The following is a 55954-nucleotide window of genomic DNA, read 5'->3' on the forward strand; positions in this document are numbered from 1 at the left end:
CTCTCGCGGGCGGTGGCGGCCGGGACCCGGTCACCGGGCTCGACACCGAGAGCACGGGTGGGCGTTTCCGGTTACGTGCGAGGCGTCGGCTCGATGAGCAGTGCGTCTATGGGCTTGGTCCGATGGGGGCGCAGCACTTCCAGCCAGGTCACTCCGCTGTCCAGGAGACGCCCCATAGATCCGAAGCCGTTCCATCACCCACACACAGGAGCGACAAGCCCCCACCCACCGAGACTGGCAAAACGACACCCCGGCACCGGCATCACCCCAGCCCAACACCAGTGAAAACCCATGACGCACATCCAATGCACATCACACGACGTCCATCAGGCAGAGGTCCGCGGAGCGCGGCTCGCCGCTCTGCAGACCGCCCTGGTGAAGGCTTCGTCAGAGGAGACCCTCCGACGCACCCTCGTCTTCCACCCTCTCGTGAAGGAGACCGAGGCGTTCGCGGCCGGCCTTCCCGATGTTGCCGCGCAGCTGCACGCCGCCGACGCTGAGCTGTACCCGCGCACGATCTGGCCAACTGGCTGTGCGACGAGCACAAGCCGGGCCACCTGCGCCGTGTCCTCGGGGGAGTTCGCGGCTGGGATCGACACCGACGGCACGGTCGTAGAGAAGTGCTTCCTGGGCTCGGTGAAGGTGCTCGGCGAAGGTGTAGATACCCGGGAATGTGACTCCGTGTTCTGGGCGGATGAGCGCGGGGCGATGCCGGGCCTGGTCCAGGCCGTGGGCCGGGCGCTGCGGATGCAGCCGGGCGAGGGCAAGGTGGCTTCGCTCGTGGTGCCGGTGCTGCTCGGGCCGGGCCCGCGCCGGTGCTCGGCCACCAGCGTGAGGTCACCGCCGAGATCACCGGACCGTCCGCGCACAGCAACGCGTCCACGAGCTCGAACAGTTCGTCCCAGCGCGGTCAGGCAATCGAACAGGTCGCCCCGGAAGCGCGACGCTTCCACGAACGCTTCCCCCGGAACAACTTCAGGCAGCAAACTCGCCTCACGGCCTTCGTCGTGGTCACGTAACCCTTGGTCGGAGCACATGATCAGACGGAGGCCACCTCAGCGTCAGGTGTGGTCGCCACTCAGCCCCGGGGGCCGGGAGCAGTCCGGGACGATCCGGCGCCGACCGGCCCCAGGGCGTGGAGGAGGGCATGGTTCAGGGCTCGCCTGCTCTCCGCCGTGAGGCCCGCCAGGACCTCGGCGTCCAGCTCGGCGGCGACGGTGCGGGCGTCGGAGAGCAGCGAGCTGCCGTGATCGGTCAGTTCGAGACGTGCCCGGTGCCCCTGTCCGGGCAGTGTGCGGCGCACCGCCCCCAGTTCCTCGAGCAGGAGGACGGTGGCGCGCATGCTCTGGCTCGTGACGCCGGCCCGGCGGGCCAGGTCGCTGTAGGACAGTTCGCTGTCGCGGGCGACGTGGCCGAGTGCCCCGAGGAGGCGCAGCGACAGCCCGAGGCTGGCGAGCCGCTCGTCCAGCCTCTCCTGCAGCCGACGGCCGCCCGTGATCAGCAGCATGACGGTCGACAGTGCACTCTCCGGTACCTCGCCGTTCATCTGGGACTCTCCCTGTGTCGGATGCTTCCGGCACAGTCTCCCAGACTCAGGGGATCACGCCGGGGCGGAGATCCCCAGCCGGTCCGCGGCCCGCCGTGCGATCGGGGAGACGGTCCCTGTCCACTCATGCGTTTCTGCGAGCGCGTCCCGGGTGAGCTCCGGGCCGGCGAGCTCGGGGGTGCCCACTCCGAACAGAGGGTGCGGATCGTATTCGGCATTCAGCTCCATCCGGCGCGCGGCGTCGGTGCCGAAGAAGTGCTGGATCAGCCGCTGTGCGATCTCAAAGCACCCGGTCGCCGGGCCCGCGGTGATGCGGTTCCGGTCCTCCACGACTTTGTTGGTCTCGACCACCGTCGCACCGAACTGATCCAGCAGGCCGTAGAAGTGGTAGTTGGTCGTGGCCCGGTATCCGCGAAGCAGGCCGGCTGCACCCAGAACCAGGCTGCCTTCGCACACGCCGGCGACCCATTTCGCACGGGTGCCCCGGTCGGCGAGGAACGCGACCGTGTCGGGGTCCTCCATGAGCTCGGGCGGCGTTGCCCCGATCAACAAGACGTCCAGGTCGGCGGGGCAGTCCGCGAAGGTGGTGGTCGCGCGCGTGGGGAACCCGGCGTAACCCGAGAACTCCTCCAAGTCTTTCCAGACGAGGTGGAGATTCACCCCGGGCATGCTGCCCATGGCCGCGTGGAACCCGATGACGTCGACCGGCGCGTACTTGGGGCACACCAGCATCGCGATCTCGAGACTGCGCTGTTCTTTGGACATGGCCCTTCTTTCTCTCGGCTTGCAGTCACACTACAAGCCTGACTGCAAGTGTGTCGAGGCGGCCCTGCTTCTGACATCACCGCGTCCACAGCGGCCTGAGCAAGGTCGGCAGCACCCTTGACCTTGCGGTTCTTCAGCCATGCCTCGATACGCCTGGCGCCGCTGCGCCGGATCGCGGCGGCGTCTGGTAACCCGTCAGCAGAAGCGGTCCCTTGTTCGTCAGGCTCAACGAACGCTCCAATGCCGGGAAGATCTCCAGGAGTTGCCCTCGACGCCGGTTGACCTGCTGAGTGCGGTCGTTGACCAGGTCGGTGCGGTGCCTGACCAGGATCTTGAGGTCGACGGCTATCTCGTCGCCGGGCCGCAGCACGCCGAGGTCCTTCCGTATGCGGGCCTGGTCGGCGATGACGAAGGCGTCCTTCGCGTCCGTCTTGCCCTGGCCTCGGTAGGCCGCTGACGCCTGGTGAACGGCAAGGCCGGTGAGGTAGACCATCGGCTGGTCGTGGCTGAGCAGCAGACCAATGAGCAGGGCGGCCCCGCCGTGGTTGATGTCCACTGCCCACAACGAGTCCTGGGACAGAGCGAGGACATCGCCGATCAGCTCCAGCAGTGCGGCTCGTCGTTCAGGAATCGTCGCGACAGCAGGCGTTCGCCCTGCGCGTCGATGACCACGCAGTGGTGGTGTTCCCTGCCGATGTCCACTCCGGCCCAGATCTCGGGCACGGTCACCTCCGCCAGCTCGTCGTCACACAGAAGCCCAGCAGACGACCTCGCCGACGTTGTCCTACACAGCGATCAAGTCGCGTATCCCAATTAGCGGTCGAGTCGTCGCGAGGCTCCAGGCGGCCAAGTTCTTTGAGCCATCCAACGGCGACAAGCTCACAGCCATACCCAGAACCCCCGGGTCCGACGATCTTACGAAGGACCGTCTCAGACCCACGCTTGGAAGGTAGGACAAGCTCAGATGTGGACCGGCTTCCGGTAGCGCACATACTCGTTCCGGCGCCGGAACCCCACGCTCTCGTAGAGATCGTAGGAGCGGTACGCGTTGGCGGTGCCGGTGTACAGACGGGCGGTCCGCGCGCCGTGCCCGCGCAGGCATCGCAGCCCGTCGAGCAGCAGGGCGCGGCCCACTCCCCGTCGCCTCGACTCCGCGCGAACGCTCAACTCCTCGACTTCGCCGAGGGCGCCGTCCCGATGACGGACCGAGCACAGCGCGACGCCCACCATCTCCTCACCGTCCCAGGCGGCCCGCCAGCAGGCCGGGGCGGCCGTCGCGAGGCACCTGTCGAACGTCCAGTCCTTGGTGAAGGCGGCGTCCGCGTACGAGTCCACGACCGTCCGCCAGGCGGCGCGGTAGAGGTCCGGCTCGACGGCACCAACCCGGATACCCGCCGGCAACGGCTCGCCGGGGGGCAGCAGTCGGAGATCGGCCAGTTCCAACTCCACAAGACTGAAAACCCGTTGGTATCCGCTGTCGAGCAGCAGCCTCGTCGCGTCCTCTTCCGAAGCCATGGCGTTCGCGCCGAACACCGCCGACCGCGCGGTCCCGTGCCGCCGTACGAGCAGGCGGATCCGGCCTTCGGCCCAGTCGAGCATGGCCGAGCCGATGCCCCGGCCCCGGTGCGCGGGCAGCAGATAGCCGCGGTGCAGATACAGTCGTGTCCCGTCCCGCTCCTGCCACCACCGGACGGTCGCGTAGCCGACGGGGCCGTCGGGGTGATCGACGAGGACCTGGTTCCCGGTCGGGTCGTCCAACTCGGCGCAGTCTTCGCCGATCTCGGCCGCTGTCGGGACTCCTTCCACGATCGAGCGGACGTCGAGGCGATCCCGCTCCGCACAGCCCAGCCGTACGGCGGCCATCGCGCCGTGGTCCTCCCGGCCGCGATACGGCCTGAGGACACAGCCGGGCGGAAGTCCCGCCGGTACGGGGCCGCTGCCACCGCCGCCGTGCGCTGCCATGCCCAAGTCCCCTGTCCCGTGGGCGAGATGACGCGGTTCAGTCCGAAGTCGCGTACACGATGAGATTGTTCACCGGGTGCTCCTCCGCGTCGAACTCGCCGTCGCAGGTGATCAGTCTCAGTGCCCGGTCCTCGGTCCGGCCGTAGACCTTCTCGGTGGGAAAGGACCCCTTGCCGACGCTCTCCATGCCCGTGACGGTGAAGCGGACCGGCTCTTCCCCTCGTCTGCCGATCGTGATGGCCGCGCCCTTGGTGATCTCCTTGAGATCGTGGAAGACGGCCTTGCCGAAACGGGTGATGTTGTGGCCGATGATGACTGCGGCACCGGTCTCGCCGGGCACCGCACCGCCGGTGTGCCAGCCCGCGGTCATGCCCTTCTCGGCCGGCGGGACCTCGACGGTTCGCGTCCGCGTTGAGGCCGAGCTCCATCAGGGAACTGTCGACGCCGATCGAGGGATCGCCACGTCGGTGGGAGCGGCGGGAGCGGCGGGTGGGCTGGACGGTCGACAACCCGGAGACACCGCAGGAGAAGATCACCGCGATCCACCATCTGGCCCGGGATGAGGAGGTCACCGCGTCGGTGACCACCGAATTCCTCAAGCGTCCGCAGGTAGCGGCCAAAGTCTCCCCGGAGAACAAGGTTCGGGTGGTGGAGGAGTTCACCCGCGACGAGACGGTCGCGGCGAGTGCGGCGACCAGTCTGCTGCGCAGGCCGGCCGTCGCGTTCAAGGCGATGAGCGACGACACCGCCCGTCTCCAGGCCAACCATGCCCAGGTCGAGCGGTCCCGGCAAGCCCGCGATCACTTCGAGGACATCAGTCCGGTCGCTCCGGCGGTCCGTCATATCGACCGGACGGTGGAGTTTCTGGATCTGGTCACTGCCTGTCACTCGTTCGTGGCCGCAGTTGGCCGGGCGGTTCCGGGCCTGCGTGATCGCACGCCCGGTGAGAAGAGCGCACGATCGTGCACGAGAACGCCGCGAAGGTCCGGTCGACACTGGACTTGATCGAGACCGCGGTCGATACGGGAAGGGTCGACATGGACGGCGAGCTGGCCCGTCTGCCGAAGGGCGAGTAGGCATGCCCTGCGCCTCACGGCGTCGGGGCGACGCCGCCAGGAGGCATGCGGACACCCTGCGGTTCGTGCTGTTCGAGGCCCGGCCCGCCGGGTTGCTGTTCCACCAGTTGACCCGCACTTCCGGACTGTCCGACAGCCAGGTCAGGATTGGTCTGGCCTTCCTGCGCGACATCATCGCGGAGAACGGCTGGCCGCCGCTGATCTGGACGAGAGCCGACGGTTACCAGCTCGGGGCCGAGCCGACCGCTCTCCAGGCATACGAGCGGGCTGTGCTCAGTACCTGTTTGCGATCCCTTGATCGAAAAGGGGTGTCCTTCGAGAGCACCCAGCGTTGCGGAATTGACTGGCGCGTGCCCTCTCGCACCTGGTGTCGTGGGCCGCACGAGGTGTCTTCGAGTTGGGGGTCAGGTTGCTGGGCGGGAAATGTGTCTTCTGCGCCATCGCACGAGGTGAGGCGGCAGCGAGCATCGTGTTCGAGGACGAGTGGGTCGTCGCGTTCATGGACCTCCAACCCGTGACCCCCGGGCACCTGCTTGTCATTCCGAAGTCACATGCGGAAGGGCTGGAAGATCTTCAGGACGACATCGGTATGCGGGTCTGGGCGATGGCGCACCGGCTCGGACGCGCATTGCGCCAATCCGGCCTGCGGTGCGAGGGGGTCAATCTCTTCCTGGCTGACGGCGAGGCGGCCTTCCAGGAGGTCTTTCACATCCATCTGCATGTGTTCCCCCGCTACAAGGGAGATCCGTTCCGCATCGAGGCGGACTGGCAGGTGCACGAGCGCCGCCTGCTCGACGAAACGGCGAGGGCAGTCCGCAGAGGAATTGCCGCCCCCGATGTCCTTCCGCGCTGACGCGCTCAAGCTTCTTGCATGAGTGGGGGCGGTGTCGCGGACGGTTTCACGGGACTGCTTCGCCGCCGGGTGAGGCGGCGGGTCATCAGTGTGATGGCCGCCCACCCAGGTGATCAGGGTCTCGGAGTGCTGGACGAGGCGTTCGCAGTCGCGTGCGTGGCGGCGGGCGTGCATCATCCAGGCCCATGTCCGTTCGACGACCCAGCAGCGGGGCAGCACGATGAACCCGGAGCCGTCCTTGGGACGGCTCACTGTCTTGATCGTGAGGCTGAGGTACTTCTTTGCCCAGGTCGAGCTTTCCGGCATAGGCGGAGTCGGCCCAGACGATTTGGACACCACGCCAGAGTAGGACCCAAAGCTACTCAGAACCGGGGATCAGAAACAGCTACTGAGGCCGGCCCCGGTGGCGTTGATCAGCCTCCGAGCCGGACGGAATGCCAACGCCGGGCGCTGCGGCTGATCATCCCCAACCCCTCCATACGGCCGAGCTGGTACGCAACGGAGGCGGTGCTCGACAAGCCGACCAGTTCCCCGATCTGCCGCAGCGAAGGCCCCTCGCCGTGCTCCGTGATCCAGCCCCGGATCACGCGCAGGATCTGCACCTGCCGCCCGGCCGGCACCTCGTTCATCCCGCCGCGCGCCTTCCTGCCGTATCCCGGTCCGCGGTGGCGCGCAGGGCGGGGCGGGCCGCCGGTCGAGAGGCCAGGTGCGGGTGCCAGAACAGACGGGCCGAGAGCCGCAGCAGCCTTCGCCGGAGCACCGTGTTGTCGGCCGGGCGGCAGACGGCGAGCGCCTGATAGGTGGCAGTCCACGCGTGCTGGATACGAACGAGATCGTCGGGGAAAGATCGGTCACTCATCCCTCGATTAGATCGCGTGTTCGATTTTTATGTCACGCCGGATACGTCCAGCCCGCCGGAGCCTGGTCGGCGCCCGCCACCGCTGCCCCGTGGCGACAGGAGCGCGGAGGCCGGCCGACGCGCGAGAAGGACCCCACCGCCCGAATCCCCGCCGCGCGCCCCGCCCGCCCTTTTCCCTTTTCTTCGTCGAGCACGGGAGCAGGGGCAGCAGAGGGGATGTCCGGCACCCCGACCACAGGGGCGACCACGGGGGTGACCTGCGCAGACGCGGGCCAGTGCCGGAAGAGGACATGCAGCTGTCGGCGGGGTTGTCGGCCCCGTGGTCAGGGCTGTCCACAGTGGTGTTGTCGCATCGTGACCAAATCCGGTCCTGGTGGTCAGAGCTGTGGTCGGGGGTGGCTGCTGCCCTGGACTCGTAGCGCGGCGCCGCCGGGATGAGGCCGCCCTGTACGAGGGGACCAGGAGCATGACGACACGGCCCCAGCCGCAGGAGACGGTCAGGCGCTGCTGATGATGTCGAGGATGAATTCGATGGACTTGAGCAGGGCGACGATGTGCCGTACCCATTTGTAATGAAACCCGCCCGACAAGCCGTCGGGGATGCGACGATCTGAGATTCGACGGATCATGGTGGTTTCGGAGCGTGATTTTCGGAGACCCGGTCGCATGGCTCCTCTCAGAGGCGAACGCTGGGTAAGGGGCGCCCCAGCAGCCTCCAGAAACGCGGTGATCATGTCCATGTCCGAGGCCGACAGGGTGCCCGCAGTGGTGTCGGCCCCGGCGGGGCTGCCCGACAGGCTCGGAGCAGCGGTGTGCGTGGTCGACGAGCGCGGGACAATAACCTCGGCGAACGCGCATGCGCAGCGCCTGTTGGGCAGGGACGCCGCCGGTCTCGTCGGCCGGGATGCCCATGAAATGCTGCACCGCGACCGGCACGGTCAGCCGCTGGCTAAGGCCCAGTGCCGGATGACCGAGGCGTTCCTGGCCCGCCGCGCGAAGGTCGGCGTCGGCTGGTTCGAGCGGGGCGACGGGTCGCTGGTCGAGCTGTCCTGGCTCGTCGCGCCGTGTGACCCCACGAGTGACCATGCGGACACGATGGTGATCTTCACCGATCCGGACCGCGGGTCGGACCGTACCGATTTGCCGACCGCGACCGGCTCAGCGCTGCCGGAGCTGGAGCGGCTGGCGCTGCTGGCCGAGACGACCACGCAACTGACGTCGACTCTCGACAGCGAGGAGGCTCTGCGCAGGCTGGTGCGTCTGGTGGTTCCCAGGATCGCGGACTGGGCGGTGGTCGACCTGATCACCGAGCTCGACGAGGTCGAGCGCGCCATCGTGGTGCACTGTGAGGACGGCGCGTTGGTCGCACGGGAGGAGTTGCAGGGGCCGATGCCACCGGTTCCGCAGGAGTCCCCGATGCCGCTGTCGCGGGCACTGCGAGGCGCGGCCTCCACGCTGGTGACGCCTCAGACGTACCAGGGACCGCCGGATTCCGGCATCGCCATCGAGCAGCAGCGGCTCTTCGAGGCGACCGGCATGGGCTCAGCGGCGATCGCACCCATACGGGGCGTGCGGGACGTGATCGGCGCGCTGACTCTGGGGCGGTCGGAGCACCGCGAGCCTCTGACTGCGGCAGACCTGTCGCTGCTGGAGGACCTCACTCGCCGCACCGGACTGGCTCTGGACAACGCCCGGCTCTACCAGCGCCAGCGCAAGGTCGCCGAGACCATGCAGCGCCACCTCCTGGCGCAGTTGCCCTCGGTGCCGGGCCTGCAGATGGCCGCCCGTTACCTGCCCGCGCCGGATGACTCGCAGGTCGGCGGTGACTGGTACGACGCTTTCACGGTTGCCGACGGCACGACAGCCCTGGCGATCGGTGACGTGGTCGGCCACGATCTGGACGCAGCCGCGGGAATGGCACAGGTTCGCAGCATGCTCCGTGCCTACGCTTGGACCCGCCACGAGCCCCCCAGTGCGATCGTGCACCGGCTGGACGGGTCGATGACCCACCTCACGGGCGTAACGATGGCGACGCTTGTCTTCGGGAACATGGAGCGGACCGTCGAGGGAACCTGGCGGCTTACCTGGACGAACGCCGGCCATCCACCACCGCTGCTGATCACCCATGACGGTCGGGCCCGCTACCTCACCGACGGACACGGGTTGCTGTTGGGCACCGGTCTGGAGCCGGTACGCCGCGAGGCGCGTCTCACCCTGCCGCCCCAGGCCACACTCGTCCTCTACACCGACGGACTCGTCGAGAGCCGCGACCGCCCGATCGACGACGGCCTGGACCAGCTGCGCAAACACGCCGCGTCTCTGGCCCACCGGCCGCTAACCGCCTTCACCGACCTCCTGCTGGAACGCGCCCGGCCAGTCGGCAAGAGGAACGACGACGACATCGCCATCCTCACCCTGCGCACACCCGCCAAGGAAAACGCAGAGGGAATATGCGAATGTGACTGACACACGCGTATTGCAGGACGATCCTCATCGCAGAGTGGTGCGCGTCGGCGACACGGTCCGGCGGCCTGTGCATGCGTGGACCCCGGCGGTTCACGAACTGCTCCGGCACCTTGAGGACGTCGGCTTCCCGTACTCGCCACGGGTGCGGGGGATCGATGAGGAGGGCCGTGAGGTCCTCACGTATCTGGACGGTGAATCAGGGCCCCAGGGCTGGGCCGAGGTGGTCGACGACGTCGGCCTGGTCTCCTTCGCCCGCCTTCTGCGCCAGTATCACGATGCGGTCGCGGGCTTCCGTTTGTCTGAAGGACTGAGCTGGTGCACCGGGGAGAGCGGGCCGGGCGAAGGTGAGGTGGTCTGTCACGGTGACTTCGGCCCGTGGAACATCGTCTGGCAGCGGGAGGACCCCATCGGCATCCTGGACTGGGACTACGCCCGGCCGGCGAACCGGCTGCACGACGTCGCCTACGCGCTGGAGTACGTGGCCCCGTTCCGGGATGACGCCGAGTGTCTCCAGTGGCTGCGGTATCCCGAACCACCCTCCCGACGCCACCGTCTGGAGCTGTTCGCCGACGCCTACGGCCTGACCTCCGCTGACGGCCTGGTCGGCACGGTCATCAATGTCCAGAAGGCCGCGATCGAGCAGGTCCGCGGGCTCGCCGAGCGGGGACTACAGCCGCAAGTCCGCTGGGTCGCCGACGGCTACCTCGACGGTCTCGCCCAACGAGTCGCCTGGAGCCAGGCCAACCGCAACCTTTTCGAGTAAGAGAGGCGTCTGGCCGTCCCATCTTCCCGGGCACGGCGGTGCCGTCATTTCACCTCGACATCTCCGAGCCTGTCGATCACTAACTGCCTCCGGAAACCGTCGACATACGCGTCCCCAGACATCAACGAAGCCAACGCGCTCAACGCCTGGGGCCACGACACCAGCACTCTGGAAAACACGAACGACATCGCTGCCCGTGAACTTCGCACCCGCATGAAGGATCACAATGTGTGGTGGGCGAGCAACGGGACAGGCGAACACGCCGAAGACCCGCTGTTCTGACGGAGAGGACCAGTTCTCTACGCGTGAGCCGTCACTCAACGTATGCGCTACACGGAATGAGTGCCACAACCGAGAAGTGACGTCAGCCATGAGGGCCCGCCGCCCGGAGAGCGGCGGGCCGTCGAGTGGGTAGCGGCAGACAGCCGGCCTTGTCGGGCTCTTCGGCTCGGGTCCGTGATGGTGTGGGTGAGAAGCAGCAACGTCTGGCAGGGAGTTTCAGCAACGCCGTGGATCGGCTGGGCTGCAACGGGCCAGATGTCAGACCCGCCGCATACCATCCCCGGTTATGGCCGATGACGTGCTCAACTACTCCCAGCCCGGACCCTTCACGAGCCTGGACGCGACGCAGCTCCAGCTCATCGAGAGCCTGCCGGATGACCCCGTTGGTATCTGTGCCGCCGCGCAGGGCCTGGTCATTCAGCCTGCGGACGCCACCGCGGTAGGGGTTCCGGAGGCACGGCTCGCAGAGAAGAACATCCGGCCGGTCAGCGAGCTGATCGCCGCCCTGATGGCCCTCGATCCGTCTCCGCTGCACCAGGCTCGCACCCCCGAGACACGGGTGATCGGCACCTGCCGGCACTTCGCCACCATCGCCTGCGCATTCCTGCGAGCGAGGGGCATCCCCTCGCGGGCCCGGTGCGGCTTTGGGACCTACTTCCTGGAGAACTGCGGCGTCGACCACTGGATCACCGAGTACTGGAACGTTGATCAGCAACGCTGGGTGCGCGTCGACACCGAACACCTCGGCAAGACATATGTCGAGCATCCCGAGGATCTCGCTGTGGGCGAGTTCCTGACCGGCGGCGAGGCGTGGGTTCAATACCGCCAAGGTTTGGTCGACGGCCAGAAGTTCGGGGTGGCCGGTGTCGACTTCGCCTGGGGACCTGCCGAGATCAGCGGCAACGCCGTCCGCGACCTCGCGGCGCTCTGCAAACAGGAAATGCTGAACTGGGATGAATGGGGCCGTATGACTGATGCATATCAGGGCAAGACGGGTCCCGACTACGACCAGCTCATCGACGAGGTCGCCGATGCCTGCTCCAAGGACGATCCGCTGACTCTGACTCAACTCTTCGCCCGGGGGGACCTGGCCGTTCCTCACGGCATGGCCGGATGAGCCGATCCGGGGACTGGCAGCGGAGCGTCGGCGACCGCGCCAGTCCCCGGCTCAGGTCGTGGCAGCCTGTTCTGCCTTGGCTCGGGTGCTGACGAGCCGGTAGGAGTCGGCACCTGTCTCGAGGATGGTGCCTTTGAAGGTGAGGCGATCGACGATGGCCGCGCAGAGACGGGGATCGGTGGAGGTCTTCGTCCACCCGCCAAACGACTCGTTGGAGGCGATGGCGACTTTGTTCCCCGTGGTCAGCCTCATGGTTGCCCCGACCACGGCGACATCATCCATACGTCCCGGCGTCCTGGCCGCGATGGCAACGCGGGTCTGCCCAGGGTCGCCTGGGCAGACCCGCGCAGTCTAGGAAAAGGACACCCCGGAGTCAGACGCGGCGGCGCGAGAGCCAGCCGCCCGCCTTATGCACGCGCACTTCCGCAGCCTGGTCCTGATCCGGGCGCTCGTGGACGCCTTGGTGCTTGCAGTCGTCGCAGAGCTCCGGGTGGTTGTCCCAGCCCGTCACCTGGGCTGCTGCCCACCGTTCGTCGGTGAACTTCGCCCCGCAGACGGCTCAGACGGGACGCCGGGCCTCACGCTCGGCTGACTTCCTCGCCGCCTGCTCCTCGGCCGCCCGGGCCGGCCGGGCCGTGTTCGCGGAGGTTACGCAGCCCCGTCGCGATGATCGAGATCTTGCCGTCGTAGTGGTGGTGGCCACCATGCTGCCGCTGGCACGCCCACAGGCGACGGGTGAGGTCGATCAGGCGCGGGACCGTGTTGTTGGGTTTGCGGTCGCCGATGCGGTTGAAAACCAGCAGCACGGGCGGGTGCGCCTTGTCGCCGGACGAGGCGGCCGGGGCCGTCCAGCGGGTGCGCCACATCGGGCGCTCCTTGCCGTCGATGTCCTTCATCTTCCGCCGGAGGAACCGGGCGTACTTCCCCATCTTGTCGGCGAGTTCCTCAGCGCCCTCGTGGCAATTTGTCGATCTCGATGAACAGCAGCGGCACCTGGCCCTGCGGGGCGGTGAGGACGAGGTCGGCCTGGGCGCCGCCCCTGCCGGGTGTGTTCCACGTCCCGGTCGCGGGCAGCGGAATCTCGGTGAAGTACGAGGCGATCGTGCCGATCCCGTCCGGTGCGTCGACGGCGGCCCGCACGTGCGGCAGGTCGTCGGTGAGCTTGGCCATGTCCGGCTTCGATCGCAGCAGTGCGATCACGGTCTCGTTGACGGCCATCGGGTGGGAGGCGCCGCTGGAGCCCGCGCCGCGCGCGGTGGTGCTTTCAAGTCCGTCATGGGGCGCCGCAGCTCGTGAGAGGCGGCTTCCAGGCCCTTGAGGGTCAGATTCCACAGCGACTCCCCCGTCTGGGTGGAGCCGCCGTTCTCGGAGAGACCGTGCGCGCGCAGGTCGGACAGCGCGCCGGTGTGTGCGGCGGTGCGGGCCTGCTTCTCCTTCGACGGCGGTTGCTTGTCCGCGTGCCGGAAGCTCAGGTGCGGGGCGCCGATCCGCTGGATCTGATCGGTCGTGGCAACCTTCAGCTCCCCGAGCACGCGCAGCACATCACCGCGGGAGCTGTTCGTCGACCCGGCCGAGTTGGTGATCCGCTTCTCCGCCATCAGCCCTGCTCCCTCTCCCTCGTTGCTCGCGACCGCCCGCCGCCGGCCGACCGCCGCGGCTGCTGCCGCTGGCCGCGCCCGGCCTGGGAGTGCGTCCGGCCCCCGGACCCGATGATCTCCTCCACTACAGACAGCAAGAGGAGATAAGAGGAGTGTGACGGTGCGAAACCCGCACCGATTACTGCTCTGACCTGGTGTTTTTCCATGCCTCGGAGTGCCGGGCACCAAAGGGGGTTCCCGAGGGCCCTTTGAAGTGGGCACCCAGGGGAGCCCTCTTGGGCCTGCGCGCCACGGGCCGGCCTTCCGGTAGGAGCAGTCCGAGCGGTGCCGCCGCCCGGTCCTCGGGTGGGTGTTCGTCATCGTCTCGCCTCCTTCGCCGCCCCGGCCGAGGAGGTCGGGGTGAAGGAGCAGCGTGCAGCCGACCCCCTAGTCCGCGGTCTGACCGTGGCCGGTAGCGAACCCTGTCCGGGGGGGGGGAACGCGGCCGTGGTCGGGGCGGTAGCAGAGGTCGACAAGGGGGTGCGGTCGCGTTCGTGGTCGGGCCGACCACCCCGGACGGGCAGGGAGAGATCTCTGGTCTCTGTCCACAGGGTGATCGCCCGAGGCTGCGGGGAGTCGTCCCGATCAACGCGGCGCCACCCGTCTGAGGAGACCTCCATGCCGGACCTGATCCCGCCTCGGACCCCGCTGACGCCCGAGCAGGTGGAGCTCGGCTTCGACTACCTCCTGGCGCTGCAGACGGGTGGCGGCGGTGCTGTCGACGGGCGGGCGGAAGCAGAACCGGAGCTGGCGTTCGTCCTACTGCGGCTTGCCGAGGACATCGTCGGGTCCGCCACGGCCGTGGACGGGGAGGCAGAGCTGTCCGCGGACTCCTCCGCGCTGGACGAGGTCGGGTGCGCGCTGCTGTCCGCGCTACGGGACTGGGCGCGGGACTCCCCCGTCACGGCGGCGCCGGGCATCGCCCGCAACATCATCCGGTTCACGGTGAACGTGATCCCGGACCCCGAGCACCCGGACACCGCCGACACCCTGGAGGCAATGCGCGATGAGCACCTGGTGCTCGCGTACGCGGTGCACTCCGCACCCGGTGCACACCGAGTCCATCCGGTGCGCACCGCGATGCGCACCACCGTCCACTCGGTGGGCGTGCTGCGCAGGGCATGACGGTTGAAGACAGGTGGCCGAGTAGCTGGCTCAGGTGGTGAGCAGTTCGGCGATCTCATGAGCGAGCTCCGGGCCGAGCGAGCCCCAGCCATCCTTGTAGCCGTACACACTCCCCAGGCTGCGGGCGTCGTAGTCGCCGTTCAGGATGTCTATGTCGGTGGGGGTGATGAGCGACGGGTGGGGGACACCGACGGCGCCCGAGACCTTCAGCAACTCCCTGCGCAGGGTGCGCAGGTACATCGCGGCCCGGATGCCCTTCGAGGGCGCGTCGATGCCGCGCGCCAGCCACGGGTCCTGGGTGGCGATGCCGGTGGGGCACTTGTCGGTGTGGCACTTCTGGGCCTGGATGCAGCCGATGGACAGCATCGCCTCACGGCCCACGTTGATCATGTCGACGCCGAGGGCGAACGCGACGACGGCGTTCTCGGGCAGGCCGAGCTTGCCGGAGCCGATGAAGGTGATGTCGTCGGTCAGGCCCCGCTCGGCGAACACGCCGTAGACGCGGGAGAAGCCCATGCGAAACGGCAGGGACACCGAGTCGGCGAAGATCTGGGGAGCCGCCCCGGTGCCGCCCTCGCCACCGTCGACGGTCACGAAGTCGACCCCTCGCTCGCCCCGCTCCATCAGGGTGGCGAGTTCCTCCCAGAAGTCCATCTCCCCGATGGCGCTCTTGATCCCGACCGGCAATCCGGTCTCCGTGGCCAACAGTTCCACGAAGTCGAGCATCGAGTCCACGTCGTGGAACGCGGTGTGCCGCGACGGCGAAGCGCAGTCCTTGCCTGCGGGAATGTCGCGGATCCCGGCAATCTCGTCGGTCACCTTTGCTCCCGGCAGCATACCGCCGAGCCCCGGCTTCGCGCCCTGCGAGAGCTTGATCTCGATCGCCTTGACGGGCGCGCCCGCGACCATGGACTTGAGCTTGTCGAGGTTGAACGTCCCGTCCTCGTTGCGGCAGCCGAAGTACGACGTACCGATCTGGAGGACGAGGTCCCCGCCGTTGAGGTGGTAGGGCGACAGGCCGCCCTCGCCGGTGTTCTGCATCGTCCCGGCCAGCGCCGCGCCCTTGTTGAGCGCCGTGACGGCCGCGCCGGACAGCGAGCCGAAGCTCATCGCCGAGATGTTGATGACGCTCGCCGGGCGGAACGCCTTCGCGCGGCCGCGCGGCCCGCCGAGCACCTTGGCCGAGGGCAACGCCGCCTGCGGGTCGCTCAGATCGGGCAGCGCACCGGCGAACGTACGCTGCTTCACGTATGCATGACCCTGCACGTGCTCGATGTCGTTGTCGGTGCCGAACCCGAAGTAGTTGTTCTCCCCCTTCGCCGACGCGTAGATCCAGCTGCGCTGGTCACGGCTGAAGGGACGCTCCTCGTCGTTGGACGTCACGATGTACTGCCGTAGCTCGGGGCCGATCGTCTCCAGCACATACCTGGCGTGTCCCACCAGGGGGAAGTTCCTCAGCAGCGCGTGCTTCTTCTGCACGAGGTCGCGGGCGACCACCAGCGCCAACCCCGTGGCGGCTGCCGCACCTATACTCCGAGCACGCATGACAAAAGTTCCCCTCCTCAACTGGCCGAACCTCACGGTGGCCATCTACCCCGCCGCGGAAATGCCACGCGATGCCGCAGACCCGAGGGCACCGCCCCCGCGGGAGGGCCGCCGCGCGGCCCGTACGGGGGTCGGGCCGCGCCGCGGGCGGGTCAGAGCGCCGAGTCGAGGTGCCCGAGGTGCTCGATGAGGTTCATGTTCTCGGCGTAGTCCACCGGGCAGTTGATGATCGACACGCCCGGGTCCGCCAGTGCCTCACGGAGCGTCGGCAGCAGGTCCCCAGCGGACTCGATGTCGTAGCCCTTCGCGCCGAAGCTGCGGGCGTACTGGACGATGTCCGGGTTGCCGAAGTCGGTGTTGGAGTGTTCGCCGACCTCCAGGTCCATCTTCCACTTGATGAGCCCGTAGCCGTTGTCCTCCCAGATCAGCACGGTCAGCGGGATGTTCTCGCGAACCGCCGTCTCGATCTCCTGGGAGTGCATGAGGAACGAGCCGTCGCCGACCGCCGCCAGCACCTTCGTCTGCGGCCTGGCGAGCTGAACCGCGAGCGCGCCGGGCAGCGAGAAGCCCATGGTGGACAAGCCGTTGGAGATGAGGCAGGTGTTCGGCGCGTACGTCGGGTAGAGCCGGGCCATCCACATCTTCAGCGCGCCGGTGTCGACCAGCACGATGTCGTCGCGACCGAGCGCGGCGCGGGTGTCGGCGATGACTCGCTGCGGGGCGAGCGGGTAGCGCTCGTCCGCGGCGCCCTGCTCGAGTTCCTTGGCCAGCAGCGTGCGGGTGGCCGTGGTGTCCTCGTCGTCGATGGTCCAGCGCAGGCCGTCGAGTTCTGTGGCGAGGGCGTCGAGGGAGGCGGAGATGTCGCCGATGATGCCGACGTCGACCGAGTAGCTGTCGTCCACCTCCGCCGGGACGCGGTGGATGTGGACGATCTTCTTGTCACCGTCCGGGTTTATCCGGGACGGGTCGAACTCCTGCAGCTCGTAGCCGACGGCGATGACGACGTCGGCCTCCTCGAACCCGAAGTTGGTGTAGTCGCGCCGCATGAAGCCGAACGTGCCGGTCGCGCACGGGTGGTCGTCGGGCAGGACGCCCTTGCCGTGGAAGGTGGTCGCCGTCGACACGTCGAGTGCGGTGGCGAACGCCGCCAGCGACTCCTCGGCGCCGCCGCGCGCCGCGCCGTGTCCGGCGAGGATCACCGGCCGGCGGGCCTCCCGCAGCAGCTCCACCGCCCGTTTGATCTGCTTCGGGGACGGTGCCTCGGGCTGCACGACGTTCCTGCGCAGCGGGCGCAGGTCCGAGCCGTCCGTCGCCTCGTCGACGTCCTCGGGCACGGCGAGGTAGACGGCGCCGGGCCGCTCGGACTCCGCGGTCTTGAACGCGCGCCGCACCATCTCGGGGATGGCCTGGGTAGCCGGGACCTCCGCCGACCACTTCGTGACCGGGGCGAACATGCTCACCAGGTCCACGAACTGGTGGGACTCCTTGTAGTTGCGCTCCTTGCCGACCTGCGCGGTGATCGCGACAACGGGCGTGCTGTTCGTCATAGCGTCGGCGACGCCCAGCATCAGGTTGATCGCGCCGGGCCCCAGCGTCGCGGACATCACACCCGCCGAGCCGGTGAGCCGGCCGTGCATCTCCGCCATGAAAGACGCGGCCTGCTCGTGCCGGGTCAGGACGTAGCGGATCTTCTCCGAGCGGGCGAGGGCGTTGGTGAAACGGATGTTCTCCTCGCCGGGCACGCCGAACACCACCTCGACGCCCTCGTTCTCCAGGCAGCGAACCAGGAGTTCGGCCGCTCCGTCGGGGGTCTGCTTCCGGTGCTCGGCGTCGCTCACGCTGATCGTGTCCTCTCCTGAGTTTGGCCGTGCCGATGGGCGGGCCGGTCAGCCGTCTACCCCGGCCGGCCGCCCGGACGCCTGCGGACCGGGGCTACGAGAAGCTCAGTTGGACCCGGGGGCGCGCCGTCCGGACCTTCGGCGCCGCCCGACGGGGCTGGTACGGGCGGCGCCGCGCGCCCTCGGAAGGGGGCGGCAGGGTCGATGCCGTACTCGGCGGCGAGGTACGCCCTTCGCGTCCCGCCCAAACTCGACGCTCTGGCCAGCCACATTCGCGGGTTCGGACGTGACGCTGCCTCAGGCAGGGCGGCTCCGTGCCGCCCGGCACCCGTCACGACGTGGGCCAAGTCCTCGCCACCGGCGAGGCAATCAGCCGCCCCACCCACCACAAGCTCGGCACCAAACCGCCTCGAACTACTCAGGCGATCGGTCGTCGCCCAGCACTGCTCGGGCGGCATCGACCGCATAAGGGCTGATCGCCCCCTCGTCGTCTCCAGCTTCCGCATCCTCCAGCCACTCCGCGAGCGGACCACGCAGTTCGACGTCAGCCTGGCCGTTCCCCTGCCTCTGCCTCAACGACTCGACAGCACGGTGGAGCAGCTCAGCCAATGCCTCATCGGACTCGATGCGATACGTCATATCCCCAGGGTCCCAGACTGCGGGCGAACCTTAAACAACAAGCTCAGGTCGCGGGCCTCGTGGGTCACATGGCGCTCCAATGCGGGGGTGGTCCGGGTGTTCCAGGCGCGGCGGCGCTGGTCGGCGCTCGGGGCGCAGGGTAAGGCCGCGGTGCGGGAACCGGTCGGGGCGTCACCATTGCAGTTGCACTGAGATATCCGCGCCCGGCGCCCTGGCGACCGAGCGCAGCGCCGACTGCTCGCGTGCGGTCTGCGACCCTGGCGGCTGAGCTGCCGACCAAGTCCGCTACGCCGGACCGTAGGCCCAGGAATCCCGACCGCTACCCGGCTGCCGATGGCGCTCTCGATCGAGCACTGAAGCCTAGGTAGGGTGATCCGGCCGACCGTGTCTTCGTCTTCAGAAGCTTGGCACCGGAGTAACGGTGAGAGGGTAGGGAGAGTGCGGATTCCTGCACGGCAAGCGATGGAACGGGTCGAAAAAAAGCACACAAGTGTATCATGCCGCCCATGAATAATGGCGAGCAGGAACCTGGCGGAGTTCACAATAACTTTTCGAACAGTCGGGCCGAGAATGTTTTCCAGGCGCAAAACATAGGAAGTATTCACTTCCAGAGCCACCAGGGAATTAGCCAACAAGAGATAGATCATCAATTCGCCGGCAAATGGCGAGAGGACATCGAAGGGGCTGCCCTAATTTCTATCCTTTGGGACTTTGGGTTAAATCACAGCTTCCGAGCCCGGCCCGCTTCGAAAAGTAGTATAACTTTCATGCAGCGCCTCGCTGTTAAAGAGTGGTCCGGCGTGTGGAACGTATCCATGCAGGACCCCGATAACCCATGGATCGAATTACAAGCCACAGACATGGAAAGTCTCGGACATTATCTCGTGAGCATAATATTCAATCAACCAGAAAACAAAAGAGGGTCACTCTCGCGGCTTAGCCGGTCGGCAAACATAACGAGCCATTCGCATCAATCCTTCACGCTCGAATATCTGGACACTGCCGAAGTCCCAACGTTTTGCAGGTGGACCCGGCTCGCATAAGATTTTCCATGCCTTCTTGCTGGAGCTCTGTGCGAGCAGGCCGGTGGCGTCAGTGGTCTCCAGCTCATGTCCGGCGAACGGGCCGCTCAAGAGAAGGCGATGCGTCGACGGGACAGCCCTGTCGCCGCGGCCGAGGGCCGTCTCGCCGACGTTGCATCCCCATCCTGACGCCTGCCCCAAGAACGCTTCGTGCGCGGAGATCGTGCACCGATTCCAGTCCGGTGGGCCGATACAACGAGTCGGCGTCATCCAGGTCGGCTTCGGCGGCGCGGATCCGCCAGGTGGTTTCTGTTCCGAGCTCACGGACGGGAATTGGGAGTGCCGTGGCCGGAGCCCAGCGGGGGACGGTCATAACGCTAATCGTACGGACACGATCCTGCGCATGAACTCCACTACTACCGACCGGACTTCTGCTCCGTGAGATGCGACCGCCAAGCCGCCCAGCACCTTCCAGTTCCGCCGGATGGCCGCAGGAGCGCGGAGGCCCGGCCGACGCGCGAGAAGGACCCCACCGCCCGAATCCCGGCCGCGCGCCCGCACGACCCCGCCCGCCCTTTTCCCTTTTCTTCGTCGGTCACGGGAGCAGGAGCAGCAGAGGAGATGTCGGCGCCCCGACCACGGGGATGACCTGCGCCGACGCAGGCTGGTGCCGGAAGAGGACATGCGCCTGTCGGCGGGGTTGTCGGACCGGTTGTCGGGGTGGTCGGGGGTGGTGTTGTCGCATCGTGACCGGATTCGGTCCTGGTGGTCACTGTCCTGGTCGGGGGTGGCTGCTGCTCTGAGGACAGACAGCGGCGCCGGGCTCGGGACGGTGCCGCACCGTGCGGGAGGAGCGATGAACCGTGACGAACACGAAAGCGGGTGGCAGGGACCGGCTGGCACTGGCAGTGCTGACGCAGTGCCGGAGGGGCACCACAGGGCAGTTGCACCGGGTGCTGGCGCCCGGCGTACGAATCGAACAGACCCGCCGCCGGCTGGCAAGCTGCGCACCGAAAAACTCGTCGATCACGTGACGCTGCCTCAGGCCGGGCGGCTTCGGGCCTGGTTCCCGACCGAGTACGGAGTACGGGTCGCGATGGAGTGGCCGGAGCTCAACGAGGGCAGGACGGTTCGGCGTGGTGCCGCATCGACCGGTCCACGGTTGAGGCTCGTGCCGGATGGCGGAACGTCGTCAGCGTGTGAGTGTGGCCGCCACTCAGCCCCGGGGGCCGGGAGCAGTCTGGGAGGTCCGGCGCCGACAGGCCCCAGGGCGTGGAGGAGGGCGTGGTTCAGGACTCGCCTGTTCTCCGCCGTGAGGCCCGCCAGGACCTCGGCATGCAACTTGGCGACGACGGTGCGGGCGTCGGAGACAGCGAGCTGCCGTGATCGGTCAGTTCGAGGCGTGCCCGGTGTCCCTGTCCGGGCAGCGTGCGGGATGGTGAGGCGGGTTGGCCGCAGACCGGTGGTAGGAGCCAACTGCATGGCTGGGGCTGGAGATGACCGCTCGCCAGCCGTGTCCCCTGCTTGCCCACCTCAGCGCGGCCCGGCCGGGGTGGGCAAGCCGCCGTCCGGGGACGGCTTGCCTCCAGCCCCGGGGCCGGCGGCTTGCCCACTGCTACCGGCGGCGCCCAAACAGGCTGCGGTGCTTCTTCGTCTCCGCTTCGGCCGCTTCCCGCGCCGTGGCTTCCTCCGCCTCCCGCACCGCGATGCGTTCAGACTCCGCCCGGTCGACGTCCTCCTGCTCGCACGGCCCGCACAGGTTGTCCCGTTCGCCGGGCCAGGAGCTCCGGCGGGTCCGCTGCCAGCGGGTGTCGGTGAATTTCGCTCCGCAGCCGACGCGCACAGGCCGCTGAGCCTCCCGCTGTGCGACTTCGCGTTCCGCCGTGCGGCGGCGGGCCTGCTCGCGCTGGACCGTGTGGAGCCGGTCGCCGTCCGGGTTGCCCAGGGCCTCGGGCAGCGTCTGCCACTCCTCGCGGCCGAGCCTGCGCCAGACCGGGCCGGCGGCCCAGCCCGGGTCGGCGGTGATCCGCTCCAGCTCGGTGACGACCACGGGCAGCGCTTGGTGGTAGTCGACGGCCGTGATCCCCGCCGCCCGCCCCGGATACCGCTCCCCGGCGAAGTAGCGGCGGGCGGCGTGTTCCAGGCGCCGTATCCGATTGGCACGCTGCGCCTGGGTCCTGCCGGTGAACACGAACGCCACCGGCACGTAGCCTTCCCTCCCGGTCGCCGGGTAGATCCGCGACCACAGGCGGAAGGCGTGCGCCGCCGCACCCCGGGCCCCGCGCGCCTGGCTCCGGTCGGCCTTCGGGAGAGGGAGCTCGAACCACTCGTGGTAGCGGCGCAGCTTGGCGACGAGGTCGTCGACAGGTTCGGTGAGCCGGTCGATCTCCAGGAGCATGATCGGGATTCCGGCGTCCGGGGCGCACATCGTCAGGTCGGTGTACTGGGTGTAGCCGTAGGGGAGTTTGTGGCCGGTCTCGGTCTGCCAGGACAGCGGTGTGCCGAGCCCGGCTCCGGTGAGGACGGCGGCAGTGGAGGTGACGGCGGCGGCGTGTGCGTCGTAGCCGTCGCCGTCGACCGGCTCACCGTCGGCGGTGTACTGCGGCCTGCGCAGCGCGGACATCCGTACGTTCTTCGGGAGCAGCTGCTTGGCTTCCCCGTGTCCTCGCTCGGTGAGGACCCACAGCTGGTGGCCCGACTTCAGTCGTGTCTCCACCCGGGCCTTGCCCTGCTTCTTCAGCGCGTTGAGGGTGTCCCTCGTGCACCGGTCGTGCCGGTCGCCGGGGCGCAGCATCCGCCACAGCTGCTCCGCTGTGGCCCTCTGGAAGATTCCGAGCGCTGTCAGTATTTCCTTCTGTCGGGTGTGGGTGGGCTTCCATGTCTGCTTCGAAGACTTAGAAGGGTTGTCGAATGCCCTCCGGGCCCTGGGCCGTCGGGTCTGAGCTGCGGATACGCGCCCGGTGGGCGAAGTGGTCGTGGAGGGGCCCGTGGAGGGGGCCATCAGGTCGTGGTCCGAGTCGCCGGCGGGCGTCGGATCGGCGGTGGTGGGCGGCTTGTGGGCGGGGTCGGGTGTGAGGTCGTCGGGCACGGTGTCCTCGCGCTTCTCCGGCCTACCGGCCGGCACGGTGAGAGTCCGGGCCCGCACGCGGAAATGCGCGCGGGCCGGGGCCACCGTGTGAAAGCACCCCTTGTCTGCCGTCTGACAACCACCCCAGGTGGGTGTCCGGTATCGCCGTAACTACCCGTCGACCGGGCGGTTTTGTCCGTGACCGACGCCACAGGCGAACCTGGCGCCGTCCGTGCCGTGTCAGCCCCCCGAGCCGGACGGAATGCCAGCGCCGGGCACTGCGGCTGATCATCCCCAAATCCTCCATCCGGCCGAGCTGATAGGCGACCGAGGCGGTGCTGGACAATCCGACCAGGGCACTGATCTCCCGGACCGAGGGGCCCTCACCGTGCTCCGCGATCCAGCCCCTGATCGCCCGCAGGATCTGCACCTGCCGCTCGGTCGGCACCTCATTCACCGCCGTGTGCATGCCTGCCACGCCCGTGTCCGCCGTGGCGCGCAGCGCGGCAGATCAGCCACATCAACGCCCATGCCACCGGAACTCCGGTCGGCGACGTTGCCGAGGCGCACGCGATCGAGGAGGTCTTCGGCCACGCCACCGTGACAGCGCCCAAGGCAGCGCTCGGTCATCTCTTTGGCGCAGCCGGCGCGATCGAAGCGGTCATCGCCGTCCTCAGTGTTGAGCATGGCGTCATCCCGCCGACCCGTAACCTCACCGCGGCCGCCGTCGGTCCCGACATCGATCTCGATGTCGTCGCAGAGCGACGAGACGTCCCCCAGGAGGCCGTGCTCAGCAATTCCTTCGGCTTCGGCGGGCAGAACGTCTCACTCATCGTCACCGGCGCACGGCACGGCCCGCCTCGCAGGTCCTGGCCGAGGCGAACGACTGCATGGTGCGCTGCGGCGGCACGGACGGCAGGTGGTTCTTGACCGAGGCCGGCCGGGAGTGCCCGTAGCCCTCCTGGGTCGGCCGGTCGCGGGACTCGGGCGGGTGGACATCGAGGACCGGTCTCCCGGCGTTGTAGTCGGTCCAGCGCTGGTAGTCGACGGCGGTCGTCCAGAAGCCGCGGCGTTGCAGCGGAAGCACAGGGAGGAGCGCGCCGGCCGGGGCCTGGCGGATGAAGTCGTCGAGGGTGATACCGGTCGGTGCCGTGTCGAGGTGGGTTTGACCGCAGCCAGAGAACCGCCCGTTGGGGCAGCGGTAGCCCTCGCGGGCGGTGCAGGTCCAGATGACGATCTGTCGGAAGCCACCGAGGATGCGGATTTTGTAGCGGGGGTTCTCGATCTGGGGCAGTTGCGCCTGGTTGGAGCGGAGCATGGCGACGCGAGCGGCGCCGGCGATGATGCCCTGTCGGTGTGCCAGGCGACGGCGTCTCGTTTCGCGGCGAGGGACTTCCGGGTCCGTTCTGTGGCGCCGTAACCGGTCTTGAACGGCGAGTGCTGCATTTCGTAGGCGACGTGGCGGGTGCCGAGGAGGAGGACGTCGGAGCGAGTGCGCCCGTCGGCGGCTCGGGCCTCGCGGCGGGCCGGGTAGCCTTCCTCGGTACCGACTCGTTCGACGCGGTCGCAATAGGCCTTGTGTTCGTCGCTCTCCAGCGCTTGGTAGGGGTGGTCGCCGGCTTCGCCAGGCTGGTGGGAAACGACACGTTTGCCGTGGGCGTTGTTGTACGTCTTCATCCAGTGAGTGATCTGGTCGTCGTCCCAGCACCAGGCGCACTTCACCAGTCGGCGGCGGGTGGAGTTGCGGTTGTCGACGACAAGTTGGTCCCAGTCGGAATCTGTCATTTCCGCAGCATCGGTCTTTCCCCGGCCGTCGGTGAGGTAGATCAAATTGTTGTGCATGTCAGGATCTACTCCTCAGGCTCAGGGGTGTGTCCGGGTATCTCCTCGGTGTGGCGCTTGCACCAGTTTGACAGTGGACACTGACAACTGACTCGGAATTAGCTTTCTCGGAGACCGTGCACAGCCACATCCCGTTGGAGAAGTTCCTGTTGAGCGGACCTCATGCAGTGGAGGCTGGCGGGTCGATGCGGGTGGCTGTCCTGCCGGTCACAGCCGCCCACCACTGGCCGTCACTGTCACGGAAGTGGATCTTCACGGCGGGCTTGCTCGGGAGTCGGGGGACGTGTGCCCCGTTTTCGTCCAGGAGCCACAGGGCGACGGTCACGTCAGTGCCCGGATGCAGCAGCGACCAGGACGTGGTGGACAAGCTGCGACCGACGTTGGGGTTCGGCTTCCACGACCGCCATGGCCCCACTTCCTCCGGTGTGACGTCGGTCAGCTGTATATCTGTGACGGTCCTCAGGCTGTCGTTGGTGATCCGTACGGCCAGCGACCCGCCGTTGTTCGTCAATCCGATCTGGACCTTCTCAGCCTCCCGCTGCGCTGACTGCTCTGTCTCGGCTGCCTCCTGCTGCTCTTTGGCGGTCTGTCGATCCATCTGCTGCCGGGTCAGCTGATTGGCTTCCTTGGCGGCAGCCAACTGTTCCTTGGCCGCGTCCGCGGATGATTTGGCGGTCTTGGCCTGGTGGATGCTGACGAAGGCCGCGGCAGCGGATATGACGACTGCGGCAAGAGCGATTCCGGTCTCTGTATCCATGGCGGAACGCTACCGGGGACCGTGCCATCTGGATGAGCACCGCCAGGCTTCCCAGCAGGCCGTCGTTGGTGGACCGGAGCGTCGATAGGCACGACCGCCATCGGCCTCGTCCGGTGTGCCACGAGACGTGGACGTTGCCGTAGTTCCTCACTTGTCCCTGCGACTGGCCCACCCTCCTCTTGCTGCTGGGCATCCTCGGTCGCTCTCCCGACTACTTCCGCCCCCTGTGGCAGGCCGCCACCGAGCACCCACCCTCGTAGAGCTCGCCATGGAGTGGCCGGAGCGGCGGGCGCCGCGGCTGGTGTCCGATCCGGTGGCCGCGCGGCTGCGGGCCGGGCACACCCTGGCGGTGACCGAGACCGCGCTCGCGTTCCTCGAGGACGCCCGGCGCCGCGGCGAGACGTGCCTGCCGCTGGACTGGATACCCGAAGTCCACCACCCGATCGGCAACAGCGAGGCGGTCACCCCGGACGCCCTGCTGTACTACGACTCCGGCGACGCGATGCTGCGGGCGTTCGTCGAAGTCGACCGCGCCACCATGGGCCCCGAACGCCTCGCCGCCAAGCTCACCGCCTACGCCCGCCTCCACCGCCACATACCCACGCCCGCCCCCGGCCGCCGGCCGCACCTCACCATCCAGGACACGCAAGAGACGTGGAAGCGGCACTATCCGCTCTTCCCCCGACTGCTGTTCGTCCTGGACGCCACCGGCCCCGCAGGTGTCGAGAACCGCATCCACGCCCTGCACGCCCACACCGCCGACCCGGCGGTGAACACCTTCCTGCGTCACGTCCCGGCCCTCGCCGCCCCACTCACCGACCTACGCGAACACGGGCCCTCCGCGCCGGTATGGCGACCGGTCCGCGCCCCCGGCCGGAAGGTCGACTGGATGCACCCACACCGCCCATGAGCGGCGGGACGGCCGGTCGCCCGCTCTGCCGTTCCTCAGCCCAGTGACAGGTCGCCCTGATCGTCCTTGATCTTCACCTTGACCCAGGCATTGCCGCTGCGGTGGCCGTCGCCGACGCCGATGACCTTGCACTCGAACTCCCGGCCCGTCTCGACGGGGATGGAAGCGGGGCAGCTGACATCGTCGATGGTCGGGGGCTTGGCGAAGTCGGCGGAGTTGACGTTGTTGAGCACGGCCCGCGCCAGCGCGTCCTGATCCAGAACGCGCTGCGGCTGCACGGCGGGACTCCCGGCCAACAACATGATGGTGAAAGTGAGCGCACAACAGGCGATCACGGCCAGGGAGAGCGCGATGACGGTACGGGCGAAGCTGCGTTGATCAGTCACGAGGACAGTCCTATCCGGCTGTCCGTGCTCATACAAGCCGTGTGGTGACGTGAAGTTGTCTCTCGCTCCCCGCGGAGTTCCCGCACCACTCCCTGCGCGACCGGAGAGGAGATTGTGCACCCCCTCAGAGCGAGGAGTCCGGACCCATCGGCAGGCTCGTGATCGCCCCGACCACGGCCCCGCTCCCCTCGCCTCATCCCAGGCATCCCAGGCCTCCAACTGCCGCCGCCAGCGCGGGCTTGCCCAGGGTCGCCTTTGCGGAGCGGTGTCTTCAGGGGATGAGGACCACGGCCGCGCTGAGGATGTCGGCGTGGTCGAACGCCAGCCGTTCCGGCAGGTTCTTCAGGGGCCACCAGCGGGCGGTGTCCACGAGGCGGATCTCGACGCGTGGAACCGACGCGGCCAGCGCCGTGCAAAGCTTCCGCTTGCCGTCGATCTCCTCACGCATCAGCGATTCGGGGGTGCCCGACTGTCAGGCCAGGCGGAGAGCAGGGACGGGTCAGCCCACCTCGATGCGATCGATGAGCTCCTGCACGGCGATCATGTCCAGGTAGGCGTGGCTGCGCATGACGCGGCCGCCCAATAGCTGCCAGACCCAGCAGTACTCGTTGTGGTACTCGACACCGTCGATCGCCGCCGCGTCGCCGTAGAAGCGGATGATCACGGTGTCGCCGTCAGTCCACAGATCCTGGACTGTCATCACGAGCGTCGACGCCAGACGATCCATGATCGGTGCCGACCCCTCCGCGAGGAAGTCGGCTTTGGACGTATATGTGCGCCCGTTGACGATCGTCCACTCGACATCGTCGTGAAGGATCTCGTAGATGTCGCCGCCGGCGTTCTGCCGCTCGAAGGCCCGGGCCACCGCCGCCCTGTTGCGGCGTTCCCGAGCCGGTCGGCAGGACCGCGCCGCGTCGACGTCCTCGTGCGGTCCTGCCGAGGCGGTGGCGGTCCCGGCCACCATCGTCAGCCCGCTGGTGACCCCTGCCGTCACGAATGCGCGCCGGCTCTGCCGTGAAGTGCCGTTCGTCATCGTTCATCCCTGGCTCGTCGGTGTGTGTCGCTGCCCTCGCGGTAGAAGACGTAGCCCGCGTGGTGCAGTACGTCTGCGTCGAACATCCCGTCCGCGCTGAATCCGGTGTCGTCGGCGTACTCGATCCTGGTCCCGGAGATCCGATAGGAACCCGTGTAGGCGTTCTCTCGCTCTCCGCGGGCCTCGTCGTAGCGGCCTTCCGCGCGCAGTTCCTGGCGGATGTGCCCATCGGCCGTCACCCACATCCCGACGTACGGGTGCGGCGACGCGTCCGCCGCCCCGGCCGGACGCGTCCCCGCTGTCGGTCTGGGCGGTGTCGGCGTCGCGGGTGTCAGGGGCTCCTGCCGGCTGCGCTGCGCGGCGTCGTCAGGACCTGCGGGTCTTCCGCTGTCCGGCTTTACGGAGCACGCGGCGAGACCTCCGGCGAGGAGGACGGCGACGCATGAGCGGCTGACCACGGTTTCGAGGCGGGCCCTCACGAGGTCCTGCCGCGTGAGCCGTTCCGGTGCCCGGGGCGAGTCGCCGCCAGCGAGCCGAGCAGGCGCAGCGCGTCGGCGGTCCGGGTGCCCTCCTGGGCGTGATAGACGATCAGCTGCTGCCCGGGGGCGGAGCGTATGTCGAAGGCATGCATGCGCAGGGTGAGTTCGCCTACGTCGGGATGCAGCAGAACCTTTGCGGCGTCACTCTTGCCCCGTGCGTCTCGTCTCTGCCAGAGGTCGGCGAACTCGCGGCTGTTCTCCGTGGCCGTCCGCAGCACGTCGTGGATCCGCGGGTCGTGCGGTCGGGCGCCCTCAAGGAAACGGAATCCCGCGACCGCGTTGGCTGCGGCCGTCTCCCAGTCGGCGTAGAACGAACGTGCCGACGGGTCGACGAACATCGCGAGCAGCAGGTTCGCACCGGGGTGGAGGTGCTTGAAGACCGCGCGCCCCAACGTGTTCGCGGCCAGGACGTCGTAGGCGCGTCCCAGGATCAGGGCCGGCGTGTGGTCCCACAGCTCGGCCAGTGCCAGCAGTTGCGGAACCGCACGCTCGATGCTGCCCTCGTGGCGCGGGAGCGGGGTCATCCCCGCGACCCGGTACAGGTGCAGCCGGCCGTCGTCGTCCAGCAGCAGCGCCTCGCTCAGGGCATCCAGGACCTGCGGAGACGGCCGCCGCTCACGGCCCTGCTCCAGGCGCAGGTAGTAGTCGACGCTGATACGGGCCAGCATCGCGACCTCTTCGCGGCGCAGGCCGGGGACGCGTCGTCGCCCGTCCTCGGGCAGACCGACGTCGGGCGGCGCCACCTGCGCGCGCCGGCTCCGCAGGTAGTCACCCAGTCTCGTGGTCGTCATGTCGGTCAGGCTAGGTCTCCCGGCGGCCGGGAGCCTGGTCCCAGTGCTCCCAGGACGGACGCGGTCTTCTCCCGTCCCTCGGCCCGGTCGAGGGTGGAGGACATGACCGACATCCCCGCCACCTTCACCGCCGCTGACCTTGATGCCGTCCTCGCGGGCGCCGATCGTCCGCTGCTGCTGACCGATGCCACCGTGCACACCCTTGACCCCGTCATCGGGACCCTGCTCCACGCCGACGTGCTGATCGGCGCAGGGCTCGTGGTCGGTGTCGGCCCGGGCATCGTCACCGCCGCCGCCGACGACGGCGCTGTGGTGGTCCCTGCCACGGGTGCCACGATCTTCCCCGCCGTTCTCGATCTGAGCGCCGCGCTCGCGGGCGCAGCACGCACAGAGGGTCCGGGCACGCTCGCTCCGGGCGCCCCGGCGCACCTCGCCGTCCTCGACGACGCCGACGCGGCGGACCTGCCCACGGCGCTGCGTGCCGCGCTGACCGGTCCGGGGCGGCTGCGCGCGGTCCTGCGCGACGGCGTGCCCATCGCGTGGGACGGGGCCGCGCTCGCCCCGGCGCCGCAGCGCCCCGCGACGACGGGCGCCGACGGAGGCGGCGCGGGCCGCGCCGGCCCGGACCGGATCGGCGTCTGGGTCGACACCGAGGGCTTCCTGCACCAGGAGCTGACCGCCGACGCCCGCTACGACGAGACCCGAGGCGGGCGCCTGCACGCGTTCCAGGGCCGCTACTGGATCGACGGCGACCGCATCGACTACCTCGACGACCTCGGATTCTGGGCCTTCGGCCGATTCGAGGGGGACACCCTGCACCACGCCGGCTACACGATGCGTCGGAGGGACACCCGATGACAGAGCACCTTCTGGTCACGCTCAAGGCGCTCACCGCCGCGGAGCGTGATCCGGACCGCCTCGTCCTGCTCACCGGCGGCACCGTGGTGACCATGGATCCTTCGCTCGGGACCGTCGAGCGCGCCGACGTGCTCCTGCGCGGTGACCGGATCGCGGAGGTCGGCCGTGGCCTGACAGCGGCGAACGCGGTCGTCATCGACGTGTCGGGGTCCATCGTCGCGCCCGGGTTCGTGGACACCCATCGGCACGCGTGGCAGGCCCAGATGCGGCGCACCATACCCGACGTCGACGACCTCGTGGGCTATCTCCAGTCCACGCTCGTGCGGGTCGCGCCGCTGTACGAGCCGCACGACATGTACGTCGGAACGCGCTTGGCGGCCCTCACCGCACTGGACGGCGGGATCACCACGATGCTCGACTTCTCCCACAACTCCCGCACCCGCGAGCACTCCGACGCCGCGATCACCGGGTTGCTCGACGCCGGCATCCGCGGCGTGCACGCGTCGATGAGCCCGCATTTCGGCGACTGGGACCAGCAGTGGCCGCACGACCTGGCAAGGCTTCGGTCGGCCTACTTCTCCACCGACGACCAACTCCTCACGCTGCGACTCGCCGCTCTCGCCACCCCCGAGATCGCCGGGGCGCGTCTCGCCTATGACCACGACCTGGCCCGGGTCGCGGCGGACCTCGACATCGGAGTGAGCCTCGACGCCGTGTTCGGGGCGGTGGCATCCGAGGCGATCGTGCGGTGGGAGCGGGACGGACTGCTCGGGCCGCACATCGAGTCGATTCACTCGACGGCCCTGTCCGCCGACGCGTGGTCCGCGATGCGCGACACGGGCGTCACCGTGTCGCTCGCGCCGACCTCCGACACACAGATCGGCCTCGAAGATGCCGTCCCGCCCGTCGACGAGGCGCTTGAGCACGGCATCCGGCCCGGCCTGTCGGTCGATGTCGAGGTCGCGCTCGCGTCGGACATGTTCACGCAGATGCGCACCCTGCTCGCCGTCCAGCGCATGCGCGCCGTCCACGCCGTCTACGGCACCGACGACGAGCCCGTACGCATCACGACGCGCGACGTCCTGGACTTCGCGACGCTGTCCGGCGCCCGAACGCTCCGACTCGATGATGCCACCGGGTCGATCACACCCGGGAAGCACGCGGATCTCATCGTCGTCGACGCCGAGGGCCTCAACACCATGCCGCTGCACGATCCGATCGGGACTCTCGTGCTCGGTGCCGACCGTGGCAACATCACCTCGGTCTGGGTCGCCGGCCGCGTCCGCAAGTGGGCCGGGCGCCTCGTCGGCGTCGACTTGGACGACCTGCGTGCCCAGGTGCACGACTCGGTTGATTCCATCGCCGAACGGCTCACCCGGGATCACGGGCGCATGGGCGCGAGCGCTCACGACCGCACGAAACACGTCCGATCGCGGAGGCGAACGTAGGTGCGGATACTCAGGTGGCAGTCGCTCCTGACGACATAGTTGACCTCAAAGCACCAAGCAACACCCTGTCGCAAGTCCTCCATGCGGTGGCGGCGGGTAACAGCTGCGGCCCGCCGACGTGTTCGGGTCGGCGGGCCGCAACTGTAGGGCGGGATGAGTCGAATCGGTCAGACCGTGCTGCGCGGCGCTTGGGCGTCCTTGAGGATCTGATCGTGGTCGAACGCGAGGTCCGGGAGCGCGTCCAGAGGCCACCAGCGGGCGTCGGAGGCGTCGTCCCCGGCCGCCGGCGGAACGGGCGTCGGCAGGGTGGCCGTGTAGGCGATGGTGACGACCCGGCCGCGGGGGTCGCGGCCGGGAGCGTGGTACGGGCCGACCTGCCGGAGCTCGGCGGTGGAGAGCGAGATGGCGGTCTCCTCCTCCAGCTCACGCGCCGCAGCCTTCAGAATCTCCTCGCCGACGTTCACGTATCCACCGTTAGGAACAGTTCGCATGTCTCAGAGCCGCTGTTGTCTCAACGGATCCATTTCAGAGATGTGCAGGGCATCCGTCGACACGTAACCGGGGGTGTCTCACGCTGAGCGACAAATTTTGCCTTGCTGTGACCTCGTGATCCGTGGACCGGGTCGGATCAGCACCGCCTGGGTGCTCTCACGGCCTCGGTACTGGTGAGCTCGCGTATTCAACTGTCGCCCCTGCTCCCGGTGTACAAGGACAAGTCTTACTCTCTGTAGCTAGTTGGCACAGTGGCTAGGGCGACTCGCGGCAGTTGAATGGCGAGCTCACCAGCACCAAACCCGGGATCAGGTCAGCGAAGCCGTTGTTGTTCACGGCGAGTTCGCGGCCGACCCGGCAGCCAACTTCACCCGCCGCTCCAACGCCCACGTCAGCCCGTCCGCCATCAACAGCCCCTCCCTGTAGCGGATCTCCCTACCCGAGCGTGCGAGGCGGCTGAGGCCAAGAGCAGGCGTCCGGCCATGCCGGACGGGCACCAGCTCCAGTCACGGGGAGCAGCCAGATAGGTTTGGCTGGTCAACGTCAACTCCGGTTCAAGGATGATTCGGGAAACTACGGCCTTGGCGTGGTCACGACTCGTATAATCCTGCTATGCAGGAAGCTGTGATCGGAGGACTGGGGACCATCGTTGGTGCGCTGATCGGAGCGTGGGCGGTATCCAAGGCTCGAACGCCGACCAAGGCGCATGTCGACCTCGTTGATGCCTCCTTGATCCTGCCGGAGATGCTTCAGCCGGCCGAGCGAGCCAGCCTGAGCGGGCCGACCCCAGAATTAGTCATTGATGTCAAGCTACTGAATAGTGGCGGACAGACTGCATATGTCCACGCACTTAGTCTGGAACTCTCAGAAATAATCTACAATGCGGGCACCGAGATGCCTAGAATCTGGGACCCGGAGGAGGATGTCCTCAATCGGATGAACCTCCAAGAATGGTCAGCAAGATATGGAGTCTATTCGCATGCTGAGCTAGTCCTGCAAGGATTACCCAGAAAGGGTAAGGTTGCGATCCCGCTGTCCCAGGAGCTTAAATCTGGCAGTGTAGACAGGGTATGTCTAGACTGGTCGCCACCTACAGTCAATGCTGAGAACTGGCCGCGCGTCCAGGCATTCAAGGCGCGCGTGAGTGTCACCTATAACGCTACACAGGTGGCCAAGTTTAATAAGACGCTTGAATCTCCTGTATTGAATCACCCGCTTAGAGCAACCTTTAGCCATCTGCTATCTACACTTGAGAGCCTATTGGCTCAATGCCATGAAGAGTGGACGCCGCATGAGTTGCAGATTCTCAGCAGCAGGCAATTGCCCTCAGATACTCCGCGGCTCCTAAAGTGGCGCGGGTATGAAATGGATCCTCTTGAGGCGATTCGCAGGTGTCTCGATGCCCATGAGCAACGCCTACGTGAGCTGATAGATTCCTATGTCGCTGCTGGCGGCAGTTATCCTGAGCAACTTGAACAGCTTCAGGAGGAAATCTCGGAACTTCCGAGACTGCGGCGTCAACTTGGTGTGGCCGTCATCTGAGACGGATCAAGCTCCAGGCCGGCTGTCGCAAACCTTCAGCGGGTAATCGGGGGTCGGAACGCTGGCGACCTCGCGTAATCAGGCTACTTTGTCTCCGGCGCAATCGCTCTGCTTCGTAAAGCGCGTCAGGTACGCGAAGCGGGCTGCGGATCTACCCGCGCGCGATATGCACTCAGATGGACCGAGCGGTCAGGATGTACCGGCGGACCGGGCGGGTCCCCTTGCCGCCGACGCCGCCCGCACCGTCGCCGGGATTTGCTGGACTGGGTGATACCCCCCGCGGCACTCTCTGACGCGCCAGGGGTACCCGATCACTACCCAATCGACCAAGATCAATATCAGCACCAATGGCTATACGGATGTTCCCCGAGGCCGGAAGATGTCGGTGTCGTGCTGGTGAGTCAGCCCGCTCGTCGAAGTGTGGCCGCCTTGCAGGAGGCCAAGCCGGTTCTGCTGGGGCTTGTTCGCTGCCTTCTTCTTCAGCTCGATGGTTTCGCGGTAGAGGTTCGCGGCGACCGTAGCGAGGGCGTCGAGTTTGGCCTGGAGCTCGCCGGCCCTTTTGTTGGCTATGCGGAGCTTGGCCTTGAGCTCGGCGATCGTCTCATCGCGGCGGACCTCTCCGGGGGTGCGCAGGACGGGGTGAGCAACCTGGATGTCCCATTCCTTCAGGATGTCCTGGGCTCGGTGGACGGTGGCGTGGCTGACCCGGGTCTCTCGGGCCAGGTTCTCCTTCGTCAACGCGCCGTCGCTGTGCCGGGGTTCTCCGGCCAGCAGTCGGGTCATGGCCTCGCGTAGCTTGTCGGCGGTCGCGGCGGATACCGGCATCAGGTGCTCTCCTTGAGGCGGTCGATGTGTTGGGTGGCGGAGCGGACGTCCGCGAGATCCGCGCTGCCCCGACTACGTCGCCCAATCTGCGGGCGAAGCCGACCCGGCAGCGGCCGACCAGCCGATCTCCACGCACACCCTTCCGTTCGAATTCTGAGCTGGGCAAACACTGAAACCCAGAGACTCGAAATGTCATGAACGGCTCAGAAACAGGCACTCAGGCCGGCCGCGACGGCGGGGATCATCGGGACGAAGATGTCGATGGGCGACACCTTCGGCGCGGCCGCGGCACGGGCGGTGGAACCGCCCCAGGGAACCGTGTTCAGCGCTCCGTTGGTAGTGGCTGTCACGCAGGTCAGAACGACCGGGCTCATCCCCAGGCGCAGGTAGATGGGCAGGAACGCCGACGTGACGATGATGAACGTGGTCGAGCCGTCACCGTCCAGCGACACGATCGCGGAGAGCAGCGCCGTGCCGACGACGATCTTCACCGGGTCCTGCCGGACCACGCGCAGCAGACCACGGATGAGCGGGTCGAAAAGCCCCACATCGATCATGACGCCGAAGAACGTGATCGCGAAGAACAGCAGTGCCGCGGTCGGTGCGACATCCTCGATCGACCTGCCGATGTCGTCGGAAATCCCCAGCCCCGTCCCAGCCAGAAGGCCGAAGACGACGGGAACCAGAACAAGGGCCGCGACAGGAACGACGGCAGTATCCCGACGGCGTCCACCGGTTTTCCTACTTGGAAGGCGGCCTGCCGTTCTTGTCGTGGGGCTCTTGGGGCGCTTGTTGGGGCGGTAGCTGGGGCCGTTCATGATGACCTGGTGGCTGGTACTGATGAGCCGGTCGAGGAGTGGCTCGGCGACGACTGGGTTGGGAAAGAGGGGATACCAGTCGCTGGGTGCCGGCTGCTGGTGATGATCAGGGACCGTCCCTGCCGCTCACTGACCAGCTCGTGGAGGTCGTCGGCCTGGGCTGCGGAGAGCTGACGCATGGCGAAGTCGTCGAGGAGATTCCCCGTTGACCACCGGCCTGAGCATCCGCCACCACACCGGCGCCGACGCCGCCGTACTGCGCCCGCGCGCAAGAGACCGCGAGAGATCTGACGGAAACGCCACGGCAAAGGGATTTCCCGGCGGACAATGTCCGGAGGGGAGGATGAAACAGGTGAACGAAGAGCGAGTTGTGGCAGGCTTCGGTCTTGCGGAGGCGATCGGTATCTTGCGCGACGAGTTGCTCGCGGCACGAGAGGCAGGTGCGGAGTCGGCGGTGCAACTCCCCATCGAATCCATGACGGTCGAGCTGACAGTGACCGCGTCGCGGTCCGTGGACGGCAAGGCGGGGTTCAAGGTGCCGTTCGTCGAGGTCGGGGGTGGTGGAACTCGCGGGCATGGCAACGAGCAGCGGGTGACGGTCACCTTCGGGAGCCCGGTGGACGCGCAGGGCCGACCCGTCAAAGTCGCTCGCGGCGGCAGTGAGTTGAAGGACTGACGCATTGACCGGTGTCCCATGGTCGGAGCGTTTGGTCGAGGTGATCGCCGACCTCGGTCCGGTCGGCTTCCGTTACGGATCCGGCTGCGTGGTTGCCGGCAAGACCGTGCTCACCGCCGCGCATGTCATCTTCGACGCGGTGGGCGTCACGATCCGCGACACCCATAAGCGGTCCTACCCGGCCCAGGTCGACGCCGAGTTCGTGGGTTCGCCCGAAGGCCCCGCCCCGGACTTCGCGCTACTGCAGGTCGACGACCTTCCAGGCGACGGCTATCCGCCGCTAGCCCTCGGACGGGCGGTGAGGGACAGCCAGACACCCGTGGTGATCGAACGCTGCCACGCGTTCGGCTACCCGGGGTTCGCTGAGACCTCCGAGCCGCGGCCGGCTCGGGACAGCGTCCACGCGGTCGGCGTGATCGCACCCCTGTCCAAGCTCTCCCGTGGTCTGTTGAGCATGGTGGTCTCCCTCGAACCGGCAACGCTGGGTCCGCAGTCGGCGTCGGCCCGATCAGGGGAGTCGCCCTGGTCAGGGATGTCCGGCGGCCCTGTCGTCGCCGACGAAAGGCTTCTGGGCATGGTCGTCGAGCATGCGCTCGCCGAGGGGGCCTCGACCGTCACCGTGCTGCCGCTGACCGCGTTGGAAGCGGACCCGGACCGGCCCCGCTGGGGGCCGGGTGTCCCCCATCCGGCGGCGTGGTGGCGGCGGCTCGGCGCGGTCGACGGTCCGGCACACCTGCAACCCGTGCCAGCACCGTCCGCGACGCATGCCGCAGACGCCCCGCCACCGTCGGCCGCACCGGTCACGCCCCCGCCCCGGCCCTCGCTCGCCCACGCCTTCGTGTCCCGTGCCCTCGTCTTCGCCGGCGCCGAGCACGTCACCAAGAAGGACTTGGCCGCGACCATCCGCAAGCACTGGGCAATCGCCGCCGACCGGTTCTTCCGGCGCATGGGCACCGAGTCGTACCCCTCGGAGAGCTGGGCCGAACTGCGTTCCTGGCTACGGCAGTTCAACGACCACCGGACCGACGACGTCGAGGGTCGGATCGTCCTCATCGACACCTACCTGACCGACCCACGCCTCTCACACGACCACAAGCTGCTGCGCCTGCTGCACTGGCTCGACCCAGACGGCCCGGTCGTCTACCGCGGTCGCCCGATCACCTACGGCTCGTTGGCCCAAATCTGCCTGCGCCGCTACGTCGGCGGTGGCAGGCGCGATGCCGAACTACTCGAGGAACTGGCCAGGCCGCACGGACGGCTGCTCGACACTCTGGCCGAGTTCCCCACGCTCGATCGACTGCGGGGCGTGCGGCGGTCGTGGCACAAAGCCCTGAAGAAGTGGCGGGACGCCGATTCGACGTTGTGGCCGCCCGAGGTGCGGGACTGGGCTGCGGACGTCGGGCCGGGGGCGCTGCTGGCCGCCCGTCTGCCGCCGGGCCACCTGGCGGAGATCCGGCCCCGGCTGCCGGCCGAAGCACAACCGCCGGATCCGAGCAGTGCGTGGTACGACCATCTGCTCCAGGCCGCGGGGGGTCGGGATACCGTACTCGGCCGGCTGGCCGAGGCCGAGTGGTCCGCCCAAGCCCGACAGGAGGCGCTCACTACTGCCAGGGAGCGCGAGCAGCGGCTCCGGCAGGAACGGGCGGCGGAACAGCGGCGGCAAACAGAGGAAAGGCAGCGGCGGGAGCGTCTTCGGCTCGCCGCAGAGGAGGAAGGCGAGCGGCAGCGCAGGGTGCAACTGGAGCTGGAGCAACGGCGTCTTCGGCGCGCCGAAGACGAGGAAGGCGAGCGGCAGCGCGAGACGGAGTGGCAGGCTGCCGAGACAGCCCGGCTGAGTGCGGCCATCCGTGCCCTGGCCGTACTGCGCGCGTTCGCACTCGGGGCCCTGTGGGCCCTGTTTTTGATCGTGGCAATCTGGCTCAGCTGGTGGTTCACCAGTTACGAGTTCGACGCCGCACAGATCCTGTCCTGGCTGGCCTGCATCTTCAGCGCTTCGGCCCTGTATCGGGTAGTTCCCTGCGCCCTGCGGCTCGGCGGCGCTTTTCGGCCGCGGCTGCGTACGCCATCGACCTGGCTGCCACCGACTCGCCCAGCCCTGGCGACTGCAGCTCTGCTACTGGTCTACGGCCTAATCGGCGGTGATTCCTCGTCCCGTTCGGACAGTGTCAAGGCCGACTCCGACCTCCTCCGGGACCGCGGCCTGGGCGCATTCCTGAACTACGTGAGCCAGAACGGCTCCAGATCATCCTTCGGAGACATCCTCATCGGGCTGCTCGCGCTGGTCGTCGGCGCCGGATGCGTCTGGTTCGGCCAGCACGCCGGCCGAACGGCGGCACGCCGCTGGAAGGAGACCCACGCCCAGCAGGACGCTCACCGTCTCACCGGCCCCCGATGAGCTGTTCGCGAATAAGGGAAGCTCCTCGTGTGAAGCTTGGGCCCCGCAGCGGAAGAGCCGTTGCAGGCGCTCGGCGGCCAGCCCGGAGCCCCGTCGGTGTCCTTGACCGTGCGCCGGAAGAACCGCTGGTAGCCGTGGAACTTGGCGGCGATCTTCTGCGGAGTCTCGTGGCGGTTGTCGGCCTCGATGAACAGCAGCGGTATCCCGTCCTCCGGGGCGGTGAGGACGATGTCGGCGTACACCGCGGCCCGCCTCGGGGTGGTCCACGTCCCGGCGAGGGACAGCACCACCTCGGTCGCGAAGGAGCAGATCGTGCCCACACCCGCCGAGGCCTCCACTGCGGACCGGGCGGCGGCCTGGCAGTCCAGCGCGTAGGCGGCCCGCTCCCCCGGCGGGTGACCATGCGTCTCTTCGTACTCGGCCACGAGGGCGGGCATCGCGTCGGCGATCTGCCGACGGGGGATCGCCTCCCGCAGGAGCCCCGACGCGCACTCCCGAACCAGCCAAGGCGTCAGCCCCCGGTGCCACCTTTCGGCCTCATCCGCCATCAACTCGCCACCCACACCGTGCAATCGCACAGTGTGCGCCATCATGTGGAACAGGGCATGGTGATGAAGGGCCAAGCCCTGTTCCGAAGGCGAGGTCCCAGAGTCTGTGTCACGGCCCCGATCCGGCCCCACCGCGGCCCTGCGCCTGCTGGGAGCGGATCTTCGAGCCCGCCGCGAAGCCGCCGGCGTCACCCTCGAGGCCGCTGCAGACTCCCTCGGGGTGCACAGAGCCACGGTTAGCCGCCTGGAGCGGGCGCATACCGGGCCAAACCCCAAAATCGTCAGCGAACTGCTGCACCTCTACGGCGCCCCCAATGAGGAGGCCGAGGCAGTGCTCCGGGCGCTGGAGGAGGCGAAGGAGCCAGGCTGGTGGCACCCGTGGCGTGATGTCCTGCCCGAGTACCTGGCCGGGGTGATCGACCTGGAATCGGCAGCGGACCTGATCCGCGTCTACTCCCCCGGTGTCGTCCCGGAGCTGCTCCAGACCCCGGGATATGCCCGCGCCCTCCTGCGGCTGCGTTACCCCCGGGCGACCGGTGAGGAGGTCGACCGGCTGCTGCAGCTCCTGCGCGAACGTCAGGAACACACCCTGCGGCGTCCGGTGCGGCCGGTGCGGCTGTGGGCCCTGATCGAGGACGTAGTCCTCCAGCGGCCCGTCGGCGGGCCTTCGGCCATGACCGAGCAGATGAATTTCCTCGACCACTACACCCGCCACCGCGGCAGCGGAATCACCGTCCAGGTGATTCCCACAGCCGTCGGAGGTCACCCGCTGCTGCTGTCCGGGCCGGTATCAATCCTGCGCTACTCCCATCCGCTGCTGGAGGACCGGCTGATCGCCCCGAACCTGCATCCCGGGGTGTCCCCCATCACCGAGGATTTCGACGTCGTACACACCTACCTCGGGGCGATGGACGAGACGGCGACCCTCGCGCCACCCCCTACCACGCCCTTGCCGACACCGTTCTGAGAAAGGCTCCGTGCTGATGACCGACCGACCGCCGAACCCGCACAACCTGGACGTCGACCTCCAACCACAAACGGCGCGTTCGGCTCGATTCTGGAACTATTTGCTTGGGGGTAAGGACAACTTCCCGGCCGACCGGGAACTCGGCGAGCAGATGAAACGCGAGTTCCCCGCGGTGGTCGACCTCGCCCTCTCCACCCGGACCTTTCTCGGGCGCACCGTGCGGCACCTCGCCGCCGAGGAGGGCTACCGGCAATTCCTCGACATCGGCACCGGCCTGCCCACCGCCGACAACACCCACGAAGTGGCGCAGCGCGCCGCCCCGGATGCCCGGATCGTCTATGTCGACCACGACCCCATCGTCCTCGCGCACGCCCGCGCGCTGCTCACCAGCACCCCGGAGGGGGACACCGACTACATCGACTCCGACCTCAACGATCCCGGCACCGTGATCACCGAGGCCGCCCGCACCCTCGATCTGGACCAGCCCGTCGTGCTGATGCTGATGTCGGTGATCGGGCACGTCACCGACCCCGTCGAAGCCATCGCCCTGGTACAGGACTACATGTCCCGCCTCGCCCCGGGCAGCGCCCTGGTGATGTGCACGACGCTCTCCTCGCCGGAAGTCGACGCGATGACCCGGTCGTACGGCGATTCCGGCACCCTGCCTTACGTGGCCAGCAGCGCCGAGACCATGCTCGCCATGGCCGACGGCCTGACGATCCCCGACCCCGGACTCGGCCCGATCAACCGCTGGCACCCCGACAAGTCCGGCCCCGGCACGGACACCCAGCAGTGGGGGTACGTCGCCTACAAACCCGCCTGAACGACAACCCCCGGCCGCCACGGGAAACGCCAGGAGCGCTCAGGGCACCGTCCGGGGCGGCCGACCGGCCTCGGCATCTGCCGGCGCGCTACGAGAGGGAAGGCCGAGCACTTCACCGGTCCGGGGCCCTTTCCCGGACCGGCCGCGCGTTGGTGGGCCCGGACGACGGCGGAACCGAGCGCGACGACCCAGTACGCTGCCGCGCTCACGGGACCCAAGCGCTGAACCCGACGAACGCGGAAGCCCGCGAGTGGGCAGTGGCCAGCGCCGGCGAGGTCGGCCGGAGTCCCACAAGACGCCCGCCTCGACGCCGCGCCCGTCGACTTCCTCACCACAGCCTGGGGCGACAAGCAGGCCTCGGAGCGGGAGGCAAGAAGGTCTCTGTCGACCTGGAGCCAGGCCCCCCGGGACGCCGACGGTCGATGTTCCGGCGGCGGTAGCCGCGGACGACGAGCAGGCACGGGAGACATACCGGTGTTCGACCCCCAACCCCCGCTCCATGGCAGCAATTTCGAATCCTTACGCACCTACTTCGGGTTGCCGGCCACCCGCCCGCCTCCAAGCAGCGTCAGTCACCCGCCAACCACGGCGGCCGGCACCGAAATCGAGGGCGCTGCGGGTTCGTCTCTGAGGGCTTGGTGCCGGTCTCGATCGGACTGAACAGAACGAGGAGCAGGCCGCCGTCGCGGCACCCGTCACGACGGCGGACTCGATGCTGTCAGTACGCCGATACACCGCCCAGGCGAGGAACAACGCGAGGGCGAACACGAGGCATTGATCGCCTCGATCTTGAAGGTCACCACACGCTCACAAGGGGCCGGGCAGCGGCCGTCGCCGACGAGGACCTGGCACAGGTAGTAGCGGGACATCTGCCCGGCTCGAACGATCGCGATATCCATCACGAACACCACGCCACACCACCCTGACCTGCAAAAGAGGTGCGATTAGCGTGACGTCCCGCCGAGCGGGAGCAGCGACCCGACTCATCGCTCTCCAGCGGACCTCAAGACCGGCACGACACCACCGCACACCACTGAGAACCACCATATGCATCCGAGTACCAGGAAAGGCGGACCACCAACGAGTACGGCCTGCATCGTGGCGAGGGTGACCAGTTCGGCATCGCTCATTGCCGACCGGCGGGCGCCCCCGCGCCGGCTCGGGATACTCCCATGTCGTCGGTCGCCGCATAGAGTGCCGTCGCGAGGGTGTCCACGTCGTTCGTCACAAAACGATCTTGGACGCCCTCGTTCTCGTCTCCGCAGGCACCCCTTGGACCACACCACCAGGAGGAACCAGTGTCATACCCGCAACTTCTCACCCCCGAGGAGAAGCTCGCCAACGCGAAGAAGCTGTTGAGCCTCCCGAGTATCGTCGTGATCTGCGGCTCCACCCGCTTCATGACCGAGATGACCGAGGCCGATCTGTGGGAGACCAAGGCCGGCAAGATTGTCGTCAAACCGGGCTGTGACATGAAATCGCCGCACGAACTCGGGTCTGATCCTGTCGAGGCCAAGGCGCTGAAGGTTCGACTCGACGGACTGCACCGAGCGAAGATCCGTCTCGCTGATGAGGTGCTCGTAGTCGGCGACTACATCGGAGACAGCACCCGAGCCGAAATCGCCTACGCCCGGTCGCTGGGCAAGCCCGTGCGGTTCACGCACCCCGAAGTCGACCCTGACGCCTGACCGTCTCGCGGTGGTTTCGGCCGCCGCCCACCCCACACCCTCCGCAGGCATACCTTGGATGGCCGGAGTTGGCCCTTCCGAAGGGGCCTCGTTGATCCCGGACTCGCCTGGAGAACAAGGTACGGGCACAGATCAGGCCTACTCCTGTCACCAGAAGGAAGGCCCCCGCAATGTTCGTCTTTGCGTCCACAGAAATCTCCCTCCTCCGCCGCAAGGGCGGGCTGGGCAAGGACGTGGAGCCGGTGAAGGAGCGCGCGAAGCAGCTGGCGGCGGTCGATGAGGGGCGCAGCTGTCGACCGAGCGGCAGGAGCGGTTGGCGAAACTGGGCGTGCAGCCCGCTGAGGCAGCTTCTCCCGCCCCGGCAGTCGCTCGTACGACGAAGGCGGTCTGGTTCACCGGGCGGCGCGGGGTGGTGAGCGTGCGGCAGCTCCCGCAGTCCTTTGCCGAGATGACGGCGCCTCACATTCAGGTGAGGCCCCGGTTGCTTCCTGGGGCCTCATCCGGGTCGGATGGCTATCCGTGTTCTGGCGGCCTCGGCGGTGGCGGAGCAGGTGGTGGCGTAGTTGGCCGTTGCTCTTCGCGTCGTCGCAGCAGGGCGGGAAACAGGAAGCCCACGATCACCCCGGCCATCGCGCCTGTTACCGGAATCGAAGTACTGCAACGGCCCTGCGATGAGCGCGCCGAAGGCACCCAGGGCGAGCGCACCGTGCCCACGGCGTTGCAGGCTTGATCTTTCTCTATTCACAGCTACCTCCTCTCTGGCCTGTGAGACGGATTTCAGGGCGCGCTACCCGGCCGGTGACCGAGTGCGGATCCAGATGGAGTGGCACCGAGTGTTCTCCCCAGCGAGCCGTTCATGAAGGCATCGCTCTCCGTCCGTCCCGCAGTCCCGAAGTACGGCCGTTGGACCCCGGCCGAGCGGACCCCTTCTTCAGGAAGCCCGTGTCGTCCACGATCAGCACGCCCTCAGGGGCACCGAGGTGTTCGGCGACGTAATCCCGCACGTCGTCGAGGACTTCGTCAGGGGTCCCGGCCGCAGCGGTTCAGCGCCGGTGCATACGGTCGGGAGCCGCCTGGCCGGCTTCCCCGGCCAGCGTCCAGACGCTGAGCAGGTGGTCACCGGCGTCCTCCGGCCGCTACTCCTGCGATCCCACAGCACGTGCCTGCGACGAGTACAGCTGCAAGCCACAGCGGTCCGCTTATCACCGCTACGATCGCTCCAATTGCCATCAGAATTGTTCCCAGCGCCGCCATACGCTGCCCGGTGTTCATCAGGATGACTCCACTCCTGAGACGGTGCTCCCGGTTCCGGCGAGCAATGTCCCTGTCGCAATAAGTGTCGTACCGCCACTTGCGGGTGCGGCAACGACGGTTCCCGCCGCGACCAGACCACCACCACCAACCTGGGGGTCGGGCGTGGTGAAGCGGCGCGTGATTGCGGCGTACTCGGCGTACGCGTCGGTGGATCTGGCGGGTAGTGGTCGAGTTCGACTTCGGCGTTGGCGTAGGACTTCGTCATGCGCAGAACACCGGTCTCGTATGTGGCGGCTGCAGCGCCGAGCAGGACCTCGAAGGCCCGTGGGGCGGCGGTACTCAGCTCCTTGAGCGGCTCATCGGGCGCGAGATCGAAGTGAGTCCACGGACAAAGGGGGAGCCATGAGCGGATGCAGGTGACAGCTACCGATGCAGTGGGCCGGGTCGGCTGCGGATCAACCTCCGATACGATGGAGTGTGCGTGATCAGGCGCCCGCGTGGACGTGTGCGGCCCACACCGACGGCAGGTTCGGATACTTCTTGCTGAGCTGCCTGACCGTGCGATGGACCGCCACAGACGCGCACAACGCACCGGATCGATCCGCGATCAACTCGCCGTAGATCTGCCGACTGAAGGCTGGTGCCACGGCGTCGTCGACGCGCCAGAGCGTGCCGACTACCTGGGAGAACCCGGCTATCTGAAACGCCGCCAACGGGTGAATCGCCTCGTCGGACAGGCGCGCGGTGGTGCGGGCGGTGTCGCAGGCCGACAGGAACGCGAACTCCGCGTTCCGCAGGCGCAACCGCGAAAGGTCCAGCACCCGAAACGGCGTGCGGTCGTGGTCGTGCAGCACAAGTTGGCTGTCCGAAGGGTTGTCCGGGTCGCTGTACCCGTGGCAAGCGAAGTGTGCCCAACTACTGGCCGGCAAGGCGTCGAGAACGGCGTCACGAGTCGCGTCCGCGCCGACCAGGACCGTGGCACCGGGTACAAGAGCGGCCAGGTGGTCGGCTTCGGCCTGTGCGCCAGGCAGGTCCGGGGCGTCCGGAGTGTGCGGCATGGCGACCACCAGCAGCCGCGGTTCGTTCCGGTCGTCGCGGCGGCCCGCGCGGGCGTGGCCCAGAGCGCGGATCGTCGGCGTTGTCGAGGAGACGACGCGGTCGAGGAGCACAGGTCCGCCGTCGCGGTGGTGGCCTGCCGCCTGCAGGGGCAGCAGGCTGAGCGATCCGACCGGGGCCCACCAGATCCTTGGCCACGGGCCATCCGCAGCCGGTTCCGCCGTCAGCCCCAGTTCGCCGAGCACAGGGCTCGCGACGGTGTCCCACAGCCACTCGAGCGTGTCATGGATCGTCTGCTCGGCGGCCAGCCGCCCCTTCGTGAACGCGGTGTTCAGAGCGCGTACGCGGTCACTTACGGCCTCTTCGCTCAGCCGGTCCAGCGCGTGTGACCGGACCCCGTCCGGCGTGATGATCAGCGCGTCACACCGGTGCCGGCTGACGTTGACGTACACGATCGGGCCCTCGTGCGCCTGCGCGGTGAGGTCGGTGAGCAGCGGGGTCCGTAGGAACCGCTGCATCCCGGGCAGCGAGCGGATCCGGTCGATCACCGCGTCGAGCTCGTCTGCGAGGGCAATGCGGTCGCTCGTGGTGTCGGTTTCGAACTCCGCGGTGAGCGTTCGGAAGCGTTCGGCCAGCTCGGGTGCCCGCTCGTGCAGGTCGGAAAGATCGCCGCGGCTGTCGAGTGCCTGGGCGGCGAGTACGCAGCGCCCGGACTCGAGCAGGGTCACCGCGCTGACCTCGTCGCCGGCGGCCAGCGCACACGCGGCCGCGTTGGCGGCGACCCCGGCGAACCGGCTGAGCCAGTACTGGGCGTCCTCGCGGCCCAGGCGGCGCCCGGCGAGCCGGGGCAGCAGCCGGACCGCGGCGGCGTACCCCTCGGCGGCCACGTCGAACTGCCCGGCTGCGGCGGCCAGACCACCCCAGCGGTCCGCCGCTTCCGCCCGGCTTTCCACCGGCGATGCGGCAGACGCCGCGGCCTCCCGGTAGCAGCCGAGTGCCTCGGTCAGTGCGTCGCCGTCGTCGAGGCGCCGGAAGCCGAGCGCGAGGACGTTGGCGATGCGGGTCAGTAAACCCGCCCGGGAATAGGCGTCCTGCTCGGGCCTCCGCGCCGCGTTCCGGGCCAGGTCCACCGCCTCGGCGAGGACCTTCAAATCCGGCGGCTCCCGTCGCGCGACGGCGGGTGCGACGGGGTTCGTGCACCAGTCCGCAAGCGCGGCGGCCAGGTTCGCGGTGTACCCGGGCCAGTGCGGGCTGTCCTCCGGAGTCGCGGCCACGGACGCGCGACGCGCTGCGATCGCGTCCCGCAACGCTCGCTGACACGGTCGCAGTCATGCCATCCCCCCACGGAGCCCCGAGCCCCGCACAGCGCACCGACCGTCCCTCGCCGACACCACAGGGACAACAGCACTGCCTGTCTGCCGAGTTCACGCCGTTCGTCCCAGATCCACACCAGCCCCCTCATGCACAGCCGGGCCCGCGCCGCACTGATCCCGTCACAGGCATTGGCTGTCCACCGTGCCCGAGTCGTCTTACGGGTGCGGGAGTGCAGACGATGGCCGTGTGGCGGCGACCCTCCTTGCACGTAGTGTCACTGCCCGGCAGTCGGCAGCGGGTCCCTGTCGGCCTTCGGCTCGTCGGTCACGCCGGCCTTGGTTCAGAGCGAGGGGCGAAGTCGCCGGGCAGGCCGATGGAGGTCGGGGGGGGCCGTGATCCGGGTTGCTCGCCGGTCGGTGGGCAGGGCGCGGGCGGGGCCGTTCGAAGAGTTGTGCGAGGGTGTCGGGATCGACAGCGGTTCCTGGACCGGATGCGCAACCGATGGCCGGACAGGGGCATCCTCTCTGTATGCCGCATCCGAACACTCAGCCGTCCGCCAGCGCACCCCCGTGGCCGCATTGCGGGCACGGAAGCATGCCGGAGGACCCGATCGGCTGCCGAGGCATCCGTGTCAGTGGCCATGGCGCGTGTCTGGCCCATCTCGCCGACGCAGACCGCGCCATCTACTTGAGCGGCCTGGCCCCCGGATCCGGCATGGACCACCGCGGTACCCCCTTCACCGAGCCCCTTCTCGTCGCCCTGCTCAGCTCCGTCCGTGATCCGGTCACCGGCAAACCCGTTCTCGGCGCGGCTCAGTTCGGTGCCGCAACTTTCGACGGCATGGCCGATTTCGGGGAAGCGACGTTCTCGGGTGCCGTCGGGTTCGGTGCGGCGATTTTCAAGGGCGCCACGAAATTCGCTGCCGCGACCTTCGAGGGCGGCGCTGATTTCACTGGAGCTGTCTTTCACCACCATGCCGGTTTCAAGGCGGCGATTTTTGAGAGTGACGCCCGGTTCCCGGAAGCAAGATTTCAAGACATCGCCAGTTTCCAAGAAGTGACCTTCCACAGTCTTGCCGGGTTCAGGGCAGCGGTTTTCAGGGGGGACTGCCGGTTCAGGAAGGCGACCTTCGGATATGAGACATGGTTCAGGGCTGCCACCTTCAACGGGAACGCCGGGTTCAGGAAAGCAACTTTCAGAGCCAACACCGGGTTTGAGGGGGCGAATTTCAGAAACGACGCCCTGTTCGAAGCGGCCTCTTTCGAGCGTGGCGCATGGTTCAGGGCGGCGAACTTCGGAGGAGATGGCCTGTTCGGGTCGGTGACTTTCATGGGAAACGCCGGGTTCAGGGCAGCGGTATTCAGGAAGGACGCCCGGTTCGAGAACGTAACCTTCGAGCGCAACGCGTGGTTCAAGGAAGCGACTTTCAAAGGAGCCGCCCATTTCGAGCAAGCAACGTTCGGGGGCGCAGTGTCCTTCAGTGCGGCAGCTTTTGGTGCCCATGCCGGGTTCGTGTCGGCGGTATTCGATCAGCCAGTCACTCTGGGCCCGATGCTGTGCGAGGGAAGGATGACGCTGTCCGGGGCTGCTTTCCACGGCCCGATGAACCTCTTACTCGCCGCACGTCACCTGACGTGCCGGCGGACTCGCTGGTCGTCGACCGCCGAGTTACGGCTGCGTCACGCGACGGTGGATTTCACACAGGCGGTTTTCGAGTTACCACTCACGATCGCCGCGGAAGCCGACCCCTTTCTCCTCGCCGACGGTGCGCCCGTCGCCGAGAACGGTCTTGCCGGCGGGCCCGAGGCCACGGTGCGGATGGCGTCGGTGCGTGGTGTCGACGCGGCTCACCTGATACTCGCCGATGTCGATCTGACGGAATGTCTGTTTGCCGGGACCGTGCACCTGGACCAGTTGCGTCTGGAGGGCGACTGCGCCTTCGCCGGTGTCCCGGTCGGTGTGCACCGGAGGCGCGGGCGACCGGTGCGTTTCACACGGCGTCGCACGCTGGCCGAAGAGCGCCACTGGCGCTCGCGGCAGCCCGGCGCGATCCCGGGCTGGAACACGACCGGGACCGGGGCGGGGAGCGTCGGGCCGGCGCAACTGGCCCCGGTGTACCGGGCGTTGCGGAAGGCGTTCGAGGACGGGAAGAACGAGCCGGGGGCGGCGGATTTCTACTACGGCGAGATGGAGATGCGCCGCCAGGACCGCGCGAACTCGACGCGCGCCGAGCGCGCTCTGCTGCACGGTTACTGGCTGTTGTCCGGTTACGGACTGCGTGCCTCCCGGGCGCTGGGGTGGCTCGCCGCGGCGCTGCTCGTCACCGTCGTGCTGTTGACGGGGATCGGGATCCCCCGTGAGGGTCCGAAGCAGGAGGCGACTGGGATGGTACCGGCCGGTGGTGGGAAGGTCACCTTCGAGATCGACCATCCCGACCCGCAGCCCCCCGTCGGGGACCGGTTCACCGGCGAGCGCTTCGAGAAAGCCTTGAACGTCACACTCAATTCGGTCGTGTTCCGGTCCGCCGGTCAGGACCTGACCACCGCGGGCAAGTACATCGAGATGACGTCCCGCCTCACCGAGCCGCTCCTTCTGGGCCTGGCAGTGCTGGCCGTTCGCAGCCGCGTCAAACGCTGAACCGCCTCGCCCTGCCCAGGTCTCAAGGCCGTGAACGGGACACGGAGGGTGTCCGATTCGCCAGGCCCTCCTACCGGTGCGGCCCTCCGCGTGGCCATCACGTCAAGGCAGTCACGGCGTGGGCCAAGGCAGCTGCGCAGCCACGTCGCCGCGTCCGTCGTACGGCCCTGCGGTACTCCGGAGGCATCGCGGCGGGGCGTCGATCCCCGCCGGGGCCGGTGCGGTGCGGGCAGCGCGGATCTCGTCCAGCACGCCGAGGCCGACGAGTGAGCTCTCGGCCCAGTTGGTACCCCCCCCCGCCGCCAAACCGGCAATGGCCAGGGCTCTCCCGGTGCCGCGTCGTGGGCGGGCCGACGCCCCGGGACTCGATCCGGTCCTCGGCACTCCCTGTTCCGGCCCGAGCTTCGGAGCATTGTTCATTCCGTGATGGGCATGCCTCCTAGCGCCCGGCCGTCCCGCACGAGGAGGACCGATGCAGCCGGTACACGTGACCGTCTGGAATGCGGCGGCGACCGGAGCGGTGGCCGTACCCGCCGTCTTCGTCCATGGCATCTTCACCTGGGGCGAGGACGCGGCGTACGGATTCGCCGCCCAGCGCCCGCTCGCGGACACCCGCCCGCTGCTGCTGGTGGACCGGCGGGGGTACGGGAGTTCCCCGGACACCGCGCGCAGCGATTTCGAGGCCGATGCGGAGGATCTCGTGAGGCTGCTCAACGACTGCCCTGACGGGGCGCATCTGGTCGGCCATTCCCACGGTGGGCTGGCCGCGATGCTCGCCGCCGGGCGTCGTCCCCGGGCGGTGCGCTCGCTCGCGCTGATCCAGCCGTCCGCCTTCAGGGCCGCATCGGACCACCCCGCGGTACGCGAGCTGCTTGACCGGGTGGAGATGCCGGTGGGCACGGAGGAGCCGGTACGGCCGGACGGTGCGGGCTCCCGGCAAGAGCCGCCGCGGCAGCAGGAGTTGGACCCGGCGGAGTACCTGCGCCTATCCACGGAAGGGCTCGGCATGGCGATGCCGGAGCCGACGCCCGAGAGGCTGCGCGCTGTGCGTACGTCGATGCGTGAGCGGCCGGTGTGGGAGGCGGACCCGCCGTTGGAGCCACTGGCCGCTGCCTCCTGGCCCAAGCTCGTCGTCTCGGGGACCTGGCAGGACGCTCCGGAGCCGTATCGCCGATATGCCGGGGAGCCGCTGCTGGCCTGTGCGGAGGCGGTCGCCGACCGGATCGGCGCCCGGCGCCTGCGCGTGCCGGGCTACTACCCGCACACGCAGCACCCTGCCGAAGTCAACGCTGCGCTGCGCGCGTTGTGGTCCTGACAGGACGCCGGAGTGCGGCGCGGACAACCGCGCCGAGGGCGCGCGGCGAAGTTCCCGGCTCCGGAGGGCCGGCCGATCGCGGTGGCATGGGGGCCGGGACGGTCGCCGATGAGGTGGAGGCGGCGACCGGTTGGGGAGTGTGCCGACGAAGGCGGTGCCGCCCGATGGTACGTCGACGGGCGTTCACCGGCGGCGGTAGCGGAGCCTTCACAGCCCTCGGCCCGGAGAGCGGTACCTCACGTGGTGGCTCACGCCGACGGACGCCAGCGCGTTGTCGGTCGCGGCCACGGCCCCGCGGGCCGGGCGGCGAGGAACGCGCACGCACCGGACTTCTCCGCCCTCGCGCGGCACGCCCGGCTCCGGTCCCGCACGGCCAGCCTCCGTACAGCGACCGCGCCGGCTCCGGAACGCCGTGCACGCCCTCGTGAAAACCCGGGGAACTCCTGTCAGCGCGGAGTGTCGACGGTGTGGTCCCTGTTCGCCCCTCCCCCCAACCGCCCGCGTGTCCGATCGTCACCGCCCCTCCCCCGCAACCACGCGCAATGACACGATCAGAGCGTCCGCGAACTCCCGGCGCTCGCGGACCCGCCCGGCGACGGAGTGCCCTGACCCGCGCGGCGTCGTGAACGCGTTGAGCGGTCAGCCGCGTGGGAGCAGACGTACGGTCACGATCTGGAACGGGCGCAAGGCGAATGTGACGCCGTCGGTGGTTGTGGTCAGTTCGGGTTCGTCCGCGAGGGGGCGTTCGAGGAGATCGGTCATGGTGGCGGTGGCCAGGGGGAATCCGGTGCGGAGGGTCGTGCCGGCCCGGCTGCCGAGTGACTCGTAGAGCCGTACGATCACGTCTCCTGAGCCGTCGTCGGCGAGTTTGACCGCCTCGATCACGACGCCGCCGTGGTCGACCTCGACCAGCGGGTCGACGGCGCTTGTGCCGGGAACGGTGCGTTCGGCCAGGTTGAAGCCGTAGCCCTCGCGTACGGCGTCGCCGATGTCCGCGCCGAGCACCAGGCCGTAGCGGAAGCGGTGTTCGCCCTGGTCCGCTTCCGGGTCGGGGAAGAGGGGGGCGCGCAGCAGCGAGAGCCTGGCCGTGGTGGTCGTGCCGCCGTCGGGCCGTACGTCGTGGGTGACGTCGTGGCCGTAGGTGGAGTCGTTGACCAGGGCTGCTCCCCAGTCGGGTTCTGTGAGGTGGAGGAAGCGGTGGGCGCAGATCTCGAAGCGGGCGGCGTCCCAGCTGGTGTTGGAGTGGGTGGGCCGCTGGACGTGGCCGAAGGGGATCTCGCTGGTGGAGTGGCCGGCCCGGAGGTCGAAGGGGAAGGCCGCCTTGAGGATCTTCTCGCGCTCTCGCCATTCGACGGTGGTGTCGATGTCGAGCCGGCGGGCCCCTTCGGGCAGGGAGAGCCGTTGGCGGATACGTGATGCGTTGACGCTTCGTACGACCTCGATGGCGTCGCCGTCGTGGGTGACTTCGTCGGCCCGGGTGAGGTCCTGCACGGTGTTGCGGTAGAAGGCGTCGAGGTCCCAGGCGTCCCATTGGTTGGGGAAGTCCGGGTGGAGCTGGAGCAGGTTGCCCACCGTTCCGGGGGCGAGTGCTTCGCGCTGGGCGGTGAGGTCGTAGGCGGACGTGATCAGGCCGCGGACGTCGACCGTGATGCGGACGAGGCCGTTGTCCAGGACGAGGTCGCTGTCGTCGCCGACGCGTACGGGTACCGGCCGGGGCGTTGTGCCGCGGGGGACGGCACCGAGGGCGGGCACGCCGTCGCGGCTGTGCGGGGCCGCGTTGAAGACGACCTCGCCGCCGTTGGGGCCCGACGGGCCGGCCAGGGTCCGCTGGGCGGAGTCGATGAGGGCGTTCAGTTCGCGGGCGGCGTCCTGGTGCGCCTGTTCCGTTTCCCGGTGTACCCAGGCGATGGAGGAGCCGGGCAGGATGTCGTGGAACTGGTGGAGCAGGACGGTCTTCCAGATCCGGTCGAGTGCGGCGTACGGGTACGGCTCGCCGGTGCGCACGGTGGCGGTCGCGGACCACAACTCCGCCTCGCGCAGCAGGTGTTCGCAGCGCCGGTTGCCCTGCTTGGTGGCGAGCTGGCTGGTGAGGGTGCCACGGTGAAGTTCCAGGTACAGCTCGCCGACCCATACCGGTGCGTCGGGATATTCCCGCTGTGCCTTGGTGAAGAATTCGGCGGGGCCTTCCAGCTCGACCTTCGCCGAACCCTCAAGGTCCGCGAGCCGGTCGGCGCGGGCCAGCATCTCGCGGGTGGGTCCGCCTCCGCCGTCGCCGTAGCCGAACGGCACCAGGGAGCGGTTGGCGGCCCCCTTGTCGCGGAAGTTGCGTTCGGTGTGGGCGATGTCGGCGCCGGAGAGGTCGCCGTTGTAGGAATCGACGGGCGGGAAGTGGCTGAAGACGCGCGAGCCGTCGATGCCCTCCCACCAGAAGGTGTGGTGGGGGAAGGCGTTCGTCGTGTTCCAGGAGATCTTCTGGGTGAGGAACCAGTCGATGCCGGCGAGCTTCATGAGTTGGGGCAGTGCGGCGTTGTAGCCGAAGGTGTCGGGCAGCCACATGTCGCGTGTCTCGATGCCGAATTCCTCCAAGTAGAACCGCTTGCCGTGGACGAACTGGCGGACCAGCGACTCGCCGCCGGACAAGTTGGTGTCGGGTTCGACCCAGAGGCTGCCGGTCGGCAGGAGCTGACCGGTCGCCACCTTTTCGAGGACCCGGTCGTACACCTCGGGGCGTTGTTCTTTGAGCCAGGCCAGTTGCTGGGCCTGGGACATGACGAACCGGAAGTCGGGGTGGTCGTCCATCAGCGAGGTCACGTTCGAGACGGTGCGGGCCGCTTTGCGCACGGTTTCGCGTACCGGCCACAGCCAGGCCGTGTCGATGTGCGCATGGCCGACGGCCGAGATCTGATGGGCGCCCGCGTGCGCGGGCGCCGTGAGGGCAGGGGCGAGCAGTGCTCTGGCCCGGCCCGCGGTGCCGCCGATGTCCTGGAGGTCGATCGCGTCGAGGGCCCTGCTCACCGTGGTGCGGATCTGGCTGCGGCGGGTGGAGTCCTCGGGCAGCTGGTGCATGAGCCCGGACAGTACGTCGAGGTCCTGGACGAGTTCCCAGACGGTCTTGTCGAAGACGGCGAGATCCATGCGGGTCAGCCGGTACAGCGGTTCGCCCGCGGGCCCGGCGGGGCGGTCGGCGCGCAGCCAGGAGGCGACGTCGCCCGCACGGGTGGGGACGAAGGGGTCGCCGGCGGCGTCGAAGTCGAAGATCAGCGGGTTGGCGGCGGCCTCGATGTGGAACTCGAAGTTCTCACCGCCCTTGGCCTGTTCGGCTATCGGGAGCCAGGAGTTGCGCGGGTTGAGGGCCTTCACCGGTGTGCCGTCCGCCCGGTACACGAGCCCTTCGGCGGAGAAGCCGGGCTGGGTGGTGCCGAAGCCGAGGTCGAGCACCGCTTCGACCCGTTCCCCTGCCCAGTCATCCGGTACGGTGCCGCGGATCCGGAACCAAGTGGTGGACCAGGCCGGTCCCCAGGGTGCGCCGGTGTCGATCGGCTTGTAGGGACCGGCGATACCGTCGCTCACCGGTACGGGTTCGCCGTGGATGTGGTGGGCGCTGACCTCCAGGGGGAGGGAGCGGGTGTGGACCGCGGCCCTGAGGCGCTGGTCGAGGACCCGGGCGAGTCGGCCTTCGGTCAGTGTGCGGTTGTCGTGCATGGAGACTCCGTCCGGAATTCCGCGCGCGTGGGCGGGCAGGACTGTGTGCCGGGCCACGCCGGTTGCCGGCGGGCCCGGAAGGGGCGGATGGGGAACGCTCAGGTGAGGTCGGTCCCGTATCGGATGACCTCGATGGGGACCATCGAACGCCGCACGGGCGGCGGGGCGCCGGGGCCGGCGTTGATGCGGTCGACGAGCATCTGGCCGGCCCTGCGTCCGATCTCGTCGGCGTCGTAGGAGGCGATCGTCAGGGGGAGCCCGAGGACGTCCGCGAGGTCGAAGTCGTCGAATCCGGCCAGGGACACCGGGGCGGCGAGGGTGCGGGCGGCGCGGATGGCGCCGTGGGTCAGGCGGTTGTTGGTACAGAAGAGGGCGGTGGGGGCGTCGGGCCCGCTCAGCAGGGCGATGGCGGCTTGTTCGGCCGCGGCCACGTCGGACAGTCCGCGGCGGATGTGACGCTCGTCGGGTTCCAGGCCGGCTTCCTCGTGAGCCGCCCAGTAGCCGCGGAACCGCTCGGCACCGGTGTAGAGCGCCGGGGGGTTGCCGAGGAAACCGATGCGCCGGTGTCCGTCGTCGATGAGTCGGCTGATGACTGCTTCGGCTCCGCCGTAGTCGTCCACGAGGACGCAGTCGGCTTCCATTCCCGCCGGCGGCCGGGAGGCCAGGACGAGGGGCATGCCGCGCAGCGCGGCCGGTGCCAGGTGACGGTGGCTTCCACTGGCCGGGACGACGATCATCCCGTCGACCTGGCTGGCGGCGAGGTCCTCCACCAGTCCCCGTTCCCGGTCGACCTGTTCGGCCGTGTTGCCGAGCAGGACCCGCAGGCCGTGCGCGTAGGCCACCTCCTGGACGCCGAGTGCCAGGCGGGAGTAGAAGGGGTTGGCCAGGTTGGCGACGAGCAGACCGATCATGCCGCTGCCGCCGACCCGCAGCCGGCGGGCGGTCTCGTTGCGCCGGTAGCCGAGCGCGTCGACGGCGCTCAGCACCCGCCTCTTGGTCGCTTCGGTGACCCGGGGGTCGTCCTTGAGTACCCGGGAGACGGTCATCGCACTGACCTCGGCGCGGGCGGCGACGTCACGCATCGTCGGCGCGGCGGCGTCGCTCGGTCGGTGCTGGGCCACGGCCGGTCCTTCCTTCGTACCGTCAGGGGTGGTGTGCAGCCGGTGGATCGCCGGAGCCGCGAGCGCCGCCATTGTAGAGAGTGCCGGGCCCGCGGTGCCGTCCGCCCCGGGGGGTGAACGCCGCGGCCCGTCCTCGCGGGTCGGGACGGTCATGGACGAGGTGCTCGGGTGGCGGCACCGGGTGTGGGGACGGCAGGGAAAGCGACCGGCGGCTCGCCCTCCGTACGGTGTCCCAGGGCCCAGTGCGCGGCGCCGATCAGGGGTGCGTCGTCGGGGCGTCGGGCGGTGCACAGTTCCATCGCGGCGACGGTCCGTTCGGCTTCTGGCCCGGTGGTCCTGGCCCCGGTGGTGAGACCGGCCCGCAGTATGGGGCTGATGAGGTCGAAGGACTTGGCCATGGAGCCGCCGATCACCATGACGTCCGGCTGGAAGGCGGCGCACCAGGGGGCCAGGGCGCGCCCCAGCGCGGTGAAACACCCGCTGATCGTCTCGGCGGCGTGCCGGTCGCCCCGTCGGGCGAGGTCGGCGATGGCGCTGACGTCCGGGCCTTCGGCCGCGCCGTGGAGACCTGCGGCCCGGGCGTACCGGGTGCGGATCGCCTGCCGCGAGACCACCTCTTCCAGCGGCAGTCCGTCGACGCTGATGCGGTGGGCCCGGCCGCCCGGCGGGACGGTGGGGCCCTCGGTGACAGGACGTCCGTCAGACAGGAAGGAGGATCCGATGCCGGTACCGAGGGTGATGCACACCGACCGGCTCCGGCCCGCCGCGGCCCCACCGTGGTGTTCCCCCAGGGCGAAGGCGTCCGCGTCGTTGAGGAAGGTGACAGCCCGTGGGTGCGGTGGTCGCCCGCGCAGTTCCGCCCCGACGTCGAGGTCGTGCAGGGCCTCGAACTTGCCGATGCCCCGGAACTTTCCGATGCCGGCCGCGTAGTCGAACGGGCCCGGTATGGCGACGCCCCAGTGCGCCCGGGCGGGTGCCGGGATGTGCCGGGCGGCCTCGGCGAAGCGGTCGAGGATCTCGGTGGCGCCCGCGTGGGCGGGCACCGGTCTGCGGGCGACGGAGCCGGCGACCGGCAGTCCGGTCGTCATGTCCACCAGGGCGGCAGTGACGTGGGTGCCGCCGATCTCCAGCACGGGCACCCGGGTCATGCGGGTGTCACCAGGGACTTGACGACCTGGACGGGCCGCGTGCCGACGGGGTGCAGACGGTAACCGCCCGTCACCGCGGGCACGGTGAGCGTTTCGGCGAACGCGAGGCCGTGGCGCCGGCCGTCGGCTGTCTCCACCACCACGCCGTCGCCGGCGGCGACGTTGAGGATGTGGAAGCGGCCCTCCGTGTCGTCGTGCGCCGGGCCGGTGCCGTCGAGTACGAAGCGGTGGACCGCGTAGAACATCTCGGGCAGGGCGCCGAGGACCTCCTCGCGCCAGCCCGCGCCCTCGCGCAGGACGCGCGGCCGCTGGACGAGATCCTCGGCCACGTCGGTGCCGCGCCGCGCGGTGTCGAGGTTGGCGAAGGCGTGCCGGTGGGACAACGGCCGGGGTACCCCGGAGGCGCGGCGCAGCCAGTCGTAGAACCGCAGTGAGTACAGGTACGGCGTGGCGCTGATCTCCAGGACCAGGTTGCCCGCGCCGGAGGCGTGCGGGGTGCCGGCCGGG

Annotated in this window: 47 protein-coding genes and 10 pseudogenes (1 of these 57 cut by a window edge); 21 read left to right on the forward strand and 36 right to left on the reverse strand. The window is 68.6% G+C overall.

The genetic code is table 11. The annotated features are described in order from the left end of the window. Nucleotides 1-375 precede the first annotated feature (375 nt). Nucleotides 376-807: pseudogene (locus GXP76_RS01305) on the forward strand (helicase); the annotation flags it as partial. Here the strand turns inward: GXP76_RS01305 and GXP76_RS35785 are convergent. From GXP76_RS35785 to GXP76_RS01330, 6 genes and pseudogenes are all read right to left on the reverse strand, one after another. After that, nucleotides 801-1037: pseudogene (locus tag GXP76_RS35785) on the reverse strand (hypothetical protein); the annotation flags it as partial. The pseudogenes GXP76_RS01305 and GXP76_RS35785 sit on opposite strands and share 7 nt — an antisense overlap. A gap of 41 nt (nt 1038-1078) precedes the next feature. Next, entirely contained in the window at nt 1079-1546 is a 468-nt protein-coding gene (locus GXP76_RS01310; protein ID WP_242569514.1) for a MarR family winged helix-turn-helix transcriptional regulator, read from the reverse strand. Between the two features lie 54 nt (nt 1547-1600). Then, nucleotides 1601-2311, reverse strand: coding sequence for a DJ-1/PfpI family protein (locus GXP76_RS01315; protein WP_242569515.1), 711 nt, complete (start codon nt 2309-2311; stop codon nt 1601-1603). A gap of 80 nt (nt 2312-2391) precedes the next feature. After that, nucleotides 2392-3034: pseudogene (locus GXP76_RS01320) on the reverse strand (IS110 family transposase); the annotation flags it as partial. Nucleotides 3035-3271: 237 nt separating this feature from the next. Then, a complete protein-coding gene (locus GXP76_RS01325; protein ID WP_242569516.1) occupies nt 3272-4273 on the reverse strand; it encodes a GNAT family N-acetyltransferase in 1002 nt (333 codons plus the stop codon). 37 nt (nt 4274-4310) lie between these two features. Next, nucleotides 4311-4793, reverse strand: a pseudogene (locus GXP76_RS01330) (sortase domain-bontaining protein). On the opposite strand from GXP76_RS01330, the pseudogene GXP76_RS01335 reads away from it, so the two are divergent. From GXP76_RS01335 to GXP76_RS01345, 3 genes and pseudogenes are all read left to right on the forward strand, one after another. Next, a pseudogene (locus GXP76_RS01335) lies at nt 4763-5349 on the forward strand (DUF6192 family protein). The pseudogenes GXP76_RS01330 and GXP76_RS01335 overlap by 31 nt on opposite strands. Nucleotides 5350-5351: 2 nt before the next feature. Continuing rightward, a pseudogene (locus GXP76_RS01340) lies at nt 5352-5651 on the forward strand (RacP protein); the annotation flags it as partial. Between the two features lie 167 nt (nt 5652-5818). Further along, nucleotides 5819-6202 carry an HIT family protein gene (locus GXP76_RS01345; protein WP_242569517.1) on the forward strand — a complete coding sequence of 128 codons (384 nt, stop codon included), beginning with the start codon at nt 5819-5821 and terminating at the stop codon, nt 6200-6202. A 32-nt stretch (nt 6203-6234) separates the two neighbouring features. Here the strand turns inward: GXP76_RS01345 and GXP76_RS01350 are convergent. The 4 genes and pseudogenes from GXP76_RS01350 to GXP76_RS01365 all read right to left on the reverse strand — a co-directional run. Beyond that, a pseudogene (locus GXP76_RS01350) lies at nt 6235-6536 on the reverse strand (IS5/IS1182 family transposase); the annotation flags it as partial. A gap of 79 nt (nt 6537-6615) precedes the next feature. After that, on the reverse strand, nt 6616-6831 hold the full coding sequence (locus tag GXP76_RS01355; protein ID WP_242569518.1) for a hypothetical protein: 216 nt from the start codon (nt 6829-6831) through the stop codon (nt 6616-6618). Continuing rightward, nucleotides 6828-7061, reverse strand: coding sequence for a hypothetical protein (locus GXP76_RS01360; protein WP_242569519.1), 234 nt, complete (start codon nt 7059-7061; stop codon nt 6828-6830). The genes GXP76_RS01355 and GXP76_RS01360 overlap by 4 nt, the downstream gene beginning before the upstream one ends. 497 nt (nt 7062-7558) lie before the next feature. After that, nucleotides 7559-7801, reverse strand: a complete 243-nt coding sequence (locus tag GXP76_RS01365; RefSeq protein ID WP_242569520.1) for a hypothetical protein — start codon at nt 7799-7801, stop codon at nt 7559-7561. On the opposite strand from GXP76_RS01365, the gene GXP76_RS01370 reads away from it, so the two are divergent. The 3 genes from GXP76_RS01370 to GXP76_RS01380 all read left to right on the forward strand — a co-directional run bounded on the left by GXP76_RS01370 (nt 7800) and on the right by GXP76_RS01380 (nt 11689). Then, a complete protein-coding gene (locus GXP76_RS01370; protein WP_242569521.1) occupies nt 7800-9527 on the forward strand; it encodes a SpoIIE family protein phosphatase in 1728 nt (575 codons plus the stop codon). The two genes, GXP76_RS01365 and GXP76_RS01370, sit on opposite strands and share 2 nt — an antisense overlap. Next, nucleotides 9520-10290 (forward strand): aminoglycoside phosphotransferase family protein, encoded by a 771-nt coding sequence (locus GXP76_RS01375; RefSeq protein WP_242569522.1) that lies wholly within the window; start codon nt 9520-9522, stop codon nt 10288-10290. The genes GXP76_RS01370 and GXP76_RS01375 overlap by 8 nt, the downstream gene beginning before the upstream one ends. 568 nt (nt 10291-10858) lie before the next feature. Next, nucleotides 10859-11689 carry a transglutaminase-like domain-containing protein gene (locus GXP76_RS01380; RefSeq protein WP_242569523.1) on the forward strand — a complete coding sequence of 277 codons (831 nt, stop codon included), beginning with the start codon at nt 10859-10861 and terminating at the stop codon, nt 11687-11689. Between the two features lie 51 nt (nt 11690-11740). On the opposite strand, the pseudogene GXP76_RS01385 reads toward GXP76_RS01380, so the two are convergent. The 4 genes and pseudogenes from GXP76_RS01385 to GXP76_RS01400 all read right to left on the reverse strand — a co-directional run. Continuing rightward, a pseudogene (locus GXP76_RS01385) lies at nt 11741-11923 on the reverse strand (ATP-binding protein); the annotation flags it as partial. A gap of 344 nt (nt 11924-12267) precedes the next feature. Further along, the gene (locus GXP76_RS01390; RefSeq protein ID WP_242569524.1) at nt 12268-12585 is read right to left on the reverse strand and encodes a hypothetical protein; all 318 of its coding nucleotides are present in this window, start codon (nt 12583-12585) and stop codon (nt 12268-12270) included. A 49-nt stretch (nt 12586-12634) separates the two neighbouring features. Further along, complete coding sequence (locus tag GXP76_RS01395) at nt 12635-12907, reverse strand: hypothetical protein (RefSeq protein WP_242569525.1); 273 nt, start codon at nt 12905-12907, stop codon at nt 12635-12637. Then, entirely contained in the window at nt 12886-13287 is a 402-nt protein-coding gene (locus GXP76_RS01400; RefSeq protein WP_242569526.1) for a hypothetical protein, read from the reverse strand. The genes GXP76_RS01395 and GXP76_RS01400 overlap by 22 nt, the downstream gene beginning before the upstream one ends. Before the next feature lie 657 nt (nt 13288-13944). On the opposite strand from GXP76_RS01400, the gene GXP76_RS01405 reads away from it, so the two are divergent. Further along, nucleotides 13945-14451: a hypothetical protein gene (locus tag GXP76_RS01405; RefSeq protein ID WP_242569527.1), complete on the forward strand. Its 507-nt coding sequence runs from the start codon at nt 13945-13947 to the stop codon at nt 14449-14451. Nucleotides 14452-14481: 30 nt separating this feature from the next. Here GXP76_RS01405 and GXP76_RS01410 read toward each other — a convergent pair whose 3' ends face one another. The 5 genes from GXP76_RS01410 to GXP76_RS01430 form a co-directional block, all read right to left on the reverse strand. Further along, on the reverse strand, nt 14482-15996 hold the full coding sequence (locus tag GXP76_RS01410) for an FMN-binding glutamate synthase family protein (protein WP_242569528.1): 1515 nt from the start codon (nt 15994-15996) through the stop codon (nt 14482-14484). Nucleotides 15997-16148: 152 nt separating this feature from the next. Then, nucleotides 16149-17834: an acetolactate synthase large subunit gene (locus GXP76_RS01415; RefSeq protein WP_242569529.1), complete on the reverse strand. Its 1686-nt coding sequence runs from the start codon at nt 17832-17834 to the stop codon at nt 16149-16151. 414 nt (nt 17835-18248) lie between these two features. After that, nucleotides 18249-18473, reverse strand: coding sequence for a hypothetical protein (locus GXP76_RS01420; protein ID WP_242569530.1), 225 nt, complete (start codon nt 18471-18473; stop codon nt 18249-18251). Between the two features lie 2637 nt (nt 18474-21110). After that, nucleotides 21111-22496: a replication-relaxation family protein gene (locus tag GXP76_RS01425; RefSeq protein ID WP_277992865.1), complete on the reverse strand. Its 1386-nt coding sequence runs from the start codon at nt 22494-22496 to the stop codon at nt 21111-21113. 109 nt (nt 22497-22605) lie between these two features. Further along, nucleotides 22606-23031 carry a LexA family transcriptional regulator gene (locus GXP76_RS01430; protein ID WP_242569582.1) on the reverse strand — a complete coding sequence of 142 codons (426 nt, stop codon included), beginning with the start codon at nt 23029-23031 and terminating at the stop codon, nt 22606-22608. 29 nt (nt 23032-23060) lie between these two features. On the opposite strand from GXP76_RS01430, the pseudogene GXP76_RS01435 reads away from it, so the two are divergent. Next, nucleotides 23061-23492: pseudogene (locus tag GXP76_RS01435) on the forward strand (hypothetical protein); the annotation flags it as partial. On the opposite strand, the gene GXP76_RS01440 reads toward GXP76_RS01435, so the two are convergent. Continuing rightward, nucleotides 23398-23880 carry a hypothetical protein gene (locus tag GXP76_RS01440; protein ID WP_242569532.1) on the reverse strand — a complete coding sequence of 161 codons (483 nt, stop codon included), beginning with the start codon at nt 23878-23880 and terminating at the stop codon, nt 23398-23400. The pseudogene GXP76_RS01435 and the gene GXP76_RS01440 overlap by 95 nt on opposite strands. Before the next feature lie 38 nt (nt 23881-23918). Between GXP76_RS01440 and GXP76_RS01445 the strand changes: the two genes are divergently transcribed. Then, complete coding sequence (locus GXP76_RS01445) at nt 23919-24488, forward strand: hypothetical protein (protein ID WP_242569533.1); 570 nt, start codon at nt 23919-23921, stop codon at nt 24486-24488. A gap of 76 nt (nt 24489-24564) precedes the next feature. On the opposite strand, the gene GXP76_RS01450 is transcribed toward GXP76_RS01445, so the two are convergent. Continuing rightward, nucleotides 24565-25161, reverse strand: coding sequence for a hypothetical protein (locus GXP76_RS01450; protein WP_242569534.1), 597 nt, complete (start codon nt 25159-25161; stop codon nt 24565-24567). A 268-nt stretch (nt 25162-25429) separates the two neighbouring features. On the opposite strand from GXP76_RS01450, the gene GXP76_RS01455 reads away from it, so the two are divergent. After that, nucleotides 25430-26071 carry a replication-relaxation family protein gene (locus tag GXP76_RS01455; protein ID WP_242569535.1) on the forward strand — a complete coding sequence of 214 codons (642 nt, stop codon included), beginning with the start codon at nt 25430-25432 and terminating at the stop codon, nt 26069-26071. 35 nt (nt 26072-26106) lie between these two features. Here the strand turns inward: GXP76_RS01455 and GXP76_RS01460 are convergent, their stop codons facing one another. From GXP76_RS01460 to GXP76_RS01480, 5 genes are all read right to left on the reverse strand, one after another. After that, a complete protein-coding gene (locus tag GXP76_RS01460; RefSeq protein WP_242569536.1) occupies nt 26107-26457 on the reverse strand; it encodes a DUF4333 domain-containing protein in 351 nt (116 codons plus the stop codon). Nucleotides 26458-26728: 271 nt separating this feature from the next. Then, nucleotides 26729-26905 carry a hypothetical protein gene (locus tag GXP76_RS01465; protein ID WP_242569537.1) on the reverse strand — a complete coding sequence of 59 codons (177 nt, stop codon included), beginning with the start codon at nt 26903-26905 and terminating at the stop codon, nt 26729-26731. A 51-nt stretch (nt 26906-26956) separates the two neighbouring features. After that, entirely contained in the window at nt 26957-27490 is a 534-nt protein-coding gene (locus GXP76_RS01470; RefSeq protein ID WP_242569538.1) for a nuclear transport factor 2 family protein, read from the reverse strand. After that, nucleotides 27487-27825, reverse strand: a complete 339-nt coding sequence (locus GXP76_RS01475) for an Atu4866 domain-containing protein (protein ID WP_374359614.1) — start codon at nt 27823-27825, stop codon at nt 27487-27489. Before GXP76_RS01475 ends, GXP76_RS01470 begins: the two co-directional genes overlap by 4 nt. 140 nt (nt 27826-27965) lie before the next feature. Next, on the reverse strand, nt 27966-28820 hold the full coding sequence (locus tag GXP76_RS01480; protein WP_242569539.1) for a helix-turn-helix transcriptional regulator: 855 nt from the start codon (nt 28818-28820) through the stop codon (nt 27966-27968). Between the two features lie 102 nt (nt 28821-28922). Here GXP76_RS01480 and GXP76_RS01485 point away from each other — a divergent pair, with 102 nt between their 5' ends. After that, nucleotides 28923-29678 carry an Atu4866 domain-containing protein gene (locus tag GXP76_RS01485; RefSeq protein WP_242569540.1) on the forward strand — a complete coding sequence of 252 codons (756 nt, stop codon included), beginning with the start codon at nt 28923-28925 and terminating at the stop codon, nt 29676-29678. Further along, nucleotides 29675-31126, forward strand: a complete 1452-nt coding sequence (locus GXP76_RS01490) for an amidohydrolase family protein (protein WP_242569541.1) — start codon at nt 29675-29677, stop codon at nt 31124-31126. The genes GXP76_RS01485 and GXP76_RS01490 overlap by 4 nt, the downstream gene beginning before the upstream one ends. 167 nt (nt 31127-31293) lie before the next feature. Here the strand turns inward: GXP76_RS01490 and GXP76_RS01495 are convergent, their stop codons facing one another. Beyond that, complete coding sequence (locus GXP76_RS01495) at nt 31294-31617, reverse strand: NUDIX hydrolase (protein ID WP_242569542.1); 324 nt, start codon at nt 31615-31617, stop codon at nt 31294-31296. A gap of 613 nt (nt 31618-32230) precedes the next feature. On the opposite strand from GXP76_RS01495, the gene GXP76_RS01500 reads away from it, so the two are divergent. Continuing rightward, on the forward strand, nt 32231-33160 hold the full coding sequence (locus tag GXP76_RS01500; RefSeq protein ID WP_242569543.1) for a hypothetical protein: 930 nt from the start codon (nt 32231-32233) through the stop codon (nt 33158-33160). A 351-nt stretch (nt 33161-33511) separates the two neighbouring features. Here GXP76_RS01500 and GXP76_RS01505 read toward each other — a convergent pair whose 3' ends face one another. Next, nucleotides 33512-33985 (reverse strand): hypothetical protein, encoded by a 474-nt coding sequence (locus tag GXP76_RS01505; RefSeq protein WP_242569544.1) that lies wholly within the window; start codon nt 33983-33985, stop codon nt 33512-33514. Nucleotides 33986-34188: 203 nt separating this feature from the next. Next, a complete protein-coding gene (locus tag GXP76_RS01510; protein ID WP_308354080.1) occupies nt 34189-34803 on the reverse strand; it encodes an SLC13 family permease in 615 nt (204 codons plus the stop codon). Between the two features lie 205 nt (nt 34804-35008). Between GXP76_RS01510 and GXP76_RS01520 the strand changes: the two genes are divergently transcribed. Both GXP76_RS01520 and GXP76_RS01525 read left to right on the forward strand, forming a co-directional pair. Continuing rightward, nucleotides 35009-35479 (forward strand): trypco2 family protein, encoded by a 471-nt coding sequence (locus tag GXP76_RS01520; protein ID WP_242569545.1) that lies wholly within the window; start codon nt 35009-35011, stop codon nt 35477-35479. A gap of 40 nt (nt 35480-35519) precedes the next feature. Next, nucleotides 35520-37874: a trypsin-like peptidase domain-containing protein gene (locus GXP76_RS01525; RefSeq protein WP_242569584.1), complete on the forward strand. Its 2355-nt coding sequence runs from the start codon at nt 35520-35522 to the stop codon at nt 37872-37874. Here the strand turns inward: GXP76_RS01525 and GXP76_RS01530 are convergent. Further along, nucleotides 37850-38422 carry a hypothetical protein gene (locus GXP76_RS01530; protein WP_242569591.1) on the reverse strand — a complete coding sequence of 191 codons (573 nt, stop codon included), beginning with the start codon at nt 38420-38422 and terminating at the stop codon, nt 37850-37852. The genes GXP76_RS01525 and GXP76_RS01530 overlap by 25 nt on opposite strands. A 106-nt stretch (nt 38423-38528) precedes the next feature. On the opposite strand from GXP76_RS01530, the gene GXP76_RS01535 reads away from it, so the two are divergent. The 3 genes from GXP76_RS01535 to GXP76_RS01545 all read left to right on the forward strand — a co-directional run bounded on the left by GXP76_RS01535 (nt 38529) and on the right by GXP76_RS01545 (nt 41900). Beyond that, nucleotides 38529-39389, forward strand: a complete 861-nt coding sequence (locus tag GXP76_RS01535) for a helix-turn-helix transcriptional regulator (protein WP_242569546.1) — start codon at nt 38529-38531, stop codon at nt 39387-39389. A 16-nt stretch (nt 39390-39405) separates the two neighbouring features. Then, complete coding sequence (locus GXP76_RS01540) at nt 39406-40212, forward strand: SAM-dependent methyltransferase (RefSeq protein ID WP_242569547.1); 807 nt, start codon at nt 39406-39408, stop codon at nt 40210-40212. Nucleotides 40213-41510: 1298 nt separating this feature from the next. Further along, complete coding sequence (locus GXP76_RS01545; RefSeq protein WP_242569548.1) at nt 41511-41900, forward strand: DUF4406 domain-containing protein; 390 nt, start codon at nt 41511-41513, stop codon at nt 41898-41900. An 867-nt stretch (nt 41901-42767) separates the two neighbouring features. Here GXP76_RS01545 and GXP76_RS01550 read toward each other — a convergent pair. Together GXP76_RS01550 and GXP76_RS35790 are read right to left on the reverse strand one after the other, a co-directional pair. Then, a pseudogene (locus GXP76_RS01550) lies at nt 42768-43000 on the reverse strand (transposase); the annotation flags it as partial. Between the two features lie 639 nt (nt 43001-43639). After that, on the reverse strand, nt 43640-45484 hold the full coding sequence (locus GXP76_RS35790; protein ID WP_242569549.1) for a CHAT domain-containing protein: 1845 nt from the start codon (nt 45482-45484) through the stop codon (nt 43640-43642). Between the two features lie 634 nt (nt 45485-46118). Between GXP76_RS35790 and GXP76_RS01560 the strand changes: the two genes are divergently transcribed. Further along, nucleotides 46119-48161, forward strand: coding sequence for a pentapeptide repeat-containing protein (locus tag GXP76_RS01560; RefSeq protein ID WP_242569550.1), 2043 nt, complete (start codon nt 46119-46121; stop codon nt 48159-48161). 472 nt (nt 48162-48633) lie between these two features. Further along, complete coding sequence (locus tag GXP76_RS01565) at nt 48634-49476, forward strand: alpha/beta fold hydrolase (protein WP_242569551.1); 843 nt, start codon at nt 48634-48636, stop codon at nt 49474-49476. A gap of 639 nt (nt 49477-50115) precedes the next feature. Here GXP76_RS01565 and GXP76_RS01570 read toward each other — a convergent pair. From GXP76_RS01570 to GXP76_RS01585, 4 genes are all read right to left on the reverse strand, one after another. Further along, nucleotides 50116-53178 carry a glycoside hydrolase family 38 C-terminal domain-containing protein gene (locus GXP76_RS01570; protein ID WP_242569552.1) on the reverse strand — a complete coding sequence of 1021 codons (3063 nt, stop codon included), beginning with the start codon at nt 53176-53178 and terminating at the stop codon, nt 50116-50118. A gap of 98 nt (nt 53179-53276) precedes the next feature. Beyond that, the gene (locus GXP76_RS01575; RefSeq protein WP_242569585.1) at nt 53277-54260 is read right to left on the reverse strand and encodes a LacI family DNA-binding transcriptional regulator; all 984 of its coding nucleotides are present in this window, start codon (nt 54258-54260) and stop codon (nt 53277-53279) included. Nucleotides 54261-54448: 188 nt separating this feature from the next. Further along, complete coding sequence (locus GXP76_RS01580; protein ID WP_242569553.1) at nt 54449-55447, reverse strand: ROK family protein; 999 nt, start codon at nt 55445-55447, stop codon at nt 54449-54451. Then, nucleotides 55444-55954 carry the 3' end of a class I mannose-6-phosphate isomerase gene (locus GXP76_RS01585; RefSeq protein ID WP_374359600.1) on the reverse strand. Its footprint extends 1199 nt past the window's final position, so only the last 511 of its 1710 coding nucleotides appear in the window; its start codon lies beyond the right edge, outside the window — the gene reads right to left on this strand; it ends in the stop codon at nt 55444-55446. Before GXP76_RS01585 ends, GXP76_RS01580 begins: the two co-directional genes overlap by 4 nt.

This window comes from Streptomyces sp. NP-1717 (genome assembly GCF_022695985.1).
Taxonomy (GTDB): domain Bacteria; phylum Actinomycetota; class Actinomycetes; order Streptomycetales; family Streptomycetaceae; genus Streptomyces.

What these genes read in the sequence shown, in the direction of transcription:
- GXP76_RS01470 (WP_242569538.1), bottom strand. Translation starts at nt 27,490, where the DNA reads ATGACGAACGGCACTTCACGGCAGAGCCGGCGCGCATTCGTGACGGCA.
- GXP76_RS01405 (WP_242569527.1), top strand. Translation starts at nt 13,945, where the DNA reads ATGCCGGACCTGATCCCGCCTCGGACCCCGCTGACGCCCGAGCAGGTG.
- GXP76_RS01540 (WP_242569547.1), top strand. Translation starts at nt 39,406, where the DNA reads ATGACCGACCGACCGCCGAACCCGCACAACCTGGACGTCGACCTCCAA.
- GXP76_RS01490 (WP_242569541.1), top strand. Translation starts at nt 29,675, where the DNA reads ATGACAGAGCACCTTCTGGTCACGCTCAAGGCGCTCACCGCCGCGGAG.
- GXP76_RS01510 (WP_308354080.1), bottom strand. Translation starts at nt 34,803, where the DNA reads ATGAACGGCCCCAGCTACCGCCCCAACAAGCGCCCCAAGAGCCCCACG.
- GXP76_RS01395 (WP_242569525.1), bottom strand. Translation starts at nt 12,907, where the DNA reads ATGGCCGTCAACGAGACCGTGATCGCACTGCTGCGATCGAAGCCGGAC.
- GXP76_RS01485 (WP_242569540.1), top strand. Translation starts at nt 28,923, where the DNA reads ATGACCGACATCCCCGCCACCTTCACCGCCGCTGACCTTGATGCCGTC.
- GXP76_RS01495 (WP_242569542.1), bottom strand. Translation starts at nt 31,617, where the DNA reads ATGCGAACTGTTCCTAACGGTGGATACGTGAACGTCGGCGAGGAGATT.
- GXP76_RS01455 (WP_242569535.1), top strand. Translation starts at nt 25,430, where the DNA reads ATGGAGTGGCCGGAGCGGCGGGCGCCGCGGCTGGTGTCCGATCCGGTG.
- GXP76_RS01425 (WP_277992865.1), bottom strand. Translation starts at nt 22,496, where the DNA reads ATGGCCCCCTCCACGGGCCCCTCCACGACCACTTCGCCCACCGGGCGC.
- GXP76_RS01360 (WP_242569519.1), bottom strand. Translation starts at nt 7,061, where the DNA reads ATGAGTGACCGATCTTTCCCCGACGATCTCGTTCGTATCCAGCACGCG.
- GXP76_RS01400 (WP_242569526.1), bottom strand. Translation starts at nt 13,287, where the DNA reads ATGGCGGAGAAGCGGATCACCAACTCGGCCGGGTCGACGAACAGCTCC.
- GXP76_RS01480 (WP_242569539.1), bottom strand. Translation starts at nt 28,820, where the DNA reads ATGACGACCACGAGACTGGGTGACTACCTGCGGAGCCGGCGCGCGCAG.
- GXP76_RS01430 (WP_242569582.1), bottom strand. Translation starts at nt 23,031, where the DNA reads ATGCACACGGCGGTGAATGAGGTGCCGACCGAGCGGCAGGTGCAGATC.
- GXP76_RS01390 (WP_242569524.1), bottom strand. Translation starts at nt 12,585, where the DNA reads ATGAAGGACATCGACGGCAAGGAGCGCCCGATGTGGCGCACCCGCTGG.
- GXP76_RS01370 (WP_242569521.1), top strand. Translation starts at nt 7,800, where the DNA reads ATGTCCGAGGCCGACAGGGTGCCCGCAGTGGTGTCGGCCCCGGCGGGG.
- GXP76_RS01560 (WP_242569550.1), top strand. Translation starts at nt 46,119, where the DNA reads ATGCCGGAGGACCCGATCGGCTGCCGAGGCATCCGTGTCAGTGGCCAT.
- GXP76_RS01530 (WP_242569591.1), bottom strand. Translation starts at nt 38,422, where the DNA reads ATGGCGGATGAGGCCGAAAGGTGGCACCGGGGGCTGACGCCTTGGCTG.
- GXP76_RS01465 (WP_242569537.1), bottom strand. Translation starts at nt 26,905, where the DNA reads ATGCGTGAGGAGATCGACGGCAAGCGGAAGCTTTGCACGGCGCTGGCC.
- GXP76_RS01410 (WP_242569528.1), bottom strand. Translation starts at nt 15,996, where the DNA reads ATGCGTGCTCGGAGTATAGGTGCGGCAGCCGCCACGGGGTTGGCGCTG.
- GXP76_RS01380 (WP_242569523.1), top strand. Translation starts at nt 10,859, where the DNA reads ATGGCCGATGACGTGCTCAACTACTCCCAGCCCGGACCCTTCACGAGC.
- GXP76_RS01325 (WP_242569516.1), bottom strand. Translation starts at nt 4,273, where the DNA reads ATGGCAGCGCACGGCGGCGGTGGCAGCGGCCCCGTACCGGCGGGACTT.
- GXP76_RS01450 (WP_242569534.1), bottom strand. Translation starts at nt 25,161, where the DNA reads ATGGATACAGAGACCGGAATCGCTCTTGCCGCAGTCGTCATATCCGCT.
- GXP76_RS01365 (WP_242569520.1), bottom strand. Translation starts at nt 7,801, where the DNA reads ATGGACATGATCACCGCGTTTCTGGAGGCTGCTGGGGCGCCCCTTACC.
- GXP76_RS01420 (WP_242569530.1), bottom strand. Translation starts at nt 18,473, where the DNA reads ATGACGTATCGCATCGAGTCCGATGAGGCATTGGCTGAGCTGCTCCAC.
- GXP76_RS01505 (WP_242569544.1), bottom strand. Translation starts at nt 33,985, where the DNA reads ATGCCGGTATCCGCCGCGACCGCCGACAAGCTACGCGAGGCCATGACC.
- GXP76_RS01355 (WP_242569518.1), bottom strand. Translation starts at nt 6,831, where the DNA reads ATGAACGAGGTGCCGGCCGGGCGGCAGGTGCAGATCCTGCGCGTGATC.
- GXP76_RS01500 (WP_242569543.1), top strand. Translation starts at nt 32,231, where the DNA reads ATGCAGGAAGCTGTGATCGGAGGACTGGGGACCATCGTTGGTGCGCTG.
- GXP76_RS01575 (WP_242569585.1), bottom strand. Translation starts at nt 54,260, where the DNA reads ATGCGTGACGTCGCCGCCCGCGCCGAGGTCAGTGCGATGACCGTCTCC.
- GXP76_RS01440 (WP_242569532.1), bottom strand. Translation starts at nt 23,880, where the DNA reads ATGCTCCGCTCCAACCAGGCGCAACTGCCCCAGATCGAGAACCCCCGC.
- GXP76_RS01310 (WP_242569514.1), bottom strand. Translation starts at nt 1,546, where the DNA reads ATGAACGGCGAGGTACCGGAGAGTGCACTGTCGACCGTCATGCTGCTG.
- GXP76_RS01315 (WP_242569515.1), bottom strand. Translation starts at nt 2,311, where the DNA reads ATGTCCAAAGAACAGCGCAGTCTCGAGATCGCGATGCTGGTGTGCCCC.
- GXP76_RS01570 (WP_242569552.1), bottom strand. Translation starts at nt 53,178, where the DNA reads ATGCACGACAACCGCACACTGACCGAAGGCCGACTCGCCCGGGTCCTC.
- GXP76_RS01565 (WP_242569551.1), top strand. Translation starts at nt 48,634, where the DNA reads ATGCAGCCGGTACACGTGACCGTCTGGAATGCGGCGGCGACCGGAGCG.
- GXP76_RS01580 (WP_242569553.1), bottom strand. Translation starts at nt 55,447, where the DNA reads ATGACCCGGGTGCCCGTGCTGGAGATCGGCGGCACCCACGTCACTGCC.